Here is a 57,671-nt window from a genome sequence, read left to right as displayed (position 1 = left end):
GGGCGACATTTACCTCCCGACCCAGAATTCAACAAAGAAGGGAATTTACCACCACTCGACAAAGTAAAGACCTTATTCCAAAAAAGAGATGGAAAAACCATTTATTCGGAAAAATCCACTCTGCTATTTCCCTATTGGGTGCAGTGGTTTACAGATAGTTTTCTCCGGATCGATCAGGAAAACCGCTTCAAAAATACCTCCAACCATCAGATTGATATGTGTAATGTTTACGGGTTGACCCGCAAACAAACAAATATGCTCAGAGCTTTCAAAGACGGTAAATTTAAAACCCAAAAACTCAAGCGCAAAGATGGCGTAGAAGAAGAGTATCCACTCTTTTATTATGCCGATCCTGAGCAGGGTATTATCGATCCTCAATTTGAAGGTCTTCATGCCCCCCTTAATGATGAGAAAAGACAACCCCCCGAAAAGAAAGGCAAGCTATTTGCAATGGGAGTTGAACGGGCAAATGTCCAAATTGGCTATGTCATGCTCAACACTTTATGTATCAGGGAGCATAATCGAATTTGTGATGTTTTGTCCAAAAGCTATCCGCAATGGGACGATGAGAGGCTCTTCCAAACCGCGAGAAATATTCTCATGGTGATTGTTCTCAATATCATTATGGAAGAGTACATTTTCCACATTACGCCCTATAATTTTAGGTTTTTTGCCGATCCTGAAGCTTTTACCAAGGAAAGTTGGTATCGAGAAAATTGGATGGCGATTGAGTTTAGTTTTGTCTATCGCTGGCATAGTGCGATTCCGGAAACCTTTATCTATGACGGCAAAGAAAAATCCATGTACGATTCCCTCTGGAATAATCAGATGTTAATTGATAAAGGGTTGGGTGCATTGATGGAAGAAAGTTGTTCCCAACCAGGCACTAGAATTGGTTTGTTTAACACACCTGATTTTAAGATCGCAGGAACACCCTATACATTTATTGATGCTACCGAACTAGCATCTGTGAAACTCGGACGGCAGGCGCAGTTAGCCAGTTATAACGATTACCGCGAAATGTGTGGTTATCCCAGGGTGACTGATTTCAATCAAATTACGGGTGACGAATACGCTCAACAGAAATTAAAAGAGTTGTACGGTCATGTTGATAAGATTGAATTATTTGTCGGATTGTACGCTGAAGATGTCCGGAAAAATTCAGCAATTCCGCCTTTAGTAGCACGGATAATTGGCATTGATGCTTTCTCCCAAGCTTTAACTAATCCTTTGTTATCGCCTAAAGTTTTCAATAAAGAAACTTTTTCTGAGGTGGGTTGGGAAATTATCCAAAATACCAAAACAGTCTCTGATTTAGTGAATCGTAATGTTCCTCCAAGCGATCACAAATACAAAGTCTCCTTCGATCTTTAAGTTGTAGCTGACAACTAAGACTCAAGGTAGTGGGGGCGCAAACACACCTGCGCCCTCAAAAATGAGGAAGAAAAAGGCGATCTTTTCGCAAGCGATCGGCTACGGCAATTCGGGAGCAATTGCACCAGCAGTTATAAGCTGTTCGGCATTTAAAAAACGATAGTAGGGTGCGTCAGTACAGAAGTGTTTCCCTTGCCCAGTAAGTGTTCAAACTGACGCACCCTACAAGCCTCGTTAGTGGTTTAAATGCGTAACAGCTTAGTGTTTCACAGATGCAACGGTTTGTGTAGAACCTTTTTTAGCGATTAACCGAAGGTTATTTATGAGCAAGAAGTTATTTACCGAATATCCCGAACAGGACGAACTCAAATACTACGATCTTCTGGTTGAGCAAGCCAAACTTCGGATGGATAATCTTTACGGCAATAAGGAGCGGGCGCTGCGAGATACTCACGCCAAAACTCATGCGTGTGTTAAAGGAACTCTGGAAATTTTTGACTTTGATGAGGAAGCGATTAAACGGGAATTGGGCAAACGCGCTTCGTTAAGTTCTTCGCGACTCAATGCTATTTCCCTTAAGCAAGGTTTGCTAGCAAAACCCAAACAATATCCTGTTTGGTTGCGATTTGCTAACGGGGCTACCAAAGTATACCCTGATTACCAAAAAGATTCGCGCTCAATATCAGTGAAAGTGATGGGGGTGGAAGGGGAACGACTGGCGCAAAGCCACGAGTCAAAAACCCAGGACATCATTGTTCACAATTCAGAGCTATTTGTGAGCCAAACCATCAAAGACTACTACGGCTTTTTTTCTGCTCTGGTTGAATCACCAGAGGCATTGAAAAAGTGGCTAATACGACATCCCAGACACTTTCTAGCAGTCTCGACGCTTACTGGTAGCCGGACTCCGAAGAGTTTGCTAACAGCAAAATATTGGAGCGGTTCACCCTCTGCTTTGGGTCTCTATCCCGATTTCGATCCCTCCCAGCCTGGTCGAGTTCCTGTCGAATATCCTGCTGTAATTAAGTATGGGTTTACTCCGGTTTCATCCAAACCACCGCACGAGATAATTCCCGAAGAATCTCGACCGGGAATTCCTAAAATTCCCTTTGTCGATCGCGCTAAAGCCTTGCGTTTAGATCCCGAACAACCAGACAATTATTACCGGAACGATCTAATTCAAGCCTTGGCGAAACCTGATGCCGAATACTGGTGGGATTTTGGCATTCAGTTCCAAACGAGCCTAAAAATGCCGATCGACGATGGCATCAATGTCTGGAAGGAAAAGGATTCACCCTTCTTGAGAGTAGGTCGTCTCACCGTCAAGCATCAGATTATTGATTATGAAAAACAATCTGATTTCAACGAAAACCTGAGATATTCTCCCTGGAACGGCTTAGCAGTTCATCGTCCAGTAGGCGCGATCAATCGGATACGCGGTGTTGTCTACCCGGTTGTAGCGGAGTATCGCCTTAAAAAGCGAGGTCTTGTCCACCAAGAACCAACCGGAGAAGAAACATTTTAAGGGAATAATTTGAGGCTGGGACATCATTTAATGCCATCAACCAGGTGTCGTCTGAGCCAATGGCAATTCAAGCAAGTTAACAAGCGAAACCTTCAAAAAATCCCATCCCTTTTGAGGGGGTGGGAGTGTTGAAAATTATTAATTTTGAGTCCTCAGTCCTCAGTCCTCAGTTTTGTGTCAGTAGAAATTGATTAATCCCCGTAGGGACACGGCATTGCCGTGTCCCTACTTTATAAACCTCGAATACACGGCATTGCCGTGTCCCTACTTTATAAAACTGGAATACGCTGTAATAATTCCACCTTCAACCAACTGATGACTAATGACCAACGACTGATGACTAATAAATTAGGCTTGCCGTGAGTAGTATTCCACCACTAGCAGTTCGTTAATCTGTAGAGCAATCCACTCGCGTTCGATAACGCCATTAACTTTGCCAACCAGTTTTTGCTTATCAAATTCCAAGTGATTCGGCAAGTGAGCCAAGCCTGGGTCTTTGAGATTAGCTTCTACCATTGTGCGCGAGCGCTCTCTATTTTTCACAGCAACCACATCACCGGGCTTGCACTGATAGCTGGCGATATTGACTTCACGGTCGTTGACAGTTATGTGACCGTGATTTACCAATTGTCTAGCGGACGGAATGGTTGGAGCCATTCCCATCCGAAACACAGTATTGTCCAAGCGCATTTCCAAAAATTGCAGTAACACTTGACCTGTGGAGCCCGTGACACGGCGGGCTTTGCGGACGTAACGGAGCAATTGGCGTTCCGTCACACCGTAATTGAAACGGAGTTTTTGCTTTTCTTGCAAGCGAACCGCATACTCAGAGAGCTTTTTGCGGTTTTGACCGTGCTGTCCGGGTGGATAATCTCGTCTGGGGGTTTTGCGGGTTAGACCGGGCAACTCTTTCAGGCGACGGACGATTCTCAATCGGGGGCCTCGATATCGAGACATTTATTTTCCTCTCTTATATCTGTATGCAATTTTATGCAGACTCTATATTATAGGTTGGTAACGATCAAAATTCCAACAAAGATCGATAAAAAAACGATCGACCGCAGCGCGATCCATAGTGTGCGGTAAATTCTGAAGGAAAAGCCGATCGCTCGATCGCCCCAATCAGCCAAAAAAACTCACTACTCGATCTGCCATGCACAACCGAAATTTCTCCCGCACTTCTTCCCCAAAGCCAGCACCGACAGGCTCAAAGCCTACCGCGCGCTGGATATTGGCTCTCGGCACGCAGCTAGCAGCACTCGGTTTGTTAGCCACAGCACTGCCAATCTCGCCAGCCTCAGCCATCACGATTAGAATACCTCGCTCTAGGAATCCCTATCGCGTCTGCGCCCTGGAACTAATCGACGCCGGAGTGGGAGCAGAGGCCGCCGCCGCCGCTTGTGCTGATGCCCTCCACCCCCGCGACATATCTAAATGCGCTCTCCAAATCAACCGCAAAACCAATATTTCTGGTGTCGAAGCGCTCTCTAGCTGTAGGCGGGTGAGGCGCCCCAACGAATTGGCTACTTGCGTAGTGAATATTAACGGCAAAAGTCGAACTCAACCTGCTGCTCCCCTCGTAGTGCTCGATGGATGCCGCCGCAGTTTATTGCCACAACAGTTTGCTGAATGCGTAGTCGGTTTGAGTGGCAGGCTCGACTTTCCCACTGACCGGTTAATCGCCACTTGTCTTGACCCCAGCGACAGCGTGAGCCAGTTGGACGGGCGTCCTGCACCTACTCCTCCTGTGGAGCTAATTTCACCGCCTTCGCCCGTCAATTAATAACGGTTGACTGTTAACGGTTGACTGTTAACGGTTGACTGTTGACTGTTAACTGATGACTAATGACTGAGGACTGATGACTACTTTTTTATAATCAAATGTCAGAAATTTTTGCTCAAATTACAGTCGAAGAATTAGCTCGCCAATTAGCAGAAACCAATGCTGAGAAATTACAGCTTGTAGACGTGCGGGAACCTCACGAAATTGAACTCGCGGCGCTGCCGGGATTTGTAGCTTTTCCGCTGAGCGAGTTTGCCGAATGGTCTGGTGAAATTGACGCTAGACTCGATCGCGACAAAGAAACCCTCGTTCTGTGCCATCACGGAGTGCGATCGGCTCAAATGTGCCATTGGTTAACTGAGCGAGGATTTACGAACGTTAAAAATGTCGTTGGCGGCATTGATGCTTACTCAATGGTTGTCGATCGAACTGTCCCCCGCTATTAACATCAAATCCAGTTCTTAAGTATCCTTTTTTTCAGAGTCCGCGCGGGCGGACTTTGTATGTGTAAAAAAGAATTATATTTTCCCCGAATTACCTAATTAAGAGCAGCCAATCGAAAATTTAAAAGCGTACTCATAGTGAGCCGGTCGCGCCCCTGCCTTTTCGACTCATAAAGAGCCTCATCAGCCGCCAGTAGCAGCGTTACCGCATCATTTTCCTCGCTCGGAACAACGCTGGCAATTCCTAAACTAATCGTTACCACACAATTAGGCAGGCCGTCAAGACTCTTCGGGTTAAAAACAATTTTCAAATCTTTCACTTGCGCTCTAATTTGTTCGGCAACAACCACAGCCGCCGACGCATCAGTTTCAGGTAAAATCACAGCAAACTCCTCGCCCCCGTAGCGAGCAGCTACATCAGCAGGACGCTGGAGCGATCGGCGAATTGTCTGAGCTACCGATCGCAAACAATCATCTCCAGCTTGATGTCCGTAGGTATCATTATATATTTTGAAATAATCGAGATCGCACAAAATTAAAGATATCGGATACCCATCGCGAGCCATGTGTTTCCATTCCGTTCGCAAGCAACTATCAAAATATCGTCTGTTACCAATTTGAGTAAGTTCGTCCACATTCACCAAAGCTTGCAGCCTTTGATTTTCTCGCAGCAACTCCTCAAAACCAACCATCGACAACTTGTCCTCGCACAAATTTTGTCCTTGAAAATACAAGCGATATAATTCGCAAGACAAACTACAGTTATTTCCCTCTAATTTGACCAGTCCCATGCTGTCTAACTGATAAGCCATCCAAGGTTCGAGGTGAATGCTATTTTTAGCATCGACAACTTGTTGGAAGGCGGAGGCGAGTTCGGGCTGCTGTTGAATGGCGAGCGACTGATTTTGCAAGTAGTCGCTATAAATTCCGCTGTGAGTAGGAGCTGCTGTTAACAGTTCTGCCAATTCGGCTCGCCCTAGTTCCTCGCCCGGTTCCTCCCGCTCGACGGACAGGCGACTTTGCAGCAAACTAGCCAGGTGATACAGCGCTAAATGCACTAAATAAGGATGCCCGCCTACCATGTTCATTAATTGCTCTATCGGATTGCGATCGCTCCAGTTTAGTCCGTATCTGCACGCCAAATCTTGAACTTGTTCAACAGTAAATTCTGAGAGTTTAATCGGCATTCCTACATTAAATGGAGATTGATTAACATTCAAATCAATATAAATTGCTGTCGAATGAATAACCACAGTTCGGAGTTTTTGCCAAGTTGGGCTAGCGCGAGCTTGTTCGTACCAAAAACGGATCACCGACAGAAAATCTTGAGCAATATTGGTGCGTTCAAATACTCGATTTATTTCGTTGATAACCAAAACAATAGGACTGTCAATTTCTGCGAGCAAATAGTTTTCAAAGTAAATAGTGCAGCTTACCTTGCTGCCCATATCTTCATCCCAGAATTTATCGATATTTGGTTCGAGTTTGAGTTGCCGAGCGACATTGACACAAAGCCAGCGCAAAAATTTATCTAAACTAGCAAAAACCGCTGCGTCGGCTTGCTGAAAGTCTACATTTACTGTGCGGTATCCACGATCGACTGCCGCGTCAATTATCCGCAGCATCAGCGAACTTTTGCCCATTTTTTTGGGAGCTTTAATGCGAACGAGGCCTCCGGGTTTGCTAAGTTCTGCACAGGCCAAGGCTTCGGCCCCTGAGCGCTCAATATAAAATGGAGAGTCAAGCGGTATGGGCCCGCCGGGAAAATCTAGCTCGGCAACTGTTTGGATCGAGTTTGGTGATTTTTGGAGTCCTGCCATAGTCGTTGCACAAGGCGATACCCTGACTTTATCTTACCTTTGTCAGGTTAGGAGATAGACGAACGGTGTCCAAGATCGATCGACAATCCTAAAAAATCTAAGTTTTTAGGGACTTCCCGGAACTGACTTTGCTATAGTAGTGTCACTTTACCCAGTCTCAAACCCTGCTTCAACACGGCTCTGCAGATCGACAAAAATTCGACGGTAGCCCAGACGCGATCATTCTGAGCCTTTACCTGACAAATAACTCGTTGGTCGTCGATGTCGCGCAGGAAGAGCCCCTATCTAAGGAGAAATAATCATTGTCACGCCGCTACCTGTTTACCTCTGAATCGGTCACTGAAGGCCATCCCGATAAAATCTGCGATCAAATTTCAGATACGATTTTAGATGCCTTACTGACTGAAGACCCCAAAAGCCGCGTCGCAGCAGAAGTTGTCGTCAACACCGGTTTAATGCTGCTGACGGGCGAAATTACCACTAAAGCTCAGGTAAATTACATAGAATTAGCCCGGAAAAAAATAGCCGATATTGGCTATATCCACGCTGACAACGGCTTTTCGGCCAATAGTTGCTCAGTGTTGGTGGCTCTTGATTCTCAGTCTCCCGATATTGCTCAAGGGGTGAACACAGCCCACGAAAGCCGGGAACAATCGAGTGAAGAGGAATTGGACGCCATCGGCGCTGGCGACCAAGGTTTGATGTTCGGCTTTGCTTGCAACGAAACGCCGGAATTGATGCCTCTGCCGATCAGTTTAGCGCACCGGATTTGCCGTCAACTGGCCGCAGTCCGCAAAACCGGTCAGTTATCTTACCTGCGTCCCGACGGCAAAAGCCAAGTTACAGTCATCTATGAGGACGGCAAACCTGTTGGCATAGATACGATTTTAATTTCTACGCAGCACACAGAAACGATCGGCGACATCACAGACACAGCCGCAGTTCAAGCCAAAATCAAAGAAGACCTTTGGACTGCTATCGTCCAACCCGTGTTTGCCGATATTAGCGTGAAGCCGGATGCAGAAACTCGCTTCCTTGTCAACCCCACCGGCAAATTTGTGGTCGGCGGGCCTCAAGGAGATTCGGGTTTGACGGGCCGCAAAATTATTGTGGATACCTACGGCGGCTATTCCCGTCACGGCGGCGGCGCTTTTTCTGGGAAAGACCCCACCAAGGTAGACCGCAGCGCGGCTTATGCTTGTCGCTACGTTGCTAAAAATATCGTAGCGGCTGGTTTGGCCCAAAAGTGCGAAGTGCAGTTGAGTTATGCGATCGGCGTTGCGCGGCCGGTTAGCATGATGATCGAAACTTTTGGCACTGGGAAAGTTGATGACGATCGCCTTTTAGAAGTTGTGAAGCAGCATTTTGAACTGCGTCCTGCAGGAATCATTCAAGCATTTAACTTGCAGAATTTGCCTGCTGAAAGAGGCGGCCGTTTCTATCAAGATGTGGCGGCTTACGGTCACTTCGGACGCACTGATTTAGAGTTGCCTTGGGAGGAAACTGATAAGGCAGAACTTTTGAAAGAAGCTTTGAGCCAGAAGTTGTCGGGAGTAGCTGGATAGTACAATTTTGGGGTGCGCGCCGCGCACCTTATCCCCATAAATAATATCGGGTGCTACCAATGAATGTAGGGTGCGTACTCCGCACCTTATCCATAAATAATATAGGCGGTTCTTCGGCGCATCTTATCTATAAATAATACCGGGTGCTACCAATCAATAACGTAGCGGGTGGAGTGCCTACCTTACAACAAAAAAGATTAAATAAATAAATGGGATTTTTCACACCTTTCCAATCAGCAATTCGCAGTTTTACCTCTTCCCTCCAACAGCGGTTGGCCACGACTGGATTTTCTGCACCAAATCCAGCAACGCTGCCCAGTTCGTTTGCGACTAACAATCCTGGTGGAATTCGCGGCGTTTGGATAACCACCACTGACTCCAAAGTTCTCACATCAAAAGAGCGGATTGCTGAGGCAATGGACTTTCTCGCCGATACGGGATTTAATACCGTTTTTCCTATAATTTGGAGCCAGGGTTATACGGCTTATCCTTCTAAAATTATGCGGGAAAAATTTGGGGTGGAAATTGACTCGCGCTATCAAGGTCGCGACCCCTTAGCAGAAATATGTGTTGAGGCCAAGAGAGTTGGTTTAAAAGTAATTCCTTGTTTTGAATACGGATTTGTGAGTTCTTACAATCGCAAGGGCGGTCATTTGCTGGCGAAAAAACCTGAGTGGACCGCCCGTGATGCCAGCGGCAATTTACTGAAGAAAAATAACTTTGACTGGATGAATTCTCTTGACCCGGAAGTGCAAGACTTTGTGCTGGGGTTGATGCTGGAAGTTGCTAAGAATTATCCGGTAAACGGGGTTCAAGGAGACGATCGCATTGCGTTTCCGGTAGAAGGCGGTTACGACGAAAAAACGGTTAAACGCTATCTAGAAGAGTGCGGTAAAGCAGCGCCGTCGGATTGTAAAGAACAACATTGGCTGCAGTGGCGTGCTAATATTATTACTGAGTTTGTAGCTCGTTTACACCGAGAAGTGAAAGCTATTAATCCCGATTTGTTGCTATCGATGTCGCCGAGTCCTTATGACTGGGGATTGGTGGAATATTTGCAAGATTCTAAAGCTTGGGTTGACAAAAACTTTGTCGATGTGTTTCACCCGCAGTTTTATCGCCGCGATTTTAATGCTTACAAACAATTGGTCGATAAAATGATTGGGGGACAGCTTAGTGGCCAGCAAGTAAAGTGCGTGTCGCCCGGTATTTTGTTGACGAATCGAGGCAGCAAATATAGCATAACTCCCGAACTGTTGTTGCAAGTAATTGCTTACAACCGCTCTTGCGGGATTCAAGGAGAAGTGATGTTTTTTTACGAAGGTTTGCGAGATAACGATAATGCTTTGGCTAAGGTTTTGAAAAAAGGGCCCTATGCTCGTTGAGAGATTGTCCCGCAATCAAGCTGTTTCCGGTTAGCAGCAGTCAACCGCGCCGATCGCTATTTCAAACCAAGTGGGTATAGAATAAGATCTTGCACCATTCTCAATAAGCTTTGATTAACAGGCAAGATGCCTGTTCCACAAAGGCTGAATTTTATTGTGGAACAGGCATCTTGCCTCTTCCTGACAATGGTGCAAGATGTGAGTATAAAATGATATAGCAGAGTTAGGCAAGTTAAAAGCGCAGCGATGCCAATCAGCAAGCGCAACTAATTGTCAAGCCGATCGCCCAAACAAACCCGATAATTAATAATTGGGGAGTTGCAAAAATAGTGGAATAAGACATATTTTAGAAGTGGGTGCAAGCTTTTTTTTAGAAGTAGCGTTTTGTAGACGCCATATTTTTGAAAGACAGTTTAAAAGAGCAATCTCAACCGCTCGCCAAAATATTAGGATAAATCAGTGACTTCAGCAGCAAGCCTCATCCAACAGCTACCCGAGCTCAGCGATGCTCAATTCCATCATAAATATTTGAAACAAAAACAAGGGATGCGCACCTTGGCGACTATATTGCCGCAAGTAGAACAGCAAAGTCTGGCTTTGCGGGCAGTAAAATTAGCTCTAAAAGTAAATTTAAAACTCGGCTCGAAGCTAGCAGGAACGGTAAAGCCAGAATTTCAAACAGCTACCATAAAATTAATCGACAAAATCCCCACTTCGCCGCTGCTCAAAATTCAACTGCTGGCCCTAACAAGTTCCGATATGGCAATTCCAATGCTGGTGGCCGCATTGAACCACCAAGAAAGTGCAGTGCGCCTTGAGGGGATTCGAGCGATCGGCAAAATCGGCTCCGAAGCAGCAGTAATTGAATTAGCCCGATCGCTCGAATCTCAAGATTCCCAAATGCAAGCTTGGGCCGCTTGGGCTTTAGGAGAAATTAACTCGAAACCAGCCGCCATAGCACTGCTCAAAGCCATCAAACACCCAGAGTCCAAGGTGCGCGCCCGGGCTGTTTGGGCCTTGGGCAAAATTAACCCGAAAACAGCCGTCCCCGCGCTCCTGAAAGCCCTCAATCACCCCGACTCCGAGGTGCGCTGGCGGGCGGCGGTCAACTGCGGGAAAATCGGCGTCTCTGAAGTAGTTCCCGGGCTGCTGAATGCCCTCAGAGACGAAAATCACATCGTCCGCGCTAGGGCCGCGGCGGCTTTGGGGAAAATCGGCGATTGTGAGGCAGTACCCAGCTTAATAGAATTGCTTCACGACGACCCAGACTCCTATGCAGTTTCTTTGAGGGCCGCCGAGGCCTTGGGACAAATCGGCACGGAAACGGCTGTGGCGGGTCTGGTACAAGCCCTCAACCATAACGACTCAGACGTGCGGGGCAGTGCAGTTTCTGCCTTGGGAGAAATCAGCAGCGAGGCAGCTATGGTGGCCGTAATCCGATCGCTCTCGGATCGAGACATTTTCGTGCGCGGCAGGGCGGCGGTTGCCCTTGGGAATATCAATACAGAGGGAGATGCGAAATTGCCAAAAATGGTGGTCGCGGGACTGGCGAGCGCAATTGGCGACAGCGAATCTTATGTGCGGTGGAGAGTTGCTGCTGCTTTGGGGGAAATTGGGACAGAGGAAGCTATAGCAGGTTTGGTGCGGCTGCTGGGGGACGAAAATTCTGGAGTGCGCCAAAAGGCTGTTAAATCCCTCGGTCAAATTGGCTCAACGGCTGCTATTTTGGCTCTGGAAACAGCTTTAAATCGCGAATTTGCTGACGTTCGGGCGCTGGCTGCCCAATACTTGGCGGATGTCAGGACTGAGGCAGAAACACTTGATTTTGATCCCTCAGTCTCGGCAGATTTCTCGAATGAAAAACTGCCGGAAATCCTGATAGCTTCGCAAGTAGAAGCCAGCCAATACATTGTTGAGCGCCCTGCGCGACGCGAGATTAAATACCTGATCTCGATCGGCAGTCCAGGCGTCCCCGAACCCAAAACTTTTGATCGAATCTCAAACCGAATGTGCCTGGAGTTTAACGATCTCGACACCCCCGTTGACGACCCCGATCAAATCTTGCCTACCATTGAGGATGTACTTAAAATTATTGACTTTGCCCTCAAAATGTCACCACAGGGAGGCAGTTTGCTGATCTGCTGCCAAAGTGGGATCAGCCGTTCAACTGCCACAGCTTTGACTGTTTGTGCTGCGCTGTTGGGTCGCGGCAAAGAACGGGAAGCTTGGGCCGCTGTTCTCGCCGCCAGACCCCAAGCCAAGCCGAATCGCTGGATGCTACACTTGGCCGATGAAGCTTTGGGTAGAGACGGTAAGCTAGCACTGGCGATCGAATTGACCACCGCAACTCCAGAACTCGCAATCGCCAACAGTTGACTCGCAGAAACCGGGTTTCTTTTCGCAAGCGCTACAGTTATACTCAACTAACGACACTTCACCTCAGACTTGTCTGTGCGGGGCAACGGTGCCAAAAGTCGATCGCCAGGGTGCAAAAGTTCGATCGGCTCCTGCATTTGTGACATTCTGTGCTACAAAGTTGTCGGACGATCGAAAAAAACCGTCAAGCAATCGTCGCATTGCTGGCAGCAAAACTCCCAAGCTGAGGAATCGGGTGCATTGTCAACAGACAATATCAGCTTTGGGCTACTCACAGGCAAAACAGGTCAGAGAGAATTTTCTGCCTGTAACATTCCACGCAGAGATAATTCACTGCGTGTATAAATTTTTATTTTTTTTTGCCTGTGGCAGACTTTTACGAGTCGAAAAAGTAATTTGGCAACAGTCATCAACAGCCTAATTATCTCTTAGACATCAACCGAATTTAAGTTTCTCCTCTGACTCGACAATAGTTTCAGATGCTTTTTCGCAGATGTCTACGGTTAAACAGACAAGCTTTCCATTTGGAGAACTTAAGAGCGTGGTAGATTTTAGCAGAATACAGCGGTTGCATATGTCCAAAATTAACTTGCTAAAAAAAACCGGGAACGAAGCAAGTTTATCAGTTGCCGTTTGGGAATACCAAGGCGAGTTTAATCGAGAGTTAGAACCATTTAACCCGCAGAAAGAACCTGTGGCAACGCGAAAGATAAACAAAAAAATAGCAAGGTAGGTAAACTGATGCCGCTCTTTATTTCTGAACGAGTCGCTTCTCTAGAAACTGCACACAATAAAATATCCAGCAAGGATTTTGTAGAAATACCATCCTTAAAACTCCGCCAAACTTGGCCATATAAAATTGGTGCTTTGTCCATCCATAAAAAAATTGGTCGCGGGTATTTTCTGGCAATAGGAATCGGATTTTTTGGCTCTTTGAGCGGGCTGGTAATTGCTGATTACTACCAAGGACAAGGATTAAAACAATTCAATGACGCTCACCTACAAGCGCAATTACTAGGCAATTTTAAAGATGCAGCGATGGCGGCACAATTGCAGGGATCACAGCTAGCTGCTTTTGTAGATAATTCCGCCAAGCTGAAACTTCAAGAAGAGCAGTTTGTTAAGAGCATTTTACAGGCAAAAGAGCTGCGGTTACGCATAGAAAAGTTTGCCGATAGCCAACCTGCTTGGCTGGCAGCAAAGCCGGAAGTTCTCAAAAGTTTACTACAAGATTGCACGGAAGATTTAGAATCCTATGCCGATACTCTCAAGTCAGCTTTGCAGCAAATCCAGCAATCGCAAAGGTCACGTCGGGAGATAGAGTCGGCCACAAAATTGTTGGCCACAGAAAGCGGAGAAGGTGTAAAACAGCTCAACAGCAGCCTTGAGAGATTGAGACAAATCCTCGATATTGCCCAGCAGCAAGAGGGGCAAGGCGGTGAAGTGATGGAAGACGCTCAAGGAATGGAAAAAGCCATAATTATTATTAGTATGCTGCTGTCGGTCGTGGTAGCCGGAATGGTGGCTGACCGTACCAGTCGGGCGATCGCTAAACCAGTCGTGAGCGTCACTCAGATTGCCAAACAAGTGGCCGCCGAGTCGAATTTTGATTTGCGAGCCTCCGTCACCGGACAAGACGAAATAGGCTCATTAGCTGCGTCTCTCAATCACCTAATCGAGCGAGTTTCGGAACATACAAAAGAATTGAAACAAGCTAAGGAAGCCGCCGTCACCGCTAACACTGCTAAAAGCCAGTTTTTAGCAAACATGAGCCACGAATTGCGGACTCCTTTAAATGCGATTATCGGCTACAGTCAACTACTTTCAGAAGATGCCCAAGATGCGGGATTTGATGAGTTTGTACCCGACTTGCAGAAGATTCAGAAGGCGGGCACGCACCTGCTATCTTTGATTAACGATATCCTCGATTTGTCAAAAATTGAAGCAGGGGGGATGAAACTCGAAATCCAAGAGTTTGACATCGAATCCCTTGTTGACAATGTTGCGTGTGCCGCGAAACCGTTGGTAGAAAAAAATGGCAATGTTTTAGAGATTGAGTGCGATCGAACTGCGGGTATCATGCACGCAGATTTCAAAAAAGTGCGGCAGGTTTTGATGCACCTGCTGAGTAATGCTGCTAAGTTCACCAAAAACGGCAGAGTTAAACTAACTGTCAGGCGCATTGAAGGAAGCGGCAAGTTGAATGCAGCAGGGCGATCGGCGATTGACGATCCAATACCTGCCGATGAAACTAATTCTGCGGCGATCGCTTGTCCTCTGCTGAATGTTGAAGAGTCGGATTGGATTTGCTTATCGGTTAAGGATACCGGAATTGGAATGTCGCAAGAACAACAGCACAAATTGTTTGAAGCTTTTGTGCAAGCTGACTGTTCATCAACGCGACCGTACGACGGCGCCGGCTTGGGGCTGACACTTAGCCGCTACTACTGTCAGATGATGGGCGGGGAAATTTTGGTAGAAAGCGAAAAGGGAAAAGGATCTATTTTCACTGTGCGGATACCAGCGGGAAATGGGTGATGTGATGTTTGGGCGAGAGATTTAGGGGGTAGGCAGAGGGGCGAAAATTTATGTTTCAAACCTCTGGCTTGATGTCAAAATGCTTTAGCCTGGTGAGTGGGGGCGATCGCACAGAAAGATTAGGTTTCGCGATCGGGTTTGCGAGAAAGTTCGGGGCGATCAATTTTGGGGATTCGCCAGATTTTTGAGACTGTGAGCGGTCAACGCGATCCATATTTTTGAGGAGGCGCGAACTGTTAATGCAGTAATGATAAGAGCTATGGACTACAATCAAAGATTAGAAAGCAACAAAAAAACATCGCCATGAGCGTAGTTGCAGCTAAATGGACGATCGCCCAATACCACCAAATGATATCTGCAGGTATCTTGGAAAATCGGCGCGTAGAATTACTAAAAGGAGAAATTGTAGAAATATCGCCGGAAGGGAAACCCCACGCCTATTTTAGCAGCGAAGCAGGAACGTATCTGATTCGGCTGTTGGGCGATCGCGCTACAATCCGCTCGGCACAACCGATTACTCTTCCTAACAACTCAGAACCAGAACCAGATCTCGCGATCGTACAGCCCTTGGGTCGCACATACCTCGAACATCACTCCTATCCAGAAAACATTTTTTGGGTGATTGAATACTCTGATTCCACACTCGTCAAAGATGTAGAGACGAAAACCAAAATCTACGCTGAAGTTGGCATCCCCGAATACTGGCAGTTAGCCTCAAAAAGAGACAGTTGTTCGTATTTCGAGACCCTCAAGACGGGGATTACGCCTCTAAATTCACGCTAACAGGCGGAACAATTAACCCGATCGCATTTCTAGATGTATCTGTATCCGTAAATGCGATCGTCAGCAGTTAGGAGTAGCAAGTGTTCACAAAATTCAACCTAATTGCCTGACAGGCTCTGATTGGGCCTGAATTTCCCAGGAAACACGACTTTTCGTAGTTCTTCTGCTCCTAAAACGATCGGTGGACACACCAGCAATAGCAGCCATTGCCAGGGCGTTAAAGGTGCTGTCGAAAAGATGCGACTCAGAAATTCGTTATTGATTACGATCGCCACTAAAATCCATTCAATGGCAATTCCGAGCCAGATTTGTGGATTAGAAAAGAATCCAAGCCGCAAAATTGATCCGCGTTCCGATCGGCAGGCAAAGACATTGCCCGTTTGACAAGCCACAACCGATGCCAGAGTCATAGTGATGGCTTGAGTATAGATGGCGATCGTAGCGGCATCTGCTGAACGAGACAGAATGCTTGGCGTTGCTGCTTGTAATTCTGCCAAGTCATAACCGTAACTCCACCACACCACAAAAAATGCTGCCATCGCTAGGGCAGCTTCCAGCAATCCCAAGAAGCCATAGGCGCGCAACAGCAGAGACCGATCGAGAAGCGGTTGCGATTTTTTCCGGGGGGGCTGCTGCATGGTTCCGGCTTCTGCCTTTTCTGCACCCAATGCCAATGCAGGCACTATATCAGTTCCTAAATCAATAGCAAGAATCTGCATGATCACCAGTGCAGGAGGAATTTTCAACGCCACCATGAACAGAAATGGTACTAATTCCGGCAGGTTTGATGCCAGGATGTAGGTCATAAATTTGCGGATGTTTTGATGCACGGCTCGCCCCTCCTCAATCGCGACAACGATCGTCGCAAAGTTGTCATCGGTAAGGACAATATCGGCGGCTTCTCGTGCCACATCCGTGCCATTCATCCCCATCGCGATGCCAATATGGGCAGCCCTTAATGCTGGTGCATCATTGACTCCATCCCCCGTCACCGCAACTACATCCCCGATCGTTTTATAGGCTTCCACCAGTCGCAGCTTATGCTCAGGAGACATCCGAGCAAACACTAGCCCCGATCGATATTTCAGCATTTGTTGCAATTGAGCATCCGACAGATGCCCCATGCCTTCACCCGTTACCACCCGTACAGAATCGGTAACTAATCCAATTTTGCGGGCGATCGCCTCAGCAGTCAGTCCATAGTCACCCGTCACCATCGTCACCTTAATTCCTGCCTGATGGCACTGAGCAAGAGCCTCTCTTACCTCTGGACGGGGCGGGTCAAACATCGCCACCAGACCAATAAAAATCAAGTTTTGCTCTAAGTCTTGCGATCGCAAATCCAACATTTCACTTCCCCCACGGCGCGCCGCCACCCCCAAAACCCGAAAGCCCTGCTGGGCTAACTCATCGTTAGCCGCAACTATTTCATTCGACTCGGATTGAGTGAGTTCGGAGAGAGTTCCATTCCGCAAGATAGATGTGCAGTGTCGCAACACTTCCAGCGGTGCCCCCTTGGTAAAAGCCAGGTTCGGCAAATCGCTGTTCCATAGCGCGGACGATCGCCAGTCCAGCACCACCGTCATCATCCGGCGACGAGAATCAAAAGGCACCTCCCGCAAGCGGGGAAGCTGTTTTTGCAAAGTTTCCAGATTCAATCCGGCTTTGGCAGCAGCCACCAGCAGAGCCGCTTCTGTTGGATCGCCAATTTCTTGCCAACGGCTAGGCGCTGTCAGGTGAATCAGCCGTGCATTCGAGCAAAGTGCCGCCCCCGTAAGCAACAAATTGACTTTCCAGGATGCTTCAAAATTCGCGGGAATCTGAACCTCACCAGCCGTAGGATCGTATCCAGCGCCCGTCACTTCAATCAGAGTCGGCGTCATCGGTGGATGAGATTTCTGCTTGCCGTTAAGAGGTGGTAAGACAGCCGACTCTTGGCTGGCAGGATTTGGGCTGTTCTCCGAAGATTCCCAGGGAAGCCAGAGATAATGCACCGTCATTTCGTTTTTAGTCAACGTTCCGGTTTTGTCGGTGCAGATCACCGTTGTAGCGCTCAGGGTTTCCACAGCCGAAAGACGACGCACCAAAGCATTACGGCGCACCATTCGCCGCACCCCGATCGCCAATGACAAAGTAACCGTCGGCAGTAACCCCTCTGGCACTAGCGCCACAATGATCCCGATCCCAAAAATAAAGCTCTCTTTGAGCTCCATCCCCACCAGCAGGTATGTCAGCAGAAATACCAGAACTCCCATACCAAGGGCGATCGCAGTGATGATCCGCACAATATCAGCCACCTGCACTTCCAACGTGCTGGGTTCCCGTTTCACAACGGCGGTGAGATGGGCGACGTGACCAAACTCGGTTTGTGCTCCCGTGGCATACACCACAGCAACGCCCCTTCCTGACGAAACCGTCGAGCCTGCCAGCACCAAATTTGGGATTTCCGCCAGATTGACCTTTTCTTGTAAGGGATGTTCGCCCGCTGGTATGGTTTTGCCAGCCCGGATTGATGCAGCTTCGCGCACCCGCACCGGATGAGCGTTACGGGCAACAGGAAGCGATTCGCCAGTCATTACAGAAATATCCAAATACAGGCTTTCGGCAGTAACTAACCGAGCATCCGCAGAGATGCGATCGCCCTCTTCCAATTGCATCACATCTCCACGCACCAGTTCCCGTGCCGGAATCTGCTTTAGTTCCCCATTCCGATACACTTTCACCTGCATCGGTAACACGTTCTTTAAGGCCGCTAATGCTTGCTCTGCTTGAAACTCTTGCCAAAAACTGAATACAGCATTAATCCCGATCACCGCCCAGATTGCCCAACCTAATTGAGGGGTTCCCGAAATGAATGCCAAAATCCCTGCCACCCATAGCAGCAGGGCCATAAAGTGCCTTAACTGATCGGTAAATCTCAGCCACAGAGGGCGATGTGCGGGTTCTGGCAACTCATTCGTGCCAAATTTTACGAGTCGATCGAAAGCTTCCTCATCAGACAACCCGTTCTCGCTGATTTCAAAGGATTGATATACATCTTCTGGTGATAGGGTCCAAATTGGTTGATGCGGTATCGCCATACATCCCCACCTTAGAAATAGGTAATGCAATCATTTTTGGCATATTTTCCAACGAATTTGCGTAAATTTAATTTTTCTTACAAAATCCAGGGGATAGAGCTGCCACTGTGCAGATATTTTCTCGGCTTTTAATACTGATAATATTGCATACTGTAGCAGGGTAAGAACACATCAATTAGGTTTTACATAAGGAATACAAGGAATCTAATGTAGAGTTTTTAAAACAAGAACTGAGAACTTGAGTCATATAAACGTTGTCCATAGATGTCCGTTTCATTTTTTGTATAATACTACGTTTATGAGTCTGTTTGCGATTGATAGCATTGAGTACAATACGTTGTAGAATAGCAAAATTGCGCGGAATCGGGAAAGAGCGAATCCGGCAAGCATCTGAGGCAAAAGTACAATTAAAAGTCCAATGAGCTTCGTTTTCAATACCCCTCGCCCCGCCAATTATAGCTAAGATTGCAATTACTAAGATGTCGGTGAGTTGATGTCTCTTGGTTCGCTCTAATCTTGGGTTTTTGAGTCCTCTAAAGTGCTTGACTAAATTTTCTTGAATAACTCCAATTTCTACCACAGCTTTGGGATTTTTCACAGTGCCATTTTTTTATCAACAGATTTAATTTTAAAGCCCTGAGACATAATGCTGTTTCCTGGAGAGGTTTTAAAAAATAGGTCTCTCTGCACAATACTAGGTTTTTGTCTGGCAAGTACAATTGTTACCAAATTTGATGAGCTGACCCTGCATCCAGTAGCTTCAACAAATCTTAACTTCTCACCCTATACTCTATACCTTGATATAGGGTATAGTATTAGTTTAATAGGTTGCAATGGAGATAATACCAATGTTCCAATTGGGCGAAGTCTTTCGTCGTTTAGGACTGAATCCACAAACTCTATTCTATATTTTTATGGGCGTATTGGATTGAGCCCATCTCCCCAGTGGACTGAAGCGGGCGATCGCCTCTTTAGCCGGCAGGATATGGAACTACTTGCCTTTATTTCTAGTGCCAAGTCTTTAGGGCGAAGTCTTGAGGAAATTAAGGAAATTATAGCGTTGGAAGATGGGCAATTACTCGCCTGTAAAGCCGTCGATGACAGACTAAACAAGAAAGTTCAGGCAATTGAGGACAACATTCGACAATTGCGATCGCTGCATGATGAGCTAGTGCCTTTGGTCGATCAAGGTCAAACCAAATTAGAGCAGCCCGACCCAACTTATCAAAGCCTCGTTCTTGAAAAATAACCAGAAGCAGCGCGCGCTAAAAGAGCATCTTGACTGTAAAATTTAGCTCTACCTGAGCCTATAACTGAACAGAATTACATAAGTAAAATAAAAAAGGAGCCATGCTATGAAGGCGATGGAGATGGAAATATTAGGAGCGGGTTGTAAAAAATGTCAGCAGTTGGAAGCTAATGCCAAGGAGGCGATCGCCGCTTTGAATTTAGAAGCTGAAATCCTGCACATCACCGACCCGATCGAAATTGCTAAACGCGGTGTTATGTCTACTCCAGCATTGACCATCAACGCGAAAGTCGTCAGCAAAGGAAAAGTGATCACGAGCGCAGAAATTCAGAGACTATTACAACTCTAATAATTGGAGAAAAACCATGTTCGATCCGTTTTATCCGTTCGACTGGTTAGCTACTCAGATTGTGACTCGCCTCTTGGGTTTATCGATAAAATCTCACCTCGGAGCCAGTTTACATTTTTTCCTTTACGATGTACCTAAAGTTTTAACATTGCTGATTGTAATCAGTTTTATTTTTGGTACATTTCAAAGCTTTTTAGAACCAGAGAAAGTCCGGCATTGGTTAGAAGGCAAGCGCACCTTCGGGGGGAATATCCTGGCGGCTATTGTGGGCATTATTACACCGTTTTGCTCCTGTTCGGCGGTTCCTCTTTTTATGGGATTTTTGGAAGCAGGTGTTCCTTTAGGAGTCACATTTTCCTATCTGATCTCAGCACCAATGGTCAATGAGGTGGCGGTGGTGTTAATCTGGGGATTATTTGGGTTGAAGGTTACGCTTCTTTATATCGGCTTCGGCGTTGGATTGGCGATCGTGGCTGGATATACGATCGGATTACTAAAATTAGAAAAATGGGTGGAACCCTTTGTTTGGGAACTCCAAAAATCCCGATCACTAGAGGCTCAAACAGATGAATTTGAATCTAATCAGCTCACTTGGAACCAGCGATTTGAACAGGGATGGTTTCAATCGAGTCAAATTGTGCAATCCGTTTGGCTTTATGTGGTTTTAGGAATTGCGATCGGTGCAGGAATTCATGGTTATGTTCCGACTACTTTAGTCACCCAAATAGCAGGACGTGACAACCCCTTAGCCGTTCCTATTGCTGTTCTTTTAGGTGTGCCACTCTATGCGAATATTGCTGGTGTAATGCCGATTACTGAAGCACTGGTTAACAAAGGAATGCCCCTCGGAACTGTGTTAGCCTTCACAATGGCTGTTACCGCTCTTTCATTACCTGAGATGGTCATTCTGAAAAAAGTTCTTCGCCCTCAACTTTTAGCTGTTTTCATCAGCCTAATGACTCTTGGCATAATCAGTATCGGCTATTTATTCAATGCTCTTCTTGCTTAGCTGCAACCTACTACAGCAATCCTTGCCGGAGTCGTAAATTTTTCACCCCACCCCAACCCTCCCCGAACTCGCGGGGAGGGAGTAAGAAATTCACAAATGATGCGAGGATTGCTATATCTTAGTTGAGTCCCGCATAGCCTTCTGGGTTCATATGCAGGAAATCTCGACTGTATTTCGGGTCAACAATCCCCTGGGAATTCGCCAATACCTGACTGCTATCAAAAACAATTACTCGATCGCATCCTCAATTGCTCTAAACTCTCCCCCACAAAGCCAATCCGCCGCCCCTTCCCCTAGCCGCAATTATCCCATCTTCTACCAAAAAATATGCAAAAAATGCCTGCTTCCCCACACTCAAACTAAAAAATTCCGCCTCCCGCGCTTCTCCACCGCGAATAAATCCTTGATACACAGTTTTCCCCAACAATTTCACCGTAATTCTGGTAAAATCAAAAGCTAAAATATTTTTATTAACCAAAAACTTAGTCGGCCCCGAAAGAGTTAGTCTGATCGCCCCAACTTGCACCGAATTCTCCACACTGCCAATTTCGGTATTCTCTACTCCTTCAGCAACAGGTTCCGCCGAATAAGCAATTTTAATTTTCGCAATCCACTCAGGAATATAACGTCCCGCACCCAAGACAATCCCCGCTTTTTGTCGAGTCTTTTTGGTGCCGGTGATAAAGCAGAGTTGCCAGTTGCCGATTAATTGCTCGAAAGAATAGCGAATTTTATTTTTTTTCGCGTTTTTCTCAGCTTCTATGAGAGCGGCGACTACAGCGTCGGGAGATGGTTTAGAATTAGATTTGGCAGCTTGTTCTAGAATAGATATATTTTCCATTTAATAATATACAGAGTTGTATTTTAAGGGTGGTAGCTGAGTCGAAATCTCCGTAAATCCCCCAAAAAATCGGGGATTAGGGGTTGACTTTTACAGATTCTTCGCCCTGATTAAGGGGGGCTTTGACAGCTTCTTATCCCACCCCCTACTCCCCTTGTGTTTTGGAGGGCTAGGGACGATCGCATCTGTTAAATGCGTAAGTCGTAAAGCTGCAAGACATTGATAATATTAGCTGAAGTAGCGGAGAAAAACATGGTTGCGATCCCCCCCACAGACACAGAAATCATCGTCATCGGCAGCGGCATTGGCGGGTTAAGTTGCGGTGCACTGCTGGCCCGCTATGGCTTTGACGTGATTGTCTGCGAAAGCCATTCGATCGCGGGCGGCGCCGCACACGGTTTTGAACGCGGCGGATTTAGCTTCGACTCCGGGCCCTCCCTGTACTCAGGATTATCCTACAGCCCGTCTGCGAATCCGCTGCGGCAAGTTTTGGATGCGATCGGCGAAAAACTCCCCTGCATCACCTACGATACCTGGGGTTGCTGTTTGCCAGAAGGCGATTTCGACACATCCGTTGGTGCGAGTCAATTTGGCGAAGTGCTCGCACAACTGCGCGGCGCGGCAGCAGTCGCCGAATGGCGGCAACTCCAGCGCATCATGCAGCCCTACGCCAAAGCTGCCATAGCCTTGCCCTCCCTGGCTTTGCGCTTCGATTTGGGCAGTGTTTTTACCCTCGGCCAATTTGCGCCGGCTTTCCTGCAAAGTGCTGGCGACGCGATCGCACTTGCAGGCCCTTTCAGCAAAATTATGGACAAAAATGTCAAAGATCCCTTTGTCAGAAATTGGCTGAACTTGTTGTGTTTCCTGCTGTCTGGACTTCCCGCCGACGGAACGATCGCAGCCGAAGTCGCATTCATGTTCGCCGACTGGTATCGCCCCAATGCAGTTTTGGACTATCCGATCGGCGGTAGTGCAGCGTTGGTAAATGCCCTGGTACGCGGTTTAGAGCGCCACGGAGGGCGGTTGTTGCTAAATTCCCACGTTGCAGAAGTTTTGGTGGAAAACAACCGGGCTGCGGGCGTGCGGCTGCGTTCGGGCAAAATTATTCGATCGCACAAAGCCGTCGTCTCCAACGCTTCCGTTTGGGATACCCTGAAACTCTTGCCTGAAACCTCTGTCCCGCAAAGGTTTCGGCAACAGCGGCAGGCGACGCCCGAGTGCGACAGCTTCATGCACCTGCATCTGGGAATTGATGCTGCCGGAGTGCGATCGGACTTGGCTTGTCACTACATTTTCGTCAAAGACTGGGAAATGGGCGTTTCAGCCCCTCAGAACGTCGTTCTCGTCTCGATTCCCTCCCTCCTCGACCCCCACCTCGCGCCTCCGGGAAAGCACGTCATTCACGCATATACCCCCGGAAACGAGCCTTACGATTTGTGGCAAAAGCTCGATCGCACCAGCGAAGAGTACAATCTGCAAAAACAAGCGCGCGCCGAGGTAATGTGGGAAGCCTTAGAGAGAATTATTCCCGATATTCGATCGCGCTGCGAAGTCACCTTAGTTGGGACACCACTCACCCACGAACGGTTTTTGCGCCGCCATCGCGGTTCCTACGGGCCCGGAATTCGGGCGGGTAGCGGCTTGTTTCCCGGGCCGATAACACCTTTAGCGGGGCTGTTTTGCTGCGGAGATTCGACGTTTCCGGGAATTGGTTTGCCCGCTGTTGCTGCTAGCGGTGCGATCGCAGCGAATACGATCGCACCTTTGTACAAACATTTGCAATTGATTCGGGAAGTTATTAGTTAGTTGTTATTAGATATCTGCCATAATTCTTGTGGAACAGTTACCCTGCCTGTTCAAAACCTGCTTTTTAGGAGATGTCTATTAGTTATTAGTTATTTGTTAACGAAATTATTGAAGAGCTTTCCTAGGGAAGGACGGAAAGCAAGAGTAAACAATAATTTTATATAATTAGTAAAATGTGACCGATATCTGTCAGCATAGAAATAGATAGTTCGATCGCCCTGAGAATACCGTGCAACCCGTAGACTTTACAACTTTAACCGCCACTTGCAGCGAACTGCGAGCCCAATGGCTGCCAGCGCGCTTAGAACAAGTCTACCAGCGCGATCGCTTCACAGTGTCCCTGGCGCTGCGTACCATGAAAGGGCGCGGCTGGATTGACCTTTCCTGGCATCCTGTGGCCGCCCGCATCTGCGTCGGCGACCCCCCGCCCCGCATTCCCGACACCTTCACCTTCAGCGAACAACTGCGGCATCAACTCAGCGGTTTAGCCTTAGTTTCCATCGCCCCCGTTTCATCCTGGGAAAGAGTCATCGACTTGCAATTCGCCAAACGCCCCGGAGAACCAGCCCTCTGGCACTTGTACGCCGAAATTATGGGCAAGTACAGCAACGTCATCCTCACCGCCCGAGACAACCTCGTTGTCACCTGCGCCCACCAAGTCAGCGCCAAACAGTCCACCGTCCGTCCAATCCAAACCGGGCAACCCTACGAAATGCCCCCGTCTTTGACCGATGCAGTGCCGAGTTTGAGCGAATCACAAAACCGCTGGCAATCGCGAATTAGCCTGGTTCCTGGGAAATTAAAGGGCAATCTGTTGAAGAATTACCGAGGGATGAGTAAAGCCTTAGTTTTGTCAATGATTCGATCGGCTTCTTTAGACCCCGAACAATCCACCGACAGCCTCAATCCCGACGACTGGCAGCAACTATTCCAGCGCTGGCTATACTGGCTGCAATGTCTAGAAAACTCGAAATTTCACCCGAGTTTTACCCCCGAAGGCTACACCGTCATCGATTGGCCCGCACCAAATGCAAAAGAGGCAGAAACTGCAAACGAATCTAACTCCTCTGTTCGTTCTTCCTTCTCTTCCGTTCAAGAATTACTTAACAGCTACTACACAGGCGAAATCAATCAAGAAGTATTCGCCCAACTGCGGCATCAGCTTACCCAAAAACTCAACAACGTCTTAGCCAAACTGCGCCTCAAAGCCAACACATTTAAAGAACGCTTGCAGCAATCAGCAGACGCCGACACCCACAAATCCCAAGCCGACTTGCTGATGGCAAATTTGCAGCATTGGGAACCAGGAATGAAATCAATTTCTCTCCCTGACTTTGAAACCGAGAAACCAGTTATCATTTCCCTAAACCCGGAAAAAAACGCCGTTCAAAACGCTCAAGCCCTCTACAAAAAACACCAAAAACTTAAAAGAGCACGCATTGCAGTAGAACCTTTGTTAGCCGCGGTACAGGAAGAAATCGACTATTTAGAACAAGTTGAAGTCGCACTTTCGGTATTGGAAACCTACCGCAACACCCAAGATTTGCAAACCCTCGCCGAAATCCGCGAAGAACTGATCCAGCAAAAATATCTAGACGTACCAGATTATCGCAGTACCGACAAAAATGCTGCGATCGAATTTCATCGCTACCAAACTCCCAGCGGCTTTGAATTATTAATCGGGCGCAACAATCGCCAAAACGACCAACTCACTTTTCGCACCGCCAACGACTACGACTTGTGGTTCCACACCCTAGAGATTCCCGGAAGTCACGCTTTGCTGCGTCTCAAACCCGGTACTGTGGCTGAAGAAACCGATTTGCAATTTGCCGCCGACATGACTGCTTACTACAGCCGCGCCCGCCACAGCGAACAAGTCCCCGTGGTTTATACAGAACCGAAATATGTATACAAGCCGAAAGGCGCGAAACCGGGTATGGTTGTATACAAGCAGGAGCGAATTGTCTGGGGCAGACCGCAGCAAGCTCCGGCTTGATTTATATAAAGTGAGTAAAAGGGTCTATCGGCCCTCGAAACCTCGTTTTTTCGCAAAATAAAAGGTTTGGTAGGCATCAACCTACGTATAGACTGGGTTTTTGAAACAGGTTGTATTATACAAAGTGCAAAAAAGTGCGATCGTCCTAAAAATTAAAAACCGCCTGTAATGTAAAGTTTTATTACATAAAATTAAATTTTGTTGTTATAGTACCACTTAAGAGAGATGATATTTCTTTTAGAACCCTTTGCAAAGAAACGTGCAACTTGGGTTTCCTCACTGTGAGAACAACACTGTGGGAACACAACGGATTTAACTATTTGTGCAGACCAGCTTTTGCTAAAGCTGGTCGTTTTTGTTGAAACCTTAAACCCAAGTTAGGACAATTTTAGATTGGCGATTTTAGATTACAACCGCCAATCTAAAATCTAAAATCGGTGTGGGCTTCTCCTAGAAAGTAAACGTCGTTCTGACCACCCCAATCACCAAATCAGAATTATTCTTATTGTGGTCAGGAGCAGTTAGCCAAATCAGGCCGGGAGTGATAGAAATATTGTCGCTCAACTTAAACTGATAAAAACCTTCAACGTGCAGCGAAGTATCCTTATCTTCCGGCAAAGTCCGATTAGTAGAACTCGTCACCCGCGGCTCCATACCTACCAAAATGCCTGCCACATTTCCTTCTTTCAACAAATCGGGAAAAGCCAAAGTAACTGCCCAGTTCCAGATTTTTTGATCCCCCCTCTGCACAGAACCGGTAGGAGTAGCCAAGTTGGATAAAATGCGCTGGTTGGTGTAACCCGCCCAACCGCCAATTGCCAATCTGCGGTTCAACCGCCACGAAGCTTGTGCGCCGTAGGAATTGCTAGTAACTGGCAGAGTGCTGTCGCTGTCGAGGCCGAAGGAACCGAGACGCACCGGAAAATTAGAAGCATTGCTCCCGGTACCAGTAACGAAGTTGTAGGAATTAACGTAAGTTAAACCTAAAGCCATGTTGTCGTTCGGTTTGAAAGTCAACTGAGCCAAACCGCCGTAAGAACCGTTGAACAAACCGTTACCCTGTGTCGGGTTCGCAGCGTTGCCGGCCAAATATCCCAAACTCAGCTCGAGTTTTTCCCCAAACTGATGCCGCAGAGCGATGCCAGAACCGCCAGTCAAATAGTAAATCGGGTTGCGAGTACCGAAATTAGAAAGAGCACCGCTGCCACCGTCTCCGTCAAAGTAAGGGTTGACAGTGTTAGCAAAATCATCAGCCGCCCCGGCGTTGGCTTCGAGAATTACAGTCGTGTTTTTCCCTAGAGGGAATTGGTAAAGCAGCGCATCTAAACCTACAGTATTGCTAGCCTCGGCAAAAGGCCCGGCGTTAAACCGCAATTCTCCTTCAGCGGTTTTCGTATTATTCGTAGAAAACGAACCCAGATTCAAAACTTGCAGTCGAGTTCTCAGCAAATCTTCTCCAGAAAAACTCGTGTCGAAATTTATCCGAACCCTGCTGCCAAAAGCCGTGGTTTTATCAGCTTCGCGGCCCTCGGCATCCTCTCCCCCGGCGATACCCGCCAAACCAAATATTACTTCGCCGTTGAGTTTAGTCGTAGTTGAAAACTGATTTGCTTCTAATTCCGAGGCGCGCGCTTCCAAAGCATCGACGCGGCCGCGCAAAGTTGCCAACTCCGCCGCAAATTCTTCTTGCAACCTTTGCACAGAAGCCAAATCTTCTCGCGTCGCCAGACTTCTGGAACCGCCTTGAATCAGCTCGGTAACTTTATCCAAACACGCATTTAAACCTGCTGCAAACTCGTAGCGAGTCATCGCCCTATTGCCGCGAAAAGTGCCGTCAGGATAGCCAGCTATGCACCCGTAGCGCTCTACTAGGGATTGCAAAGCTTGGAATGCCCAATCGGTGGGCCGAACGTCGGAAAGTTGAGAAACTGAGGTTACTTGGCCAGCCCCATCTTCGCTGCGACTGTCTTCTGCGCTGTATTGATTGATTTGTTCTAAAACATTTGACTGTGCTTGAGGTTGGGCGCTTGAATCTTTGGATTGCGAAATTTGCTCGGGTTGCGCGGCCGGTTTTTCTGCGTTTAAATTAGCCAGTGATGCGGCGGGTTGCGTTTCGCTTAAGTTTGCGGGCGCTACTGCGGGGATTTGCTGCGCGACTGGTTGTTCGGCACTTAAATTTGCGGGCGCTACTGCGGGTTTGGTTTCGCTTAAATCTGCTGCAATTGCGTTTTCCGTTGCTTTTGCTTGTTCGGCAACTGGGGCGATGGGATCGTTAGCGTTAGCGAAGCGATCCGAAGGAAAGCCCTCGTAGAGGTTCGCACTTTCTTTCTCAATAGTTTCAACAGTCAAGTTGCTAGCTAGTGACGCTGGTTCGGCTGTCTCAGGCTTTGCTGTCTCAGACTTGGCTGCCTCGGTTGCAGCACCTGCTAATTGCAATTTATCCGTTTGAGCTGCCGTGGCAATTTCTACAGGTTGCTCTGCTAGCGCCGTCGAAGATACTACTAAACCTGCTGCCAATACAGCGGGACTAACTAAAAGTCCCTTCCACAAAAATTTGGACATTTTTCCTCACACCACATTGAGCCGATCGCCCGTTCCGAAGATTTAGGCGCTCGCAAATCACCCTTAGTATTCCGCCTAATAGTATTTCTTGTCAACAATCGGGGAAATCCGTGCCGGAGAGTGCAGTTTTGCTGTGGTTGATTTGACAAAAACTCCGTTTATTCCCAAAATCCTTGGTTTGACCTAGATACCTACCTAGAAACCTGGTTGATAGCTGGATATTGCGTAAGTTGATCCCTTAGTAAGACTAATATTGACAGCACTGGCGCTAACAAATCGTTCGATCGGCTACAAATACAAGTGAAAAAACTCAAATACGCCCTAGTTCACGAATGGTTGACGCCCTTAGCTACTGGCGGTTCAGAACTCGTAGTACAGGAAATCCTCAAACACGTAGACGAGGCAGATGTCTATGCCCTCATCGACTTTGAATCAACCAATCCCGAAAGCTATCTTTTCGGGCGACAGATTGGCACAACATTTTTGCAGCACTTTCCCAAGGCCCGCAGCGGCGTCCAAAAATATCTGCCATTTCTGCCGATCGCGATCGAACAACTAGATCTGCGAGAATACGACATCATCCTCTCATCATCCCACGCTGTGGCCAAAGGCATCCTCACCAGTCCCCAGCAACTGCACGTCTGCTACTGCCACACTCCCATGCGCTACGCTTGGGACTTAACTTTTGACTATTTGCGTAGCAGCAAAGCCGGACGGGGCATCCCGGGGCTGCTGACGCGATATTTGTTGCATCGACTGCGGCAGTGGGACGTAATTTCCGCCAATCGTGTTGATTATTTCATCGCTAACTCTCAACACACTGCGCGCCGAATTTGGCGCTGCTATCGGCGGCGGGCCCAGGTGATTTATCCGCCGGTAAATATCGAGCGATTTTCCTTGATGCGGCAAAAACAGGACTTTTACGTCACAGTTTGTCGGTTGGTAAGTTACAAAAACGTAAGTGCGATCGTCCAAGCATTCAATCAACTCGGGCATACTCTAATTGTCATCGGCACCGGGCCAGAATTAGAAATGATTCGGCAAATCGCCAAACCCAACGTGCAAGTGCTCGGCTGGCAGCCCGCCTCCATAGTTGAAAAGTACATGGCAGAGGCGAAAGCGTTTGTATATGCAGCTTGCGAAGATTTTGGCATAGCTTTGGTAGAGGCTCAAGCTTGCGGAACACCAGTAATTTCCTATGCAGCAGGGGGCGCTTTGGAGACAGTGCTCGACATTCGCCAACACCCAGAGACAGGGACTGGTTTATTTTTTTCCTCCCAAACAGCAGCAGCATTAGTCGAAGCTGTCAAGGAATTTGAGCAGTTGCAAGGCACATTTCGGCCAGAAATCTGCAGGTTGCGCGCTGAACAGTTTGCCCCGGAAGTTTTTGGGCAGCGCTATCTAGCTTTTGTGGAACGCTGCTATCAGGAATTTCACTCCCGTGATTTTACCGAGTCTGGGGCTTGAGAGTGCCAGAACCCGATAGCGGGACAATCTTCCTTCTGCCTTTGTATAAGTGCCTTCAGAAGACCTCTGCATAAGTGCCTTGTGCCTTTTTCCTTATGCCGCCAGAAGCCCTCTTCCTTCTTCCTTCTGCCTTTTGAAGCCTTCAGAAGGCAGAAAATTGAGTATTGGAAACATAATTGAGAGAACAAAGCGTCTTGAGGCTTTATGATCAGGACTGTGTGTGGTGTGAAGTGAAGGAGTAAGATGACTGCCGACAGCCAACTAATCTCCGGTAAGGTAATTCGAGCGATCGCAAGACGCGGTTTTGGGTCTGTCCTGCAAGGAGATAGACGCATAAGTCGTTCTCTACAGAGCCTCGACGGAGAACTTTTCAAGCGGTTATTTGACATCCTGTTTTCCTTATCGGTTCTGATCCTGTTTGCTCCGGTTTACCTGCTTTTGGCTTTCTTAATCGCCTTAAGCTCGCCCGGTCCTATTTTTTACGTACAGGAACGAGTAGGCAAAAACCGTAAAAGGTTTTATTGCCTTAAATTCAGAACGATGGTGGAAAATGCGGACGATATATTGCTGGAAATCATGGAAAATTCTCCGCATTTGCGTCAAGAGTTTGAGGACAATTTCAAGCTGAAACAAGACCCTCGAATTACCTGGATTGGAAGATTTTTACGAATGACCAGTTTAGACGAGTTTCCCCAGTTTTGGAATGTTTTAAAAGGAGATATGAGCGTCGTCGGACCGAGACCTTTAGTTGAAGAAGAACTGCCGAGATACGGTAGTCACATCAACAAAATTCTCACCATAAGGCCTGGAATTACAGGCTTGTGGCAAGTGTCCGGTCGCAACGACATTCCCTATCCCCGCCGAGTCCAAATCGACCTCTATTACGCAAATGACAAAAACCTTTGGATGGATATGTGGATTGTTTTCAAAACAATTGGAGTTGTGATTTTTCCCAAAAATAACGGCGCATATTAATTTTTGTCCGCAGTCAGCAATCGGTAGTTAGTTTTATTTGTTACTGACCACTGATGCTGACTACTGACAATCCGCGACAAACTCTTTGTCAAAACTAAAAATTTCCTGGGTGCCGATCAAAGAATTGTGAGCTTAACTAAAGGGGCAAATACTTAAATAAACCTAACTCTTATTCATCTAGAAAGATCGGTTCTTCTAGATAGACTACTTTAGGTTTAGGTGTTAAACTTAACTCTATAACCTTTGGCTTAAGGGGGATAGCCTACTTATCTTGGGATAGCCCACTACCCAACAGCGTAGGAAGTAAACTTCAACTGGCTTTAGGTAACTAAAGTTAAGTTTGAGTAAGTTTTATAAAGCAGTTAACGTAGAGTTTGAGAATACGGCCGGCAGGGAGCAACAGCCTCTGCCAAAAAATTATTGTGAATTAACACAGCCTGTCACAGGAAAATCAGATGACGCAACGCAAGCGAGCGCTAATAACAGGTATTACAGGTCAAGACGGCTCCTACTTGAGCGAATTACTGTTAGAGAAAGGATATGAAGTTCACGGCATTATCCGGCGCAGTTCTAGTTTCAATACCGATCGAATTGACCACATCTATGTCGATCCTCACAGCGAGGGTGCACGCCTGTTTCTACACTACGGCGACTTGACGGACGGCACCACTCTCCGCCGGATATTGGAAGAAGTTCAGCCGGTAGAAATTTATAACTTAGGCGCTCAATCTCACGTTCGAGTCAGTTTTGACTCGCCGGAATATACGGTTGACACAGTAGGGATGGGAGTATTGCGGCTGCTAGAAGCAATTCGGGACTATCAGCACCGCACCGGCATAGAAGTGCGGTTCTATCAAGCAGGTTCTTCGGAAATGTTTGGTTTGGTACAGGAAGTTCCGCAGAAGGAAACAACTCCTTTTTATCCCAGAAGTCCTTACGCCTGCGCCAAAGTTTACGGGCACTGGCAAACAGTAAATTATCGCGAATCTTACGGACTTTTTGCCTGCAACGGCATCTTGTTCAATCACGAATCTCCCCGCCGTGGCGAAACTTTTGTAACTCGCAAAATTACTCGCGCCGTTGCCAGAATAGTCGCCGGCAAGCAGAAAAAGATTTATTTGGGCAATCTCGATTCCAAGAGAGACTGGGGCTATGCTAAAGACTACGTGCGGGCGATGTGGCTGATGCTGCAACAAGACAAGCCTGACGATTATGTCATTGCTACCAACGAAACCCATTCCATTAAAGAATTTCTCGATTTGGCTTTTACTTACGTCAATTTAGATTGGCAAAAATATGTGGAGTTTGACGAACGCTACTTGCGGCCGGCAGAAGTCGAACTGTTGATTGGCGATTCGACTAAGGCGCGCCAGCAATTAAATTGGGAACCTTCTGTAACTTTTCAGGAGTTAGTACATTTAATGGTAGATGCTGATATAAAAGCTTTAGACCAGCAAGGTCGAGGTTCGGGCAACGGATTTGATTAAGTCGCTAAACCAAGCCGTCAGTACGAACAATTTGTAGGGGTAGGGCCCCGTGTCTACCCCTTTGGCGAAAGCCGTACACCGGACGATCGCCCCTGCACACACTTCACAAATGATGAGAGGGTTGTTACAGCTATTAGCGTAGCGCGATCGGCATTCAAAGAACCAGCTTAATTGCTCGCAAAATTTTAGGCTGTGCGGGCTAAAAAAAACATTAAAATGATAGTTGGGGAGTTGCGACCCCTATATCTAACTTTCGGGTGTGCACCGCGCAAATTGTCCCTATCTGCTGCAGCTAAAACAAATGTGTGGGCAACCTCATCCTGCACCTCAAAGCTTTTTTTGCTAAAGCAACAATTTTAGAATTGAAATTGTCGATCGACCTTTATTCAAAATCCCGAGGCTAAAATTATGACAAGCTTGGATTTAAGCAGCAAACGCATTCTAGTCACGGGCGGCGCCGGTTTCTTGGGCCGTCAGGTAATCGACCAGCTAGTGAAAGCAGGGGCCGATGCTGATAAAATTTCGGTAACTCGATCGATCGACTGCGACCTCCGCGTCATGGAAAACTGCAAGCGCGCCGCCGAAAAACAAGATATTATCATTCACCTCGCCGCCCACGTCGGCGGCATCGGCTTAAACCTAGTCAAACCTGCTGAATTATTTTACGATAATTTGATGATGGGCGCGCAACTAATCCACGCCGCCTACGAAGCAGGAGTCGAAAAATTTGTCTGCGTAGGCACTATTTGCGCTTATCCTAACTTCACCCCAGTTCCTTTCAAAGAAGATGACCTGTGGAACGGCTATCCAGAGGTAACTAACGCACCTTACGGAGTAGCGAAAAAAGCCTTATTAGTGCAACTGCAATCCTACCGCCAGCAGTACGGATTCAACGGTATCTACTTGCTACCAGTAAATCTGTACGGCCCGGAAGATAACTTTGACCCGAAAAGTTCCCACGTCATCCCCGCATTAATTCGCAAAGTCCACGAAGCGCAAGAAAGGGGAGACAAAACACTGCCAGTTTGGGGCGACGGCAGCCCTAGCCGCGAGTTTTTGTATTCCACAGATGCCGCGCGGGGAATTGTGATGGCAACGCAAGATTACAGTGAATCTGATCCGGTTAATTTGGGAACGAATAGTGAAGTTAAAATTCGCGATTTAGTGGAAACGATTTGCGAATTGATGGGATTTGAGGGAGAAATTGTTTGGGAAACAGACAAACCGAACGGTCAGCCGCGCCGCTGTTTGGATACCCAAAGGGCTAAGGAAAAGTTTGGTTTTGTTGCGGAGGTGCAGTTTAAGGAAGGATTGAAAAATACGATTGATTGGTATCGAAAACACGCAGTTTAAGTGTGACAAACCCGGTTTCATTAAGAAACCGGGTTTTTTTAGGAAATAGGGTGAATGGCAGTAAATCACCAGAAAGAACTTTTTAGTAAAGCTGGCTCTTCCTTACTTAGTGTGCCCAACGATTAGTTTAAGTAGTTAAAACCCAAGCTATGTATGAATCGAAGGAAAAAATTGCTCCTAATTAACTGAAGTAAGATCGGAAACCCTTGCTGTGTAAAAATTTAGGCTATTAATTTCAGATAAATGAACACACGAAGTACGGAAGATCCGGCATATTTAGCCTTCCATACCGTAAATCTGCAACGGCGAATAAGAATGGAGTGGCCGATTTTACAACCAACCTGTAGATAAGGCAAACAATATAGTCAACCTACTCCCACGATAGCAGTAAATAGCCATTGCTTTCGATCTATAAAAAAGCCGATCGCAATTTCTGCCAATGTATATTATGGGCGATAGACTACCTCTAAAGGAATATTGTAAAAAACCTTTTTGACAATTTATTAAAATTTATTATACTACTTGTCAGGTGCGGAGCGTAAATATTCTCTCACTCCCTATACAAAATCAAGCCTGACCGAAAACAATTTGGTCACTAGCCCCGCGATTCATTCCTTTGCAGGCTGAGTGACAGTGTAAACTTTCCAAGTCTTTAATCTAAAATCTAAAATCTAAAATCAAATGACAGCCGACAAACCCGGATTCAGCATTAGCGCGACCGCGATTCGCCGCCACATCGGCACTCTCATGCTGACACTTGCGATTATAGTCGTGGGCATTTTCTACATCACCCAACTGCCCGTTGACTTGCTGCCATCCATCACGTATCCTCGCATCAGCGTGCGCTTAGACGCCCCCGGAGTCTCCCCAGAAGTTGCAGTTGACGAAATTACCCGCCCACTGGAACAAGGACTTTCAGCGACAGAAGGAGTCACGCAAGTTTTTTCCCGCACCCGCGAAGGACAAGTCAGCGTCGATTTATTCTTCAGACCGGGCGGCGATATTGACCAGGCTCTTAATGACGCTACAGCCTCCGTCAACCGAATTCGCAACCGACTTCCGGATACAGTTGAATCGCCCAGTCTGTTTAAATTTGACCCTTCTCAACAGCCGGTTTACGAATTCGCCCTGACTTCAGACTCGCGACAAGGGGTAGATTTGCGGGTATTTGCAGATGAAGAATTAGCCAGGGAAATTAACGTTATTCCCGGAGTAGCTTCCGTTGACGTTTCCGGCGGCGTTCAAGAAGAAATTCAAGTTAATATTGACCTGAACCGACTGCAAAGTTTAGGAGTTAATCTTAATGACGTTTTTAATGCTTTGCGCGAGCGCAATTTAGACACTTCCGGCGGTCGGTTGCGGCAAGAATCTAACGAACCGCTGACGCGAACCATCGGCCGCTTTAGAACAGCCTCTGAAATTGCCAATCTTTCCTTTCAAGTATCCGGTTCTAACCCGCCAAAACGAGTTTACCTGCGCGATTTTGCCCAAGTCAATGACGGCACGGAAGAACAGCGAGTCAAGGTTTTCCTCAATCAAAAACCTGCAGTTAAAATTAGCATTTTGAAACAGCCGGACGCCAACACCATTACTGTTGTAGACGGAGTGAAAAATCGCATCAAAGAAATGCAGGAGTCCGGCTTGATTTCGGCGGACATGACTGTAGTTACTACCTTAGACGAATCTAGATTTATCCGCAATTCCTTAGCCGATGTGGCAAATTCGGGAGTTTCAGGGGCAGTGCTGGCTGCGATCGCAGTTTTGTTCTTTTTAGGTTCCCTCAGACAAACGCTGATTATTTCTCTGACAATTCCCCTATGTACTCTAGCAGCCATTATTTTAATGCGGCTGTTCGGTATGTCGCTGAATTTATTTAGTTTAGGCGGTTTAGCGCTAGGAATCGGTCAGGCGATCGACACCAGCGTAGTTATTTTAGAAAATATTGTAGTCGGTCTAGACAGCAACCCTCATCTAAAAAAAGGCAGAATTAAAGATCGAAAAGAACGCACAATAGAAGAGTCTGTGTTGCGGAGTGAAGAAGTAGAATCAGCAATGGTTGCCTCCACAGCGGCCAACTTAGTATCAGTGCTGCCATTTTTGCTGATCGGCGGCTTCTTTTCGCTGCTATTTAACGAATTAATTTTGACAATTAGCTTTGCAGTAGCAGCATCTCTGCTAGTAGCTTTAACGGTAGTGCCGATGCTGACTTCTCGCTTGATGGGAATGTCTTATTCCAGTGGTATCAGTCAGTTTGGGCCGATAAAACATTTCAACCGCGGTTTTGAGAACGGTACGCGGGCTTACGGTTCGATGCTCTCAAAAGTCCTGGGTTTGCGGTTAATTATAATCGTAGTAGCTTTTGTCATTTTAGGCGGTGGCACATGGGTGATGCTAGGACAAATTCCCCAAGAAATTTTGCCGAGAGTTAATACAAGTCAAGCCAGATTATTTGCTTCATTTCCTCCGGGGACTAACTTGGAAACCAATCAAAAAGTGATTGCTGCTGTCGATAAGATTCTGCTTGAACAGCCAGAAACAGAGTACACTTTAACGACAGCGGGAGGGCTGCTGTTCGGTAACAATACGTCTGAAAATTTGCTTCGAGGAAGCAGCACAATTACGCTCAAATCAGGTACCAATACCACCGATTTTACAGAAAGAATGACTGAGGAATTAAAAAAAATTGACCTTCCTAAAGGAACTCGTCTGCGGCTAGTTCCAGAATCGATTAGGGGTTTAGTTTTAACTAATTCTCCCGTGCGGGGTGGCGAAATTGATGTCGTGGTTCAGGGGGACACTGAAGAATCATTGCAGGAAGCAGGCCGTCAGATATTAAAAGCATTAGATGAGAAGGTAAAATTAGCCCGGTTTCGGCCGGAGGCAGACCCGCCGCAGTCAGAGGTACAAATTCGTCCAGACTGGGAAAGGGCTGCTGTGTACGGGCTGACAGCCCAAGATATTGGGGAGACAATTCAGACAGCAATTGAAGGTGCTGTTCCCACTCAGTTGCAGCGGGGAAACAGATTAATAGATGTGCGGGTGCAGTTCGATCGCACTTCTGTCAAATCTATTGCCCAACTCGGACAAATTCCATTATCGGGCGGCAATAACAGTATCATCCGTTTAAGTGACGTGGCCAATATTACGATCGGCAAAGCGCCGGCAGAAATTCAGCGTCTCAATCAGCGGCAAGTTTTCTTAGTTGTCGGAAACTTGAATAAGGGTGCAAGTCTCGGCGATGCTGTCCAGCAAGTCGATGCAGTTTTATCAGAACTGAACTTGCCGCGAGGAGTAAGAATTGTGCCGAGTTCGGCTGCTGAAACTAATCAGCAATTGCAAACTTCTCTCAAGCTGTTGGGGGGATTGGCGACTTTTCTAGTGTTTGTAGCGATGGCGGTGCAGTACAATTCTTTAGTTGACCCGCTGGTGATTTTGCTGACAGTGCCTCTGGCGTTGGCGGCGGGAGTATTCGGGCTTTATGTGACCAAAACTGCGATCGGGGCGACGGTGATGATCGGGGCAATTTTGCTCGTGGGAATTATCGTGAATAACGGTATTATTATGGTGGAGTTGGCGAACCAAATTCGGGAAGAGGAAGGAGTCGATCGCACGACAGCAATTCTGAGGGCGGCACCTCAGCGCTTACGGCCGATTTTGATGACAACTATTACTACAGTTTTGGGTTTGTTTCCCCTAGCTTTGGGCATTGGAGAAGGTTCGGAATTCTTGCAACCACTGGGTGTGGTGGTGTTTTCTGGTTTGTCGCTGGCGACGCTGCTGACGCTGTTTATTATTCCGTGTTTTTACATTTTGCTGCACGACTTCTTCGGGATGTTTGCAGCGAAGAAGAAGCCGCAGGCGGTGGCTATTCCCGTGCAGAAGGCGGCGAGAAAGACTCCGAATTTGTAAAATGTAGTGTCAGCTTTTTATGCACTTCGACGCAATCCGGCAGGGGTTTACACCCCTGTCTCAAAGCGAAAGTCGGTTTTAACCGACTGTAGATTTTGACGAAAGTGCGATCGATTTTAGTCCTCTTTCAGAGGACTTTTGCTATGAGACAGGGAATTCATTCCCTGTCGGACTGTCGGATTTATCAACAATACCGCTACTGCATTTGATGTGAAGTTGACGCCGCAAGAATTAGTGGGTAAGGTGCGTCAGTAAACAATTTTATGACTCCCCAAAGAAATTCCCGACTGACACACCCTACAAGAATTAGTGTTTTTGACATCCGAAAGTTTTCGTGTTACAATAATACTACACGAGAACTGGCAAAACCAAATTAAACAAAAATGCCCTACGAAAAATTAGACATATCAGCCCCAAAACCAGTATTATCTTGGGCAAATCACGCCCTGGGCGAAAAAGAAACCAAGATGACCGCCAACGTAGCATCTTTGCCCTTTGTATTCAAACACGTCGCACTAATGCCCGATGTACATTTAGGAAAAGGTGCTTTAGTCGGTTCAGTAATTGCCACAAAAGAAGCGATTATTCCGGCTGCTGTGGGCGTTGATATTGGTTGCGGGATGGCTGCGATTAAAATGCCATTCAAGGCTGAAAATTTAGAAGGTAAACTCAAACAAATTCGCCTCGATATCGAAGCAGCAATCCCTGTGGGATTTGCGGAAAACAAGGAAGTAGAAAAAACTGTCACAAACTGGCAAGGATGGGGCGAGTTTAAGGAACTTCATCAAGGCGTGCAGCACCAAAACAATAAAGCCTTAAAACAAATGGGTTCCCTTGGCGGTGGCAATCATTTTATTGAGGTTTGCGTTGATAGTGAAAACTTTGTTTGGCTGATGCTGCACTCTGGTTCTCGCGGCATTGGAAACTTGCTAGCACAGCAGCACATCGAGACTGCTAAAGATTTAGCTAAACTGGCAGAAATTAATCTGGCTGACAAAGATTTGGCTTATTTTGTAGCGGGTACGCGGGAGTTTGCCGCTTACTGGCACGATTTGCAGTGGGCGCAAGATTATGCTCGTTTTAATCGCGATGTGATGATGAATCGGTTTAAGCGAATTGTGGAAAAGCACGTCGCGGGAGGCAAATCTGTTAAGCCGTTATTAGAGGTGAATTGCCACCACAATTACGCGGAAAAAGAGGTGCATTTTGGGGAAGAGGTGTATGTTACTCGCAAAGGTGCTGTGCGCGCGGATGTAGAGGATTATGGAATTATTCCAGGTTCGATGGGGGCGAAGTCTTTCATTGTTAAAGGGAAGGGAAATGCTGAGAGTTACTGTAGTTGCAGTCACGGCGCGGGGCGCTTGATGTCTCGCAATCAAGCGAAAAATGTATTTACTCTCGATGATTTTGTGCTGCAGACTGAGGGGGTTGAGTGCCGGAAAGATGAGCAATTTTTAGATGAAATTCCGGGGGCTTATAAGCCGATTGATGAGGTGATGAGTCAGCAGTCGGATTTGGTGGAAGTTGTGGCGACTCTGAAGCAGATGGTTTGTGTCAAGGGGTGACAGAAACTGGTTTATTTGTAATTCACTTACCTAGAAAGTGCTTTATGGGAAGAGGGGGGAAATCAAGCCGCTGTTGATTTCCCCCCTCTTGACAAACGCTTTGTTTTCTAAAGCTTTTCTCTAACACACCATCTGTCTAGACTCAATTTCTAGCAAGCGCAGCAGTCTTTCATCGCCATTGGCTTTGGCTGCTTGCTTTCTACGATCGAGAATATTGCAAATATTCGCTTGGTGGACTTGCGCCACTTCCACAACTGTTGGGTAAGATTCAACCGCCCCTGGGGTGCGAACTGCTGCGCTATCCCGATCGCCAGCTTGAGAATCTCGCTTTGTAGTATGGTTTGTACCGCCGTATTTATTTGGGGCGGGAATGTGTCTCGGATAGCGATAGTTCCAGTTTTGGCCCCGATATTTGCCCGCGACTTCGCCTTCGATCATATCGACAGTCGGAATGTCGTACTCATAGTGTGCGCCGCGATAAGTGAGTTTCATATTTTTTGATCCTTATATGTATGGAGATAAAAAGGGCAGTCAGGCTAGCTTGGGTTTTTTTGGCTAAAACTTTTTTAGTTTCTGTATTCAATTATACTGTTTTTTAAGATGAATTCGTTGAATTTACAAAAATTAATATTTTGAGGGGCAGAGGGCAAGAAAAAACCCGCCGCAGCGGGTTTAATCGAGCTTTTGACTAATTCGAGCCGCGCCCGGAGCGAAACTGCTTCGGTTCCGAAGAACTACCCGACTGTCACCTGATCGGTTTGCACGTTTGTTGCACCTTCTTCAGCAGAGGCGATCGCTACCAACTTGTCAAGAATTTCCTGACTGGGAACTTGACCTTTGAGAACAACTGTGCTGCTGAGCTGAGCGACATAAACAGTCTCGATATCAGCAACTTCTGCATCGCTGTCAAAAGCTAAAGCAACCCGCTTCGCTAAGCCACTCTCGTCAAAGTTTCCGTCTGGGCCGACTTTAGCAGGAGCGATGGATTGCGCTTGTGCTGCTTGCTGTACTACTTGTGCCATCGGTTCAGCCGGGGCTTCAGGCTTTTCGAGTCCGAACAGTCTTTTAAACCAACCCATATTAGTTGAGTCTCCTGAAAATACACTTTTTCCAAGATAGCTCTAGAATTCCAAAAGACTCGTAATTGTTGCAAAACTCAGCGAAATTTATCAAAATGTTTTATCGGGAGACTTTTACAATCTAAAATCTTAAATGGTATCTAGATGTTGATGTTGCTATTTGATGTATGGGATGATCGCTCCGCCTTGGATAGCAGAGGCGTAGTCGAAGCAGTTCCCCCACTGTCACCTTAAAAAAAACTGCACAACGCGCCGGAATACATTCTCGGTTTGTTTAACTACGCGGGACATCTCCTGCACGTCATCGAACTGTGTCCACCGATACAGGGGACGGTAGGCCGCGCTTAATTAAGGGTAGTCCTGCATATAGCAATCCTTGCATGAGTCGTAAATTTTTTACCCCACCCAAACCCTCCCCGAACCCGCTCGCTGGGGAGTAATAAATTCACAAATGATGCGAGGATTGCTATAAGTAATTATGCGATTTGATCTAACCCGGTTTGTAAAAGGAGATGACAGGCAAAAATCACTACTTGTTTACCAATTAGCAATTACTAATTTCCAATTACCAATTACCAATTACTAATTCCCCGTTAGAGATAATTAAATCTAACTCTTAACTTTTTAGATAATATTGTTCTGCTTCCGACCAATTCAGCTTAAGCAACGAATCATCTCCCCAGGTCAGTTTGAGACTCGGCTTAATTGCTTCCACGCCCAAAGCGCTAATAATCTGCGCTGCTACAGCTTTTGCCAATAGCGGCGGTACAGAATTTCCGACTTGGCGAAAACCGTGCCATTTTGTCACGTGAAATCTAAACCAGTCAGGATAGGAATGCAGTCGCGCAGCTTCCCTGACAGTAATGCACCGAGGCGCGATCGGGTGAATCGGTCTCGGCGAAGTATAAGCCCCCCTAGCTCGGTCGGTTCCAGCCCTGAGAGTGTTGCAAACTCCCTGGGGGTGAAGCTTATAAAAACGGCTGATCGGCTCTTTTTCGCCGTGTTTGGCCGCCTGAAACCTTTCCATACATTCCTGAGAATGTTTAGTTCGCAAACTACAAGAGAGAATTTGTCGATCGTACTCGCGATCGTAGGAATAATCATCCTCCAAACCATCAATCCCGCGCATTATATTCGCATAAGCGCTGCACTTGCCGTACTCCGCGATTACCCAATCTCGGTGCAGCAACTCGCTGTACTTTTCCACTTCCGGCAAATCTCCAATTGCATCCCAAACTGTCGGGACAGCAGGTAAATTAACTTTTTTATAGCGTTTAGGAATTTTAATTTTTGGCAGTATCGTAGTTTGCTGAGGGTATTTGGGTAGCTCATAACCTGCTTTGCACCCAATCAGAAACAATCGTTTGCGAGCTTGTGGCACTCCGTAGTGAACCGCGTTGAGAACTTGATAGTTTTCTTCTACTTGATAGCCTGCTTCCAGAAAAGAGCTAATTAAAATATTCAAGAGTTCTTTGTGTTCTCCTGATGCAATTCCCGGCACATTTTCCATTACGAAAAACTTGGGTTTTAGCTCCAAAACTAAGCGTTTAAAGTGAAAAATTAGAGAATTTCGTGGGTCGTCCACCTCGCGCTTGCCCATCATGGAGAATCCTTGACAGGGCGAACCGCTGATTACTACGTCTATCTCGCGCCGCCCGATCGCCGATTTTTTCCGAATTTCCGATCCCGTAAGCTGTGTGACATCTTTGCACAGAATAGAACACAGCGGGAAATTAAACTCGTGTGTGGCGCAGTGAATAGGGTCAATTTCGACTGATGCAAGTACATCAAAACCTGCTTGTTCAAAGCCCAGGGTCATGCCGCCCGCGCCTGCAAATAAATCAACAGCGATCGGTCGCTTTTTCCGATTGCTTGGCATAACATTTCAATAACAAAGTGGCTTTAATAGAAATTAAAAAAATTAACCTGGTTTTTGGTAATAAATCTTGGGTTTGTCAAGAAGCTATACACAAAGAAACCGGGTTTATACATAACTTTTCAATACCAAAATTGCTTTAAGAAGCTGTATTTAAGTTGACATTTTTCATTATTTCCGCAGCGGCCCGATCGCACACGCCCACCTCTCCGAGACTTTCGCGCATTTCCCGATAACCTGCCAAAGTTTGCTGGCGTCGATCGGCATTTTGCAGCAATTCCAGTGCGTGATTCACTATATTTTGCGCAGTAGCGTCGTCTTGCAGCAACTCCGGGACGATCGGCTTCATTTGCACCAAATTGGGCGGAGACATAAAAGGAATCGAAAATTTCAGCACGTGGCGAGCAATAATCGCCGTAATCGGACTGACGCGATAGATGACAACTTGCGGAACATCCAGCAAAGCCAACTCCAAATTAACAGTACCAGATTTAGCGATCGCCAGATCGGCAGCCGCCAAGATTTCCAGAGTTTGATTTTCTAACAAAGTAGCCCGCAAACCGTAATTCTCGATCGCTTTTTCGATTTTGCTGCGGAAAGCTTTGTTAGCAAGCGGAATCAAAAAATCAACTTCCGGCAATTTAGCTTGAATAGTTTGAGCTGCCTCAAATATAACCGGCATCAGGTACTTGAGTTCTTGGTGTCTAGAAGCGGGAATTAGGGCGATCGACACCTGTTCCGGCCCAATTCCCAAAGTTTTGCGGGCAACTTCCCGGCTGGGCGCAGATTGCATTCTATCCACCAAAGGATGACCAACCCAACTCACTTGGGCTCCTTTTTTTTGATAATAACAAGCTTCTTCAGGAAAAATTGCCAAAAGGTGGTCGCAAATATTGACAATCAAATCAGTATTGCGAGGAGAAATCGACCAAACCCATTCTTGAGGTGCAATGTACCAAATCACCGGCAAATCCGGCAAACAGCGACGGATGTAGCTGCCAATGCCGAGATTTGGAGTCAAATAATCAATCAATACAACCGCATCGGGGCGGAATTTTTTGAGATATTGTTTAGCTTTTTCCTGAACTTTGATTGTCGGCAAAATATAGGGTACAGATTCTATAAGGCCCATAGAACCAATGCCCACAGTATCGCCTAAAATAGTAGCCCCAGCTTCTGCCATACGAGGCCCGCCCAATCCTGTTATTTCTAACTCTAAACCAGCGGCCACAGCGTGACGTTTTAAGGCTGCAATTAACAAAGCTCCTTGCAAATCCCCAGAAACCTCACCCGTGCTGATAAAAATTTTCATATTCTCACTTTATACAGGTAAGATGTTTGCTAATAACTCGGTAACAGCATCATATTGATCCGGCATATTAGCACAGCGTAGCAGTAATTCTAAGTCCACGCCCAGAAGGAATGTACTCTGGCAAATCTCTTCATAATTTTCACCTGTTAAGTCATAGAGAGATAACTGACTATTTTGCCAAAACCAGACTTCCCTAACGCTCAATCTTTTGTAAAATTCTAAAGTATTTGTCCCGCCACTGGTAATTACCACTTCAATAGCAATATCTGGGACTCTTTTTGGGGTTCCTATGTCATAGGAATCACCCGGCTCTTTTCTACCGCCTAATTCTCTGTTACCGAGAGTCGGCCCGCCCTTGCCGTAAAATCGAATCCCATTTGCTCTCATATATGCCTCTAGCAGCATACAGAGAGTGCTCTTGATTATTTCGTGTTCGGGCGAGACAGTCATAATTTGCAGTTTTTGATCGAGATAGAAAAATTTCACACCTCTGACATCTTTAAAAGCTGCTTCTATCGCTTCAAATTGCTCCCAACTCACATCTAAGAACCTAATGCAGCCATCTTGTTCTGTTTCAGGGGACGTAGATTGGACTGAAGTATAAACATTCATTGGGCAACAGTCGCTTAGTTCCTAGGTTTATTCTACATCATTCACTTTTTGCCAGGAATCAAACCGCGCCGCCCTTTGGTTATAGACTGCTGCACAAATCTCCGCAGGTGCTGCAAGTGGGCGTTTTCTGGTAACAAATCCAACTGTTCAAAAGCTTGATTTAGAGTGTAGCCAGAATGGTAGAGAATACGAAAAGTTTTCTTCAAAACTAGCAAATCTTCTTCTGTCAAACCAGCGCGTTGGAGACCGACTTTGTTGATTGCTCGCACTCTCGAAGGATTCCCCTCGACTAGCATATAAGGAGGTACGTCTCGATCGATCCTGCTCAAGCCGCCCACCATAGACAAGCGACCGATGTGGACAAACTGGTGAACGCCCAAAACACCGCTCAAGCGGGCTTGAGACTCGATTTTAACGTGTCCGGCTAAGGCTACAGCATTGGCGATAATTACTCGATCGGCGATCGCGCAATTGTGTCCCACATGAACATAAGCCATCAATAGATTATGATTGCCAATAGTCGTGCTTTCCCCGGCTCCAGTAGCGCGGTTAATTGTCACATATTCCCGAATTTGATTGCTGTCGCCAATTTTCACCCTAGTCGGAGAACCCTCGTATTTCAAATCTTGAGGTTCCAAACCAATCGCCGCACCGGGGAAAATTTGATTGCGAGCGCCTATTTCGGTTAGCCCGTCGATAATTGCATGGGCACCAATCTTAGTATCAGGCCCGATTTTCACTCTTTCCCCAATTACAGCATAAGCTCCCACTTCTACAGTCGGGTGAAGTTCAGCACCGGGATGAATCACAGCAGTTGGGTGAATCAAAGTAAGCATTTGTCAGTTGTTTTGCTGGTAAGTGGGAAGGAAGTTTGGCAACGCGCAGTGTAAGGGATTAAACTGATTTAACGGAGGGATGTTGAAGCAAGAAGGAAGAGGGAAGAAGGAAGAACGAAGAAGGAATTTTTTTAATTTTAAGATTACTTCCTTCCGAGGAAGGCTTCGCGGTTTCAATTTAAATTGAAAACTCATAACTTAAAACTACCCCCAAGCCCTCACTAATTCCAAATTTAATCTACCATCGAAAACGTCAATTCTCCTTCACAAACTTTTTGTCCGTCTACTTCACCCAGAGCCTGCATTTTTGCGAAGCGGCGGCGTTTTACCCACAGCAATTCTACAGTCATCAGCAACTGATCGCCCGGTACAACCTGACGACGGAACTTGACTTGATCGATTCCGGTAAACATCCACAATCCTTGCTTGATGTCGGGCAACTGAGCGAGAACAATACCGCCAACTTGAGCCATAGCTTCAACAATTAATACCCCAGGCATAATTGGCCGTCCGGGAAAATGCCCTTGAAAATGTGGTTCGTTGAAAGTCACATTTTTAATTCCTATAGCCTTCTCGGACGGCACGTAATCAACAATCTTGTCAACCAGTGCAAAAGGATAGCGATGAGGCAATAATTTCTGAATTTCTTCGAGTGTAAAAGTAGATTTAACCGCTGGAGACTCCTCACCTTTTTCAGTGGGGACGGATTCAGAATTAGCAGTATTGAGGGTGTTAACTTCAGTCAGCGTGGACATTGCTTGAAGACTTTTGAGTGTGGTATGGCAGAAGGAATATGCAATCTTAACAGATCGCGTGTTTTTTCCTAACTTTTATCTAGCGTAGCTAGAGCTTGCGATTTCAGGGCTTGGGCGAGTTGGACGTGCAGGTTGTGACTGGCTTTGTAAGCCAAGTAGTGAGCTTTTGGCCAAGTTCCGAGCAGACTGAGGTCGCCTGCTAAGTCTAGGATTTTATGGCGCACCGGTTCGTTGGCAAATCTCAAGGGCGGGTTGAGCCAGCCGGATCGATCGCAAACTAGGGCGTTTTCTAGGGTACCACCTTTGATCAAACCTGCTTGTCGCAATTGGTCAACTTGGCGAGCAAGTCCAAAAGTGCGGGCTGGGGCGATCGCGCTAGCAAAACTTTCTGCCTCTGGCGACCAACTGTACCATTGATTGCCGATCGCCTGTTCCTCAAAATCAATTCCGTAACTAAATCGAGTTTCCGCTGACGGTAAAGCCGCTGCAAAAGCATCCCCGTGGCGCACCCAAATTGGCTGTTCTAGGACGAAGGAGGAAGTGGCGTCTTGTTTCGATTCTTGAGGAACTAAGCCGCTATGGGCGATCGCCTCTACCCAAACCACAGCCGAACCGTCCAGCAGAGGCACTTCCGGCCCATCAACCTCTATTCGAGCATTATCCGCTCCCATCCCCGCCAAAGCGGCTAATAAATGCTCTACAGTGCGAATTTGAGCATCGATACCTGCCAGTTCAGTTGAAAGTGCCGTCTGACAAACCGCCTCAATTTTTGCAGGAATTATCGGAGCACCGGGCAAGTCTATTCTGACAAAATAGCGACCTTCCCCAACCTCCGCAGGCAAAACTCGGACGCGAGTTTGTTCGCCGCTGTGCAAACCGATTCCCGACAGTTCAAATTCAGATTTTAAGGTACGTTGAATAGTCATTAGTCAGTCATTAGTTAGTAGTCAGGAGTCAGTAGTTAACAGTCAACTGTCAACGGTCAACTGTCAACTGTCAACTGCCAACTGCCAACTTAGAATCGCTCACCAATGCCAAAGTGAATTTGATTGTCGCCAGTGTCGTTGATACCGTAATCGATCCGGATCGGCCCTAAAGGAGATTGAATCCGTACACCGAGGCCGTAACCGTAACCGCTACCGGGCTTTTCGCGGATACCTGCAGGGTCGCCAGGGACATCTTTGCCCGTGCCCAAGTCAGTGCCAGCATCCAAAAATAGCGCTCCGCCGATAAACGAAATAATCGGGAAACGGTACTCAACGCTGGCTTCTAGGAAACTGCGACCGGCTCCCATGTCGCCTTCGGCGTACCCGCGCACCGAGTTGGCGCCGCCCAAGGCAAAGGCTTCGTAGGGAGGCAAATCTCCGAATACGGTGCCGCCTCTAAAACTGAATGCCAGGGTTTGAGGGCCGGGGGTAAAGTTAGTGTACTTGACTGGTAGGTACAAGCTGTAGCTGGCTCGCAGGCGGTTTAAAAGGATGCTGCCGGAACCTACAGGAATCGATTGTTCCATCCCAAACCTGAGCAGGGAACCGCTAGTGGGGCGGAGGGGGTCGTTGCGTCGATCGCGCACAACACCTGCTTGCAGTGTTGTCAAGTCATCCGATCCCGAATCGCTAAAACTTAACAGGTTGCCGAGTTCGTCCCGGGATTCGCGCCTGCCTTTGCGATCGGTAATTGAGACTCGCTGGTACTGCAAGCCGAGTGAAGCCGTCCACTCAGAATCGGCAAAAGGATTGCGCGACAGAGGACGGGTGAAATTGATGCCGGCCCCGGTGCGATTGATGCGAGGTCGATCGTCGTTGGGCAATCTGACTTCCCGTTCGCCACCGTCAAAAATCACGCTGATCGATCGTCTTCTAAACGCATTAATCGTATAAGAAGTCCGGTAAGGATCGCCCGCAATCCAGGGGTCAGTAAAACTCACGTCAAACAGATTTTGGCGTTCCCCGATTTGTACTTCAGCGCCCAACTTCTGGTTCCTACCGCCGAAGTTTTGCTGCTGGTAACTCAGCGTACCGAACAAACCCGTCGCGGAACTCAAACCCGCACCAGCCGCCAAAGAACCAGTATTTTTCTCGATGACGTTGACAATTACCCTTGCCTTGCGGGGGTCAGTCGTTCCCGGTTCCAAGGCAAGTCGCACGTCTTCAAAAATTCCCAAACCAAACACCCGTCTCAAATCTCTTTCCGCCTTGGTGCGGTTAAAGATGTCTCCGGGCTTGAGTTCTACTTCGCGGGTGACGACAAAGCGACGGGTGTTGCCTCCGATCGGCTGACCCGTGGCATCTGTTGCCTCTCCCTCCTTGTTCAGGAAGCGGACATCAACTGATTCGATCTGGCCTTCTGCCACTACCAGGGTGACTGTGCCGTCGTCTCCTACTTGTGGGGCATCAGTGATTTGGCCCAAAACATAGCCGTTCTCTTGATACCACGCATTAATTTTTTTCACTCCCTCCTCAAAGCGGCGGAGGTTGAGAATTTTGCCGTATTGATCGCGGAAGCTTTCGTCAATTACGCTTTGGGGCAGCACTTGCTGACCGGTGATTGTCACTCCCCGCAATACCGGATTTGGCTGCACAATAAAAGTCACCCGGACGCCCAACGGGGTGTCTTCCGGTACTGCCCGCACGTTTCTGAAAAAGCCTGTGGCAAAAATGGCGTTGATGTCTTGTTGCAGTTGGCTGCGGTTGGTCGTGCGTCCTGGTTGGGTGCTGATGACTCGGTAAATTTCACTTTCCAAGTCTTCTGTCGCCCCGGTGACTGTAACTTCTGCAACTAGCACTTGCGGTTCTGCCGGCCCGGCGGGTGCGGGGGTTTGTCTGGGCTGCGGTGCTGGGCCAGGGGGCAATGGGGGAACGGTGTTAGCCGGCGGTCTGGTCGGGGCCGGTCTGGGGGTAACTTGGGCGTTTTGAGCGATCGTCCCGGATTCCTCTGGTTTCGCTAGCTCTGCTGCGATCCAGGCGGGCGTTACAGCGGCTTCCGATGGGGGGAGCGAGCTGTCCTGTTGCGCGTCTTGCAGGGCGTTTTGGCTGCTAGAGGTGGGGGAGGGGTTGGATGCTAGCTCGGGTTTTAGTTCAAGGATCGGAGGAGAAACCGGGGAGGGCGGGTCTGTGACTACCCTTGGGGGTTCGCTGTCGCCTTCTCCTCTGGCAGGGGCCGCAGCTATTTTTAGGGCTTCCCCTTTGCTGGTTTTAGCGGCTTTGCGGTTTTGAGGAGGGTTTTGGGTTAATTCTGGAATGGGGCGATCGGGTAATTCGATCGACGGGGCGGGCGGAACGGCAGCCAAAGCTTCCTCTGCTGATTCAGAGTAGGATGTTTGGCCGCTTGCAGAATTTGATAACCCGAATGTTGCTGAGGCAGTAAAAACTGCCACCAATACAGCAGATAAACGCATTTTTGTTCACTTTTTTGGGCAATCCACACACCACATTAGTCATTAGTCATTATTCATTAGTCATAGTCATTAGTTATTAAGTCGGTTGAATCTCGCGCTGACCGCTAATTGATGACTGTTGACCGCTGATTGCTGACATCAAAGGCACAAGGGTGACAAACTGTGCAATTCTAGCGCATTACCAAGACCTCTAGACTTTCTGAGCGAGAACCCGTTGGAGAACTTGCTGGTAAGCGGTTTCTACCGATCCTAAGTCGCGGCGGAATCGGTCTTTGTCCATCACACGGGCGTCTGGGTCGGCTTCTGCGTTGTCCCAGAGGCGGCAGGTGTCGGGACTGATTTCGTCGGCGAGGATCAGATTTTGATGTTGGTCGATACCGAATTCTAGTTTGAAGTCTACTAGGGTAATGCCGCACTCGGTGAAAAATTCTTTTAGTATTTCGTTAATTTCGCGGGCGGCCATTTCTAGTTGGTCTACTTGTTCGGGGGTGGCTAGCTGCATTAGCAGCAGCCTGTCGCGGGTCAGCAGCGGGTCTCCCAAATCGTCGTTTTTGTAATAAAACTCCACCAGCGGCGGATTGACAATTGTGCCGAGGGCAAGTCCGGTTTGCTTGCAAAGACTGCCGGCGGCAATGTTTCTGACTACGACTTCCAAGGGCAAGATTTGGACGCGACAGACTCGCATTTGGTTGGGGGCCGGCGTGTCGATGAAGTGGGTGGGAATGCCTTTGGCTTCTAGCATCCGAAACAGGTGGGCGGATATGGCGCAGTTGATTTCGCCTTTGCCGACGATGCTGCCGCGTTTCTGGGCGTTAAAGGCTGTGGCGTCATCTTTGAAGTGTGTCAGCAAAATTTCGCTGTCTTCGGTGGAGTAGAGGATTTTGGCTTTGCCTTCGTAGAGTTTGCGATCGGCTGACATGGCGATTAATAATGTAGATGAGTTTTAGATTTTACCGTAGCTCGATCGGGTGTTATTGGCGAGTTTTTGGATCTCCGCTGCACCGCTCATTCTCTGACCAAGAATTTCTTGAGGGTACAAGCCCCCAGATTTATCCGTGGAATCAATCCAAAATCTAAAATCGAAAATCCTCAAGCCCCCGCATTTATCCGTGGGGTCAATCCAAAATCTAAAATCTAAAATCTAAAATCGAATGACGGGCGAGTACGCCTGCAGGTAGATACTGTCATCGGCTCAGGCATAAATGATTCTTGACAAAGGACAATAGAGATTAAACCTGCTGGGCTCGCGATCCGTGCTGACTAAACATCGCCAACGAGACGGGCGCTTAAAAAACATCTATAAAATGGCTGATTTATGCAAGACAAAAAAATTCATATTCTCTTGGTAGAAGATGATGAGGTTGATGTGATGAACGTCCGGCGAGCTTTCAAAAAAAATAACATCGTCAACCCCCTCTACATTGCTGCCAATGGATTAGAAGCTCTAGCTATATTACGTGGAGAAGGAAAAATAGATCCTCCAATGCCTCAAGCCCGTCGGTTGATTTTGCTGGACTTGAATATGCCGAGAATGAGCGGGATCGAGTTTTTGCAAGAATTGCGACTGGATGAATGTTTGAGGTCGATTCCGGTGATCGTTCTCACCACTTCTAATGAAGATAGAGATAAAGTAAAAGCTTATAATTTGAATGTAGCGGGATATATTCTTAAACCTGTTACTTTTTCTAATTTTGTGGAAGTGATGGCTACCCTCAACAGATACTGGATGCTGAGCGAAATTCCCTAACTAAAATAGGGGATTTTTAATAAAAATTTTTCAAGGGAGCTTTATGATTTTTCAGCTATGCAGTTGTTTTAATTCCTTTTTCTCGACAGCAGCTTTTTCGGAGTAATCCACAATTCTGTTTTTATGGACAAAATTCTCACAATTCTGATAGTTGATGACGATGCAGTCGATCGCATGGCGATCAAGCGTTCGCTCAAGTCTGCTGGTGTTTCGGCAGCAGTTACTGAAGCAGAAGACTGCGCGGATGCGCTGGCCCAACTCTCGGTCAATAAAAATTATCCCCAGGCTACTGCTAAACTATCCAAACAAAATAAATCTCAACTTTTAAGCGAGGTTGATGAGATAGAAAATGGGCTGCTATTAAATCAAATATTTGAATGCAAATTTGACTGCGTATTGCTCGACTACGGATTGCCGGACGGAGACGGACTGAGTTTGGTAAAAAATCTACGAGAAGCGGGGCTGAAAGTTCCCTTAATTGTTCTCACCGGTCAAGGAGACGAACAAATTGCTGTGGAATTAATGAAGGCTGGAGCTTCTGATTATATTGCTAAAAACAAGCTTTCTCCAGATAGTTTGTCTCGCAGTTTGTACAATGCCATGCGCGTGTACCGCGCCGAATCTCAGGCGTTTCATACCAGTCAAAAACTCAAGGAAAGCGAGGAACGCTACAGGTTAGTTTTAGAGGGAGTGAACGACGGAATTTGGGATTGGGATTTAAGTAAAAATGAGGTTTATTGGAACGATCGCCTTTTGGAAATTATCGGTTTGTCGCGAAAGCAATTTGGCAGGACTATGGACGCTCTATACAACCGCCTGCACCCCGATGACAAGGAGGGAATAGTAGCGGCGATCGCCGCTCACTTGGAACAAGAAATAGACTATAATGTAGAATTCCGGCTGTTACACTCGAACGGTGCTTACCGCTACTGCACTTCTCAGGGAAAAGCTCAACGTAATTCCCAAGGACAAGCGCTGCGAATGGCCGGCATGATTAGCGACATTACTGAGCGGAAACAGGCGGAAGATGCTCTGGAAAGGGAACGGCAGCAACTGAGACAAATTATTACTTGCGTGCCTGTAGCAATGGCGATGTTCGATACACAAATGCGCTATATGGCTAACTCTAAAAAATGGGTTAGTCAATTTAATTTGGACTTGCCGTCTCTGAATAATTTTAGCCATTACGAATTGTTTCCAGATACGCCGAATCGCTGGAAAGTAATGTATCAACAAGCGCTCACAGGTCAGGTAGTTTCTGTGAGCGAAGATGCCTGGGAACGAGCAGACGGATCTGTTCTGTACCTGCGGTGGGCTGCTCACCCTTGGTACGATCCAGACGAAAAAGTCGGGGGAATCGTGATGGTTGCCGACAAAATTAATGAGTTGGTGGAAGCGCGGGAAACGGCCTTAGAAGCGAGCCGGGTGAAGTCACAATTCTTGGCGAACATGAGTCACGAAATTCGCACTCCGATGAATGGAGTTTTGGCAATGGCTCAATTGCTGCTGCGCGCTCCTCTGGAACAGAAACAGCGGGACTGCGTTCAGACTATTTACCGCAGTGCTGAACATTTGCTGAATGTTATTAATGATATCCTCGATTTCTCTAAGATTGAAGCGGGAGAAATGCGACTGGATAAGGCTAATTTTGATTTGGATAGTTGCGTTGAGTCGGTGATAGAAATCATAGCGCACTTAGCCGAAGAAAAAGGTATTGAATTAAATATTTTAGTTGACAGCTCAGTTCCGAGAAAGTTGGTGGGCGACGCGGGCAGATTGAAGCAAGTTTTGCTGAATTTGACGGGGAATGCCATAAAATTTACCGATCGCGGTCAAGTTCTAGTTCACGTAACTGTGAAACAGGGCAACCGACTGGCAGACGGTAGACAAGAAGCAAGATTGCTATTTTCCGTGCGGGATACTGGCATTGGAATTTCGGCAGAAGGGCAAACAAAGCTGTTCCAATCTTTTTCTCAGGTAGACGATTCTCCTACTAGGCCTTACGGCGGGACGGGTTTGGGTTTGGCTATTTGCAAGCAGTTAGTGGAGATGATGGGAGGCGACATTGGAGTTCGCAGTTTGCTAGGCAGCGGTGCTACTTTTTGGTTTACTGTACCTTTGGAAAAACAGTTGCAATTTGAGCCTCACGATCCCGAACTTGCGGGCAAGAAACTGTTAGTAGTCTCTGGAAGCACTTTGAGAAGGGCAGCGGTGCGATCGCTCGCTCAAAGTTGGGGGGCTCGCTGCGATGAGGCAGAAACTCCTGCTGAGGCTTTGAGTTGGTTGAACAATTCCCAGCGCGGGATTTCTCAGCCTTCAGGGGAGGGGGGAAAAAGCTGGGACGTGGTGCTTGTGGACTTGCAAATGCCAGAGTTAGATGCGGAGGAATTTGCGAGGAAAGTGCGATCGACCTCTATAGTTGGCTCGTTAATCGCCATGACTGCTTTGCGGGAACAGCCCAAGGCTGAAGTGCTTTGCAGTCGGGGTTTTAACGGGTATTTGATCGAGCCCGTGCGACCAAGCCACCTGCTTGAGGCAATGCTTGCGCCGGTGAAGAGAACGGGAGAGTTTGGGAGAGTGGACCCTACTAATACTTGCAAGTTGTCACCAGTTAATTATCAATATGTTACTTCCAATTCGCCGTCATCGCTGAGAATTTTGGTGGCGGAAGACCACCCGATCAATCAACAAGTTCTTGTCGAACAGTTGGCAGTTTTAGGCTATCAGGCTGACTGCGTGGTCAACGGTCAAGAAGCGCTGGAGTTGCTCGCAAAAAAAAGCTATGATTTAGTGCTGATGGACTGTCAAATGCCGGTACTTGATGGTTACAAAACAACCCAAAAGTTGAGGCAAATCGAAGGAAGCGATCGGCATACTTTTGTGATGGCTTTAACTGCTCATGCTATGCCGGGGGAACGAGAAAAGTGTCTGGCGGCGGGGATGGACGATTATCTCAGCAAACCTGTAGATTTAGATGCTTTGGCCGCGGCACTGAAAAAGTATGAAGCCCTAAATGTTCATGGTGAAAATAAGTATGGAGTTAAAAGTATTAATTCGGAAAATAAATCTCCATTAGCAACAAATTATACAGAAGTTGTGGAAAAAGCGCAGGTTGTGGCTGGACCGACACCAAGGGCGATCGGACTTCAAACTTGGGAACATAGAGACTACGACGGACTGTTCGACAAGAGCAGATTGGAGCAACTCGGGCGAGTTAATATTAAATTGCCCGAGCGACTTTTGCAAGCTTTTGTGGCAGACGCCCAAGCTGATATGGCTGCTGCCAAACTAGCTCTAGAAGCTAAAGATTGGCAAGCTGTGGAATATCAAGCCCACCGTCTCAAGGGAACTTCGGCTAATGTGGGAGTTGCTCTGATGTCGGATTTGGCAGCACAATTGGAGCATCAAGCGCGAGGCTTTCAATCTAAACCATCAGAGGTGGAATTATTAAATATTGAGAGGGTTGAAAACATATTAGTGAGTTTGTCTAGTCATTTAGCCCGGGTTCAAGAATTTGTGGAAACTCGAATGTTTGGTTAATATCTTACTCGCTCGTAGTCGATATTAGTCGGCGATTAAAATCGCCCTCACAAAAACGAAGTCCTTCTATAAAAGACTAATAAATAAAGCGGTATGGTACGGAGTGTGTATCCTACATATAGAAAATCTAGGAAAATTTTGTTTGTTTCTTCACTCCGTGTCCTCTGCGTTCTCTGCGGTTAATTAACAATAATTAATTTAGCTATGAATTACGATACCAGTACAAACACTATTTTAGATAGCGATTCATTAGAAAATGATGAAAAACTGCTAACGCCTTTGATGATTTTTGGTCGGGAAGTTTTATTGTACGAAAACAAGGCTATCTCTGAGCAAGATTCTGGAAACGCTGTGCTGTACCCGGTCGATGAAATCAATAATTTAGGTGTTGACAATCTCCTAGCAAAGGTGGCTCGCTGCTGTCGCGAGAGCCAAGTGGGAAAAAAATTACCGACGGCTTTTTACGTTCACGTTTCCGCTTTGCAGACACTCAACCCTGTCCTCGGAATCTACGAAAATTGTGCCAGACGCACTCTGGAAAATATTGATGAAGCAACTTTAGTGAAAATTTCACTCCATAAACCTAAAATATCTTATCTTTTTTACCCTGATTTCGATACAGATGCTCATCCTTCTTTGCAAACCAGTATCCAGATTAACCTAGCAACTGGGGAAGTTAAATGTTTTGATTACAGCAACAGCGAAAATCCCCCGGTTTTGCACCGTAAGGAAACTTTTGTAGCTGCGGATTATCCCCATTACGAAAAGTTTTCGAGGCTGACTCGCTGCGAGGAAAAGTGGGGGCTGCTTGACAATACTAGCGTTATCGGCACTCGCGAGGGTTGGCTCAAATACTTGGGATATTGCGGTGTAGAAATCCAAGATCATACTGTTGTCGAGCGTGTGAAACAGGAGAATAGCGAGGTATCAATTCCTAAGATCGAGCGGCACAAAGCCGCAATGGTACGCAATTCGCTTTCTAAACCTCTGCGTCTGGTTTTAGAAGCTGATTTAGTGAGGGACGGGGCGACTTTTTTTGACTACGGTTGCGGTTACGGCGGGGATGTTAAATATATTGCACAAGAGGGTTATGCTATTTCTGGTTGGGACCCATACTATCAGCCGGATACTCCGCGAATTTGTGCTGATATTGTGAATATTGGTTATGTGATTAATGTCATTGAATCTTTGGCGGAACGCCGAGAAGCTTTGCTGAATGCTTGGGAATTAACTAAAAATTTATTAGTTGTGGCGGCTCAGGTTTTGATTGATGATAGCGATCGAGGCCAAATTGCTTACGGGGATGGGGTGATTACTTCTCGGAATACTTTTCAGAAGTATTACGAACAAGAAGAGTTAAAGGTTTATATTGACCAAGTTTTGAATGTTGATGCAATTCCTGTGGCTTTGGGGATTTATTTTGTGTTTCGGGATGCTGCGGAGGGTGAAGGTTTTCGTGCTTCTCGGTTTCGATCGCACTTATCGACTCCCAGAGTACGATCGCAAGTTAAGCGGTTTGAGGATTATTCGGAAATGCTGGCTCCTTTGATGGCTTTTGTGAGCGATCGGGGCCGCCTTCCTGTTAAAGGCGAATTAGCTGAAGAATCGGTAATTAAAGGGGAATTCCACAGTTTTAATCGCGCTTGGAGGGTGATTTTGCAAGCAACGGATGCGGATGATTGGGAGAGAATCGCCGACAAGCGCCGCCAAGATTTGCTAGTATATCTAGCTCTCAACGGTTTGGGCGATCGACCTTCGATGCGCCGACTCCCAGCTCAAATCCGCAACGACATCAAAGGTTTGTTTGACAATTATCAAAAAGCTTGCACTTTGGCTGATTTAATGCTGTACAGTCTGAGCAAACCTGATATTGTGGCTGACTGCTGCGAAGATAGTGCGATCGGCTACAAACAGCCCGGTTCCCTTTCTGTTCACGTCTCTGCATTAGAAGAACTAGACCCTTTGCTGCGACTCTACGAAGGCTGCGCCAACCGCACAATTGGCAGACTTGACGGCGCGACAGTTATCAAATTTTACGCTCGCAAACCTCAGATTTCCTATTTATTTTATCCCGATTTTGACACTAACCCCCATCCAGCCCTTCACACTTCTATGCACATAGATTTGCGCGACCTTTCTGTGAGCTATCAAGACTATTCTGATTTGTACAACCCGCCAATTTTAGTTAGGAAAGAAGCTTTTGTTACTGCTAGTTATCCCCATTACGAAAAGTTTGTGAAACTCACCCGCCAAGAAGAAAAGTTAGGTATTCTCGATCGTGGCGTAGTTAAGAAACATCGGGAATGGATGAAGTGTTTGGAGGAAAATTGCGTTAAAATTAAGGATCATAAGTTGTTTTGGCGATCGAATGCTGATTCAGAAAAATTGAAAATGCTGCAAAAAGCAGCGTCGGAACGCCAGCAGAAAAAGATTGAGCTGAAGGCAGGAAAGATTGAACAAACCGCAGAGAGCGCAGAGGGTACAGAGGAAGGAAAAGAAGAGGGAGAGGAATAGTTATGGAAGCAGAGTAGGATTTTAGTTAGGGTAAGCGAGGGCGATCGATCTAACATTACCTCGGAAAACTCGGATCTCAGCTATGAAAAGTTTGACATTCAAACGTGAAGTTATGATGAATCTACGCTCCGCGACTTCCGCTGATTTGGATCTGTTACGACACTGGGATGAGCAACCTCACGTAATTGCCTCAGATCCTAACGATGACTGGGCTTGGGAGGTGGAACTTGAGCGCGCGCCCGATTGGAGGGAGCAATTGATTGCTGAAATCGATGGTCGTCCGATCGGATTTGTCCAGATTATTGATCCGGCACGTGAGGATAGCAACTATTGGGGTGATGTCACGGCGGATCTTCGTGCAATTGATATTTGGATTGGGGAACAAACCGATTTAGGCAAAGGCTATGGAACACAAATGATGCAGCTTGCAATTGCCAGATGTTTCGCAGATCCGGCGGTGAAAGCTGTCCTCGTCGATCCGCTTGCCAATAATACTCGCGCCCACCATTTCTATGAACGTCTTGGCTTTCAATTTATCGAGTACCGAAAGTTCGGTGACGATGATTGCTTTGTTTATCGCCTGAACCGAGTAGATTGACACCATGAATTGACCTCGCATTGCTGTAGTAGGAGTCCGTGAGAGGCACAAATCTACAATTTTTTTTTTGAGCCGTGATTTGAGAATATTAGATCCCACATTCCGCAGATGTGGGTGGAATTTTTTTATCAGTTGTGAAAAGTTGGAACCCCAAAGTTTTTCCGT

42 protein-coding genes (1 of these 42 running past the window's edge) are annotated in these 57,671 nt (G+C 47.0%); 25 read left to right on the top strand and 17 right to left on the bottom strand.

What is annotated here, in order from left to right:
* Together QUA53_RS08080 and QUA53_RS08075 are read left to right on the top strand one after the other, a co-directional pair.
* A protein-coding gene (locus QUA53_RS08080) for a peroxidase family protein (RefSeq protein WP_333096202.1) crosses the window boundary here: on the top strand, nucleotides 1-1,374 show its 3' portion. The gene continues 273 nt to the left of window position 1, outside the view; the window shows 1,374 of its 1,647 coding nt (coding positions 274-1,647); its start codon lies off the left edge, out of view; it ends in the stop codon at nucleotides 1,372-1,374.
* Between the two features lie 322 nt (nucleotides 1,375-1,696).
* A complete protein-coding gene (locus QUA53_RS08075; RefSeq protein WP_333096201.1) occupies nucleotides 1,697-2,899 on the top strand; it encodes a catalase in 1,203 nt (400 codons plus the stop codon).
* Nucleotides 2,900-3,247: 348 nt separating this feature from the next.
* Here the strand turns inward: QUA53_RS08075 and rpsD are convergent, their stop codons facing one another.
* Nucleotides 3,248-3,856, bottom strand: a complete 609-nt coding sequence (gene rpsD / locus QUA53_RS08070; RefSeq protein ID WP_172190738.1) for a 30S ribosomal protein S4 — start codon at nucleotides 3,854-3,856, stop codon at nucleotides 3,248-3,250.
* A gap of 196 nt (nucleotides 3,857-4,052) precedes the next feature.
* On the opposite strand from rpsD, the gene QUA53_RS08065 reads away from it, so the two are divergent.
* Both QUA53_RS08065 and QUA53_RS08060 read left to right on the top strand, forming a co-directional pair.
* The gene (locus QUA53_RS08065; protein WP_333096200.1) at nucleotides 4,053-4,682 is read left to right on the top strand and encodes a hypothetical protein; all 630 of its coding nucleotides are present in this window, start codon (nucleotides 4,053-4,055) and stop codon (nucleotides 4,680-4,682) included.
* Nucleotides 4,683-4,780: 98 nt separating this feature from the next.
* Entirely contained in the window at nucleotides 4,781-5,128 is a 348-nt protein-coding gene (locus tag QUA53_RS08060) for a rhodanese-like domain-containing protein (protein ID WP_333096199.1), read from the top strand.
* A gap of 92 nt (nucleotides 5,129-5,220) precedes the next feature.
* Here the strand turns inward: QUA53_RS08060 and QUA53_RS08055 are convergent, their stop codons facing one another.
* Nucleotides 5,221-6,945 (bottom strand): AAA-like domain-containing protein, encoded by a 1,725-nt coding sequence (locus tag QUA53_RS08055; protein ID WP_333096198.1) that lies wholly within the window; start codon nucleotides 6,943-6,945, stop codon nucleotides 5,221-5,223.
* A gap of 302 nt (nucleotides 6,946-7,247) precedes the next feature.
* On the opposite strand from QUA53_RS08055, the gene metK reads away from it, so the two are divergent.
* From metK to QUA53_RS08040, 3 genes are all read left to right on the top strand, one after another.
* Entirely contained in the window at nucleotides 7,248-8,510 is a 1,263-nt protein-coding gene (gene metK, locus QUA53_RS08050; protein WP_333096197.1) for a methionine adenosyltransferase, read from the top strand.
* A 209-nt stretch (nucleotides 8,511-8,719) separates the two neighbouring features.
* A complete protein-coding gene (locus QUA53_RS08045; protein WP_333096196.1) occupies nucleotides 8,720-9,895 on the top strand; it encodes a family 10 glycosylhydrolase in 1,176 nt (391 codons plus the stop codon).
* Nucleotides 9,896-10,354: 459 nt separating this feature from the next.
* Nucleotides 10,355-12,271, top strand: coding sequence for a HEAT repeat domain-containing protein (locus tag QUA53_RS08040; protein ID WP_333096195.1), 1,917 nt, complete (start codon nucleotides 10,355-10,357; stop codon nucleotides 12,269-12,271).
* A 63-nt stretch (nucleotides 12,272-12,334) separates the two neighbouring features.
* On the opposite strand, the gene QUA53_RS08035 is transcribed toward QUA53_RS08040, so the two are convergent.
* A complete protein-coding gene (locus tag QUA53_RS08035) occupies nucleotides 12,335-12,472 on the bottom strand; it encodes a hypothetical protein (protein WP_333096194.1) in 138 nt (45 codons plus the stop codon).
* Between the two features lie 540 nt (nucleotides 12,473-13,012).
* On the opposite strand from QUA53_RS08035, the gene QUA53_RS08030 reads away from it, so the two are divergent.
* The 3 genes from QUA53_RS08030 (at nucleotide 13,013) to QUA53_RS08020 (ending at nucleotide 15,592) form a co-directional block, all read left to right on the top strand.
* Nucleotides 13,013-14,809 carry an ATP-binding protein gene (locus QUA53_RS08030; RefSeq protein ID WP_333096193.1) on the top strand — a complete coding sequence of 599 codons (1,797 nt, stop codon included), beginning with the start codon at nucleotides 13,013-13,015 and terminating at the stop codon, nucleotides 14,807-14,809.
* 50 nt (nucleotides 14,810-14,859) lie between these two features.
* Nucleotides 14,860-14,997, top strand: coding sequence for a hypothetical protein (locus QUA53_RS08025; protein ID WP_333096192.1), 138 nt, complete (start codon nucleotides 14,860-14,862; stop codon nucleotides 14,995-14,997).
* Nucleotides 14,998-15,112: 115 nt separating this feature from the next.
* Nucleotides 15,113-15,592: a Uma2 family endonuclease gene (locus tag QUA53_RS08020; RefSeq protein WP_333096191.1), complete on the top strand. Its 480-nt coding sequence runs from the start codon at nucleotides 15,113-15,115 to the stop codon at nucleotides 15,590-15,592.
* 98 nt (nucleotides 15,593-15,690) lie between these two features.
* Here the strand turns inward: QUA53_RS08020 and QUA53_RS08015 are convergent, their stop codons facing one another.
* Both QUA53_RS08015 and QUA53_RS08010 read right to left on the bottom strand, forming a co-directional pair.
* Entirely contained in the window at nucleotides 15,691-18,672 is a 2,982-nt protein-coding gene (locus QUA53_RS08015; RefSeq protein ID WP_333096190.1) for a cation-transporting P-type ATPase, read from the bottom strand.
* Nucleotides 18,673-18,847: 175 nt separating this feature from the next.
* Entirely contained in the window at nucleotides 18,848-19,270 is a 423-nt protein-coding gene (locus QUA53_RS08010; protein ID WP_333096189.1) for a transposase family protein, read from the bottom strand.
* 330 nt (nucleotides 19,271-19,600) lie between these two features.
* Between QUA53_RS08010 and QUA53_RS08005 the strand changes: the two genes are divergently transcribed.
* From QUA53_RS08005 to QUA53_RS07995, 3 genes are all read left to right on the top strand, one after another.
* Complete coding sequence (locus tag QUA53_RS08005) at nucleotides 19,601-19,921, top strand: MerR family DNA-binding protein (protein WP_333096188.1); 321 nt, start codon at nucleotides 19,601-19,603, stop codon at nucleotides 19,919-19,921.
* 121 nt (nucleotides 19,922-20,042) lie between these two features.
* A complete protein-coding gene (locus tag QUA53_RS08000) occupies nucleotides 20,043-20,270 on the top strand; it encodes a thioredoxin family protein (RefSeq protein ID WP_333248782.1) in 228 nt (75 codons plus the stop codon).
* Nucleotides 20,271-20,286: 16 nt separating this feature from the next.
* Nucleotides 20,287-21,279, top strand: coding sequence for a permease (locus QUA53_RS07995; RefSeq protein ID WP_333096186.1), 993 nt, complete (start codon nucleotides 20,287-20,289; stop codon nucleotides 21,277-21,279).
* Between the two features lie 253 nt (nucleotides 21,280-21,532).
* Here QUA53_RS07995 and QUA53_RS07990 read toward each other — a convergent pair whose 3' ends face one another.
* Nucleotides 21,533-22,120 (bottom strand): hypothetical protein, encoded by a 588-nt coding sequence (locus tag QUA53_RS07990; RefSeq protein WP_333096185.1) that lies wholly within the window; start codon nucleotides 22,118-22,120, stop codon nucleotides 21,533-21,535.
* A gap of 252 nt (nucleotides 22,121-22,372) precedes the next feature.
* Between QUA53_RS07990 and QUA53_RS07985 the strand changes: the two genes are divergently transcribed.
* Nucleotides 22,373-23,926 carry an NAD(P)/FAD-dependent oxidoreductase gene (locus tag QUA53_RS07985; RefSeq protein ID WP_333096184.1) on the top strand — a complete coding sequence of 518 codons (1,554 nt, stop codon included), beginning with the start codon at nucleotides 22,373-22,375 and terminating at the stop codon, nucleotides 23,924-23,926.
* A gap of 229 nt (nucleotides 23,927-24,155) precedes the next feature.
* On the top strand, nucleotides 24,156-25,922 hold the full coding sequence (locus tag QUA53_RS07980; protein WP_333096183.1) for an NFACT RNA binding domain-containing protein: 1,767 nt from the start codon (nucleotides 24,156-24,158) through the stop codon (nucleotides 25,920-25,922).
* A 450-nt stretch (nucleotides 25,923-26,372) separates the two neighbouring features.
* Here the strand turns inward: QUA53_RS07980 and QUA53_RS07975 are convergent, their stop codons facing one another.
* A complete protein-coding gene (locus QUA53_RS07975) occupies nucleotides 26,373-28,484 on the bottom strand; it encodes an iron uptake porin (RefSeq protein WP_333096182.1) in 2,112 nt (703 codons plus the stop codon).
* Between the two features lie 300 nt (nucleotides 28,485-28,784).
* On the opposite strand from QUA53_RS07975, the gene QUA53_RS07970 reads away from it, so the two are divergent.
* From QUA53_RS07970 to QUA53_RS07945, 6 genes are all read left to right on the top strand, one after another.
* A complete protein-coding gene (locus QUA53_RS07970; protein ID WP_333096181.1) occupies nucleotides 28,785-29,951 on the top strand; it encodes a glycosyltransferase in 1,167 nt (388 codons plus the stop codon).
* Nucleotides 29,952-30,194: 243 nt separating this feature from the next.
* Entirely contained in the window at nucleotides 30,195-30,926 is a 732-nt protein-coding gene (locus tag QUA53_RS07965) for a sugar transferase (protein ID WP_333076234.1), read from the top strand.
* A 455-nt stretch (nucleotides 30,927-31,381) separates the two neighbouring features.
* On the top strand, nucleotides 31,382-32,413 hold the full coding sequence (gmd, locus tag QUA53_RS07960; RefSeq protein WP_333096180.1) for a GDP-mannose 4,6-dehydratase: 1,032 nt from the start codon (nucleotides 31,382-31,384) through the stop codon (nucleotides 32,411-32,413).
* 408 nt (nucleotides 32,414-32,821) lie between these two features.
* Nucleotides 32,822-33,766, top strand: a complete 945-nt coding sequence (locus QUA53_RS07955; RefSeq protein WP_333096179.1) for a GDP-L-fucose synthase — start codon at nucleotides 32,822-32,824, stop codon at nucleotides 33,764-33,766.
* A 681-nt stretch (nucleotides 33,767-34,447) separates the two neighbouring features.
* A complete protein-coding gene (locus QUA53_RS07950; protein ID WP_333096178.1) occupies nucleotides 34,448-37,675 on the top strand; it encodes an efflux RND transporter permease subunit in 3,228 nt (1,075 codons plus the stop codon).
* Between the two features lie 383 nt (nucleotides 37,676-38,058).
* Complete coding sequence (locus QUA53_RS07945) at nucleotides 38,059-39,240, top strand: RtcB family protein (RefSeq protein ID WP_333096177.1); 1,182 nt, start codon at nucleotides 38,059-38,061, stop codon at nucleotides 39,238-39,240.
* A gap of 120 nt (nucleotides 39,241-39,360) precedes the next feature.
* Here the strand turns inward: QUA53_RS07945 and QUA53_RS07940 are convergent, their stop codons facing one another.
* From QUA53_RS07940 to purC, 10 genes are all read right to left on the bottom strand, one after another.
* Nucleotides 39,361-39,732: a DUF4278 domain-containing protein gene (locus QUA53_RS07940; protein ID WP_333096176.1), complete on the bottom strand. Its 372-nt coding sequence runs from the start codon at nucleotides 39,730-39,732 to the stop codon at nucleotides 39,361-39,363.
* A 242-nt stretch (nucleotides 39,733-39,974) separates the two neighbouring features.
* Nucleotides 39,975-40,319, bottom strand: a complete 345-nt coding sequence (locus tag QUA53_RS07935) for a BON domain-containing protein (RefSeq protein ID WP_333096175.1) — start codon at nucleotides 40,317-40,319, stop codon at nucleotides 39,975-39,977.
* Between the two features lie 616 nt (nucleotides 40,320-40,935).
* On the bottom strand, nucleotides 40,936-42,198 hold the full coding sequence (locus tag QUA53_RS07930) for a DNA cytosine methyltransferase (RefSeq protein ID WP_333096174.1): 1,263 nt from the start codon (nucleotides 42,196-42,198) through the stop codon (nucleotides 40,936-40,938).
* 136 nt (nucleotides 42,199-42,334) lie between these two features.
* Entirely contained in the window at nucleotides 42,335-43,507 is a 1,173-nt protein-coding gene (lpxB, locus tag QUA53_RS07925; protein WP_333096173.1) for a lipid-A-disaccharide synthase, read from the bottom strand.
* Between the two features lie 9 nt (nucleotides 43,508-43,516).
* Nucleotides 43,517-44,119 carry a Uma2 family endonuclease gene (locus QUA53_RS07920; RefSeq protein ID WP_333096172.1) on the bottom strand — a complete coding sequence of 201 codons (603 nt, stop codon included), beginning with the start codon at nucleotides 44,117-44,119 and terminating at the stop codon, nucleotides 43,517-43,519.
* A 41-nt stretch (nucleotides 44,120-44,160) separates the two neighbouring features.
* Nucleotides 44,161-44,955, bottom strand: coding sequence for an acyl-ACP--UDP-N-acetylglucosamine O-acyltransferase (gene lpxA, locus QUA53_RS07915; RefSeq protein ID WP_333076244.1), 795 nt, complete (start codon nucleotides 44,953-44,955; stop codon nucleotides 44,161-44,163).
* 233 nt (nucleotides 44,956-45,188) lie between these two features.
* Complete coding sequence (fabZ, locus tag QUA53_RS07910; protein WP_333096171.1) at nucleotides 45,189-45,710, bottom strand: 3-hydroxyacyl-ACP dehydratase FabZ; 522 nt, start codon at nucleotides 45,708-45,710, stop codon at nucleotides 45,189-45,191.
* 68 nt (nucleotides 45,711-45,778) lie between these two features.
* Nucleotides 45,779-46,636: a UDP-3-O-acyl-N-acetylglucosamine deacetylase gene (lpxC, locus tag QUA53_RS07905; RefSeq protein WP_333096170.1), complete on the bottom strand. Its 858-nt coding sequence runs from the start codon at nucleotides 46,634-46,636 to the stop codon at nucleotides 45,779-45,781.
* Nucleotides 46,637-46,725: 89 nt separating this feature from the next.
* Complete coding sequence (locus QUA53_RS07900; protein ID WP_333096169.1) at nucleotides 46,726-49,107, bottom strand: BamA/TamA family outer membrane protein; 2,382 nt, start codon at nucleotides 49,105-49,107, stop codon at nucleotides 46,726-46,728.
* Between the two features lie 190 nt (nucleotides 49,108-49,297).
* Nucleotides 49,298-50,026, bottom strand: a complete 729-nt coding sequence (gene purC / locus QUA53_RS07895; RefSeq protein WP_333096168.1) for a phosphoribosylaminoimidazolesuccinocarboxamide synthase — start codon at nucleotides 50,024-50,026, stop codon at nucleotides 49,298-49,300.
* A gap of 396 nt (nucleotides 50,027-50,422) precedes the next feature.
* Between purC and QUA53_RS07890 the strand changes: the two genes are divergently transcribed.
* The 4 genes from QUA53_RS07890 (at nucleotide 50,423) to QUA53_RS07875 (ending at nucleotide 57,506) form a co-directional block, all read left to right on the top strand.
* Nucleotides 50,423-50,854, top strand: a complete 432-nt coding sequence (locus tag QUA53_RS07890; protein ID WP_333076249.1) for a response regulator — start codon at nucleotides 50,423-50,425, stop codon at nucleotides 50,852-50,854.
* Nucleotides 50,855-50,977: 123 nt separating this feature from the next.
* Nucleotides 50,978-54,394, top strand: coding sequence for a response regulator (locus QUA53_RS07885; RefSeq protein WP_333096167.1), 3,417 nt, complete (start codon nucleotides 50,978-50,980; stop codon nucleotides 54,392-54,394).
* A gap of 204 nt (nucleotides 54,395-54,598) precedes the next feature.
* Nucleotides 54,599-56,908, top strand: coding sequence for a DNA phosphorothioation-associated putative methyltransferase (locus QUA53_RS07880; protein ID WP_333096166.1), 2,310 nt, complete (start codon nucleotides 54,599-54,601; stop codon nucleotides 56,906-56,908).
* An 82-nt stretch (nucleotides 56,909-56,990) separates the two neighbouring features.
* Entirely contained in the window at nucleotides 56,991-57,506 is a 516-nt protein-coding gene (locus QUA53_RS07875) for a GNAT family N-acetyltransferase (protein WP_333096165.1), read from the top strand.
* The last annotated feature ends 165 nt before the right edge of the window (nucleotides 57,507-57,671 follow it).

It is taken from the genome of Microcoleus sp. Pol12B3 (genome assembly GCF_036701355.1).
Taxonomy (GTDB): domain Bacteria; phylum Cyanobacteriota; class Cyanobacteriia; order Cyanobacteriales; family Microcoleaceae; genus Microcoleus.
This window is presented reverse-complemented; position numbering and strand designations above follow the sequence as displayed.

Excerpts from the sequence above, each read along its gene's own strand:
- QUA53_RS07875 (WP_333096165.1), top strand. The coding sequence starts at position 56,991 with ATGAAAAGTTTGACATTCAAACGTGAAGTTATGATGAATCTACGCTCC.
- QUA53_RS07930 (WP_333096174.1), bottom strand. The coding sequence starts at position 42,198 with ATGCCAAGCAATCGGAAAAAGCGACCGATCGCTGTTGATTTATTTGCA.
- QUA53_RS08025 (WP_333096192.1), top strand. The coding sequence starts at position 14,860 with ATGTTTCAAACCTCTGGCTTGATGTCAAAATGCTTTAGCCTGGTGAGT.
- QUA53_RS08030 (WP_333096193.1), top strand. The coding sequence starts at position 13,013 with ATGCCGCTCTTTATTTCTGAACGAGTCGCTTCTCTAGAAACTGCACAC.
- QUA53_RS07920 (WP_333096172.1), bottom strand. The coding sequence starts at position 44,119 with ATGAATGTTTATACTTCAGTCCAATCTACGTCCCCTGAAACAGAACAA.
- QUA53_RS08015 (WP_333096190.1), bottom strand. The coding sequence starts at position 18,672 with ATGGCGATACCGCATCAACCAATTTGGACCCTATCACCAGAAGATGTA.
- gmd (WP_333096180.1), top strand. The coding sequence starts at position 31,382 with ATGACGCAACGCAAGCGAGCGCTAATAACAGGTATTACAGGTCAAGAC.
- QUA53_RS08055 (WP_333096198.1), bottom strand. The coding sequence starts at position 6,945 with ATGGCAGGACTCCAAAAATCACCAAACTCGATCCAAACAGTTGCCGAG.
- QUA53_RS08020 (WP_333096191.1), top strand. The coding sequence starts at position 15,113 with ATGAGCGTAGTTGCAGCTAAATGGACGATCGCCCAATACCACCAAATG.
- rpsD (WP_172190738.1), bottom strand. The coding sequence starts at position 3,856 with ATGTCTCGATATCGAGGCCCCCGATTGAGAATCGTCCGTCGCCTGAAA.
- QUA53_RS08060 (WP_333096199.1), top strand. The coding sequence starts at position 4,781 with ATGTCAGAAATTTTTGCTCAAATTACAGTCGAAGAATTAGCTCGCCAA.
- QUA53_RS08035 (WP_333096194.1), bottom strand. The coding sequence starts at position 12,472 with ATGCGACGATTGCTTGACGGTTTTTTTCGATCGTCCGACAACTTTGTA.
- QUA53_RS07940 (WP_333096176.1), bottom strand. The coding sequence starts at position 39,732 with ATGAAACTCACTTATCGCGGCGCACACTATGAGTACGACATTCCGACT.
- QUA53_RS08065 (WP_333096200.1), top strand. The coding sequence starts at position 4,053 with ATGCACAACCGAAATTTCTCCCGCACTTCTTCCCCAAAGCCAGCACCG.
- QUA53_RS07900 (WP_333096169.1), bottom strand. The coding sequence starts at position 49,107 with ATGCGTTTATCTGCTGTATTGGTGGCAGTTTTTACTGCCTCAGCAACA.
- QUA53_RS07990 (WP_333096185.1), bottom strand. The coding sequence starts at position 22,120 with ATGGAAAATATATCTATTCTAGAACAAGCTGCCAAATCTAATTCTAAA.
- QUA53_RS07950 (WP_333096178.1), top strand. The coding sequence starts at position 34,448 with ATGACAGCCGACAAACCCGGATTCAGCATTAGCGCGACCGCGATTCGC.
- QUA53_RS07965 (WP_333076234.1), top strand. The coding sequence starts at position 30,195 with ATGACTGCCGACAGCCAACTAATCTCCGGTAAGGTAATTCGAGCGATC.
- QUA53_RS07985 (WP_333096184.1), top strand. The coding sequence starts at position 22,373 with ATGGTTGCGATCCCCCCCACAGACACAGAAATCATCGTCATCGGCAGC.
- QUA53_RS08075 (WP_333096201.1), top strand. The coding sequence starts at position 1,697 with ATGAGCAAGAAGTTATTTACCGAATATCCCGAACAGGACGAACTCAAA.
- purC (WP_333096168.1), bottom strand. The coding sequence starts at position 50,026 with ATGTCAGCCGATCGCAAACTCTACGAAGGCAAAGCCAAAATCCTCTAC.
- QUA53_RS08045 (WP_333096196.1), top strand. The coding sequence starts at position 8,720 with ATGGGATTTTTCACACCTTTCCAATCAGCAATTCGCAGTTTTACCTCT.
- QUA53_RS07890 (WP_333076249.1), top strand. The coding sequence starts at position 50,423 with ATGCAAGACAAAAAAATTCATATTCTCTTGGTAGAAGATGATGAGGTT.
- fabZ (WP_333096171.1), bottom strand. The coding sequence starts at position 45,710 with ATGTCCACGCTGACTGAAGTTAACACCCTCAATACTGCTAATTCTGAA.
- QUA53_RS08000 (WP_333248782.1), top strand. The coding sequence starts at position 20,043 with ATGGAAATATTAGGAGCGGGTTGTAAAAAATGTCAGCAGTTGGAAGCT.
- lpxB (WP_333096173.1), bottom strand. The coding sequence starts at position 43,507 with ATGAAAATTTTTATCAGCACGGGTGAGGTTTCTGGGGATTTGCAAGGA.
- lpxA (WP_333076244.1), bottom strand. The coding sequence starts at position 44,955 with ATGCTTACTTTGATTCACCCAACTGCTGTGATTCATCCCGGTGCTGAA.
- QUA53_RS07880 (WP_333096166.1), top strand. The coding sequence starts at position 54,599 with ATGAATTACGATACCAGTACAAACACTATTTTAGATAGCGATTCATTA.
- QUA53_RS07975 (WP_333096182.1), bottom strand. The coding sequence starts at position 28,484 with ATGTCCAAATTTTTGTGGAAGGGACTTTTAGTTAGTCCCGCTGTATTG.
- QUA53_RS07935 (WP_333096175.1), bottom strand. The coding sequence starts at position 40,319 with ATGGGTTGGTTTAAAAGACTGTTCGGACTCGAAAAGCCTGAAGCCCCG.
- QUA53_RS07955 (WP_333096179.1), top strand. The coding sequence starts at position 32,822 with ATGACAAGCTTGGATTTAAGCAGCAAACGCATTCTAGTCACGGGCGGC.
- lpxC (WP_333096170.1), bottom strand. The coding sequence starts at position 46,636 with ATGACTATTCAACGTACCTTAAAATCTGAATTTGAACTGTCGGGAATC.
- QUA53_RS07995 (WP_333096186.1), top strand. The coding sequence starts at position 20,287 with ATGTTCGATCCGTTTTATCCGTTCGACTGGTTAGCTACTCAGATTGTG.
- QUA53_RS07885 (WP_333096167.1), top strand. The coding sequence starts at position 50,978 with ATGGACAAAATTCTCACAATTCTGATAGTTGATGACGATGCAGTCGAT.
- QUA53_RS07945 (WP_333096177.1), top strand. The coding sequence starts at position 38,059 with ATGCCCTACGAAAAATTAGACATATCAGCCCCAAAACCAGTATTATCT.